At 32.7% G+C, this 57,671-nt stretch carries 51 protein-coding genes and 1 other annotated feature (1 of these 52 running past the window's edge); of the genes, 5 read left to right on the plus strand and 46 right to left on the minus strand.

Annotated features, from left to right (window positions below; genetic code table 11):
* Window positions 1–5: 5 nt before the first annotated feature.
* The 3 genes from RBH29_RS09520 to RBH29_RS09530 are packed head-to-tail and all read right to left on the minus strand — an operon-like array spanning window position 6 to window position 2,211.
* The gene (locus RBH29_RS09520) at window positions 6–857 is read right to left on the minus strand and encodes a CPBP family intramembrane glutamic endopeptidase (protein ID WP_306696580.1); all 852 of its coding nucleotides are present in this window, start codon (window positions 855–857) and stop codon (window positions 6–8) included.
* 17 nt (window positions 858–874) lie between these two features.
* Window positions 875–1,720, minus strand: coding sequence for a PHP domain-containing protein (locus RBH29_RS09525; protein WP_306696581.1), 846 nt, complete (start codon window positions 1,718–1,720; stop codon window positions 875–877).
* A gap of 20 nt (window positions 1,721–1,740) precedes the next feature.
* Window positions 1,741–2,211, minus strand: a complete 471-nt coding sequence (locus RBH29_RS09530; RefSeq protein WP_306696582.1) for a ribonuclease FAU-1 family protein — start codon at window positions 2,209–2,211, stop codon at window positions 1,741–1,743.
* 293 nt (window positions 2,212–2,504) lie between these two features.
* Here RBH29_RS09530 and RBH29_RS09535 point away from each other — a divergent pair, with 293 nt between their 5' ends.
* Window positions 2,505–2,822 carry a hypothetical protein gene (locus RBH29_RS09535; RefSeq protein WP_306696583.1) on the plus strand — a complete coding sequence of 106 codons (318 nt, stop codon included), beginning with the start codon at window positions 2,505–2,507 and terminating at the stop codon, window positions 2,820–2,822.
* Between the two features lie 105 nt (window positions 2,823–2,927).
* Window positions 2,928–3,608 (plus strand): lytic transglycosylase domain-containing protein, encoded by a 681-nt coding sequence (locus tag RBH29_RS09540; RefSeq protein WP_373463315.1) that lies wholly within the window; start codon window positions 2,928–2,930, stop codon window positions 3,606–3,608.
* A 135-nt stretch (window positions 3,609–3,743) separates the two neighbouring features.
* Here RBH29_RS09540 and RBH29_RS09545 read toward each other — a convergent pair whose 3' ends face one another.
* From RBH29_RS09545 to lonB, 4 genes are all read right to left on the minus strand, one after another.
* Window positions 3,744–5,084: a DUF512 domain-containing protein gene (locus tag RBH29_RS09545; protein WP_306696585.1), complete on the minus strand. Its 1,341-nt coding sequence runs from the start codon at window positions 5,082–5,084 to the stop codon at window positions 3,744–3,746.
* Window positions 5,085–5,609: 525 nt separating this feature from the next.
* The gene (gene tsaD, locus RBH29_RS09550; protein ID WP_306696586.1) at window positions 5,610–6,629 is read right to left on the minus strand and encodes a tRNA (adenosine(37)-N6)-threonylcarbamoyltransferase complex transferase subunit TsaD; all 1,020 of its coding nucleotides are present in this window, start codon (window positions 6,627–6,629) and stop codon (window positions 5,610–5,612) included.
* Between the two features lie 92 nt (window positions 6,630–6,721).
* On the minus strand, window positions 6,722–7,519 hold the full coding sequence (locus RBH29_RS09555; RefSeq protein WP_306696587.1) for an undecaprenyl-diphosphate phosphatase: 798 nt from the start codon (window positions 7,517–7,519) through the stop codon (window positions 6,722–6,724).
* Between the two features lie 108 nt (window positions 7,520–7,627).
* Window positions 7,628–9,307 (minus strand): ATP-dependent protease LonB, encoded by a 1,680-nt coding sequence (gene lonB, locus RBH29_RS09560; RefSeq protein WP_306696588.1) that lies wholly within the window; start codon window positions 9,305–9,307, stop codon window positions 7,628–7,630.
* A 171-nt stretch (window positions 9,308–9,478) separates the two neighbouring features.
* Between lonB and RBH29_RS09565 the strand changes: the two genes are divergently transcribed.
* Entirely contained in the window at window positions 9,479–9,871 is a 393-nt protein-coding gene (locus tag RBH29_RS09565) for a hypothetical protein (RefSeq protein ID WP_306696589.1), read from the plus strand.
* Window positions 9,872–9,898: 27 nt separating this feature from the next.
* Here RBH29_RS09565 and clpX read toward each other — a convergent pair whose 3' ends face one another.
* From clpX to RBH29_RS09730, 33 genes are all read right to left on the minus strand, one after another.
* The gene (gene clpX / locus RBH29_RS09570; protein WP_306696590.1) at window positions 9,899–11,194 is read right to left on the minus strand and encodes an ATP-dependent Clp protease ATP-binding subunit ClpX; all 1,296 of its coding nucleotides are present in this window, start codon (window positions 11,192–11,194) and stop codon (window positions 9,899–9,901) included.
* Window positions 11,195–11,207: 13 nt separating this feature from the next.
* Window positions 11,208–11,792 carry an ATP-dependent Clp endopeptidase proteolytic subunit ClpP gene (gene clpP, locus RBH29_RS09575; protein WP_306696591.1) on the minus strand — a complete coding sequence of 195 codons (585 nt, stop codon included), beginning with the start codon at window positions 11,790–11,792 and terminating at the stop codon, window positions 11,208–11,210.
* A gap of 70 nt (window positions 11,793–11,862) precedes the next feature.
* Window positions 11,863–13,149: a trigger factor gene (gene tig, locus RBH29_RS09580; protein WP_306696592.1), complete on the minus strand. Its 1,287-nt coding sequence runs from the start codon at window positions 13,147–13,149 to the stop codon at window positions 11,863–11,865.
* 264 nt (window positions 13,150–13,413) lie between these two features.
* Window positions 13,414–14,148 carry a metallophosphoesterase gene (locus RBH29_RS09585; RefSeq protein WP_306696593.1) on the minus strand — a complete coding sequence of 245 codons (735 nt, stop codon included), beginning with the start codon at window positions 14,146–14,148 and terminating at the stop codon, window positions 13,414–13,416.
* 12 nt (window positions 14,149–14,160) lie between these two features.
* Window positions 14,161–16,005 (minus strand): excinuclease ABC subunit UvrC, encoded by a 1,845-nt coding sequence (uvrC, locus tag RBH29_RS09590; RefSeq protein ID WP_306696594.1) that lies wholly within the window; start codon window positions 16,003–16,005, stop codon window positions 14,161–14,163.
* A gap of 99 nt (window positions 16,006–16,104) precedes the next feature.
* Window positions 16,105–17,832: a phosphoenolpyruvate--protein phosphotransferase gene (ptsP, locus tag RBH29_RS09595; RefSeq protein WP_306696595.1), complete on the minus strand. Its 1,728-nt coding sequence runs from the start codon at window positions 17,830–17,832 to the stop codon at window positions 16,105–16,107.
* Window positions 17,833–17,836: 4 nt separating this feature from the next.
* Window positions 17,837–18,106, minus strand: coding sequence for an HPr family phosphocarrier protein (locus RBH29_RS09600; RefSeq protein ID WP_306696596.1), 270 nt, complete (start codon window positions 18,104–18,106; stop codon window positions 17,837–17,839).
* Between the two features lie 250 nt (window positions 18,107–18,356).
* Window positions 18,357–18,695 (minus strand): hypothetical protein, encoded by a 339-nt coding sequence (locus RBH29_RS09605; protein ID WP_306696597.1) that lies wholly within the window; start codon window positions 18,693–18,695, stop codon window positions 18,357–18,359.
* 199 nt (window positions 18,696–18,894) lie between these two features.
* Window positions 18,895–19,464: an anti-sigma factor family protein gene (locus tag RBH29_RS09610; protein WP_306696598.1), complete on the minus strand. Its 570-nt coding sequence runs from the start codon at window positions 19,462–19,464 to the stop codon at window positions 18,895–18,897.
* On the minus strand, window positions 19,461–20,015 hold the full coding sequence (locus RBH29_RS09615) for a sigma-70 family RNA polymerase sigma factor (protein ID WP_306696599.1): 555 nt from the start codon (window positions 20,013–20,015) through the stop codon (window positions 19,461–19,463). Before RBH29_RS09615 ends, RBH29_RS09610 begins: the two co-directional genes overlap by 4 nt.
* A 168-nt stretch (window positions 20,016–20,183) precedes the next feature.
* Window positions 20,184–21,386, minus strand: coding sequence for an elongation factor Tu (tuf, locus tag RBH29_RS09620; RefSeq protein ID WP_306696600.1), 1,203 nt, complete (start codon window positions 21,384–21,386; stop codon window positions 20,184–20,186).
* 126 nt (window positions 21,387–21,512) lie between these two features.
* A complete protein-coding gene (fusA, locus tag RBH29_RS09625; protein ID WP_306696601.1) occupies window positions 21,513–23,591 on the minus strand; it encodes an elongation factor G in 2,079 nt (692 codons plus the stop codon).
* A 61-nt stretch (window positions 23,592–23,652) separates the two neighbouring features.
* Window positions 23,653–24,123 (minus strand): 30S ribosomal protein S7, encoded by a 471-nt coding sequence (rpsG, locus tag RBH29_RS09630; protein WP_306696602.1) that lies wholly within the window; start codon window positions 24,121–24,123, stop codon window positions 23,653–23,655.
* A 203-nt stretch (window positions 24,124–24,326) separates the two neighbouring features.
* A complete protein-coding gene (gene rpsL / locus RBH29_RS09635; protein ID WP_306696603.1) occupies window positions 24,327–24,749 on the minus strand; it encodes a 30S ribosomal protein S12 in 423 nt (140 codons plus the stop codon).
* Between the two features lie 121 nt (window positions 24,750–24,870).
* The gene (locus RBH29_RS09640) at window positions 24,871–25,110 is read right to left on the minus strand and encodes a ribosomal L7Ae/L30e/S12e/Gadd45 family protein (RefSeq protein ID WP_306696604.1); all 240 of its coding nucleotides are present in this window, start codon (window positions 25,108–25,110) and stop codon (window positions 24,871–24,873) included.
* A 282-nt stretch (window positions 25,111–25,392) separates the two neighbouring features.
* A complete protein-coding gene (gene rpoC, locus RBH29_RS09645; protein WP_306696605.1) occupies window positions 25,393–28,890 on the minus strand; it encodes a DNA-directed RNA polymerase subunit beta' in 3,498 nt (1,165 codons plus the stop codon).
* Between the two features lie 17 nt (window positions 28,891–28,907).
* Entirely contained in the window at window positions 28,908–32,681 is a 3,774-nt protein-coding gene (rpoB, locus tag RBH29_RS09650; protein ID WP_306696634.1) for a DNA-directed RNA polymerase subunit beta, read from the minus strand.
* Window positions 32,682–33,589: 908 nt separating this feature from the next.
* The gene (gene rplL / locus RBH29_RS09655) at window positions 33,590–33,973 is read right to left on the minus strand and encodes a 50S ribosomal protein L7/L12 (protein ID WP_306696606.1); all 384 of its coding nucleotides are present in this window, start codon (window positions 33,971–33,973) and stop codon (window positions 33,590–33,592) included.
* Between the two features lie 66 nt (window positions 33,974–34,039).
* Complete coding sequence (gene rplJ / locus RBH29_RS09660) at window positions 34,040–34,579, minus strand: 50S ribosomal protein L10 (protein ID WP_306696607.1); 540 nt, start codon at window positions 34,577–34,579, stop codon at window positions 34,040–34,042.
* Window positions 34,580–34,608: 29 nt separating this feature from the next.
* Window positions 34,609–34,764 (minus strand) — a sequence feature (ribosomal protein L10 leader region).
* A 17-nt stretch (window positions 34,765–34,781) separates the two neighbouring features.
* On the minus strand, window positions 34,782–35,477 hold the full coding sequence (rplA, locus tag RBH29_RS09665; RefSeq protein ID WP_306696608.1) for a 50S ribosomal protein L1: 696 nt from the start codon (window positions 35,475–35,477) through the stop codon (window positions 34,782–34,784).
* A 110-nt stretch (window positions 35,478–35,587) separates the two neighbouring features.
* Window positions 35,588–36,013, minus strand: a complete 426-nt coding sequence (gene rplK, locus RBH29_RS09670) for a 50S ribosomal protein L11 (protein ID WP_306696609.1) — start codon at window positions 36,011–36,013, stop codon at window positions 35,588–35,590.
* A 158-nt stretch (window positions 36,014–36,171) separates the two neighbouring features.
* Window positions 36,172–36,705: a transcription termination/antitermination protein NusG gene (gene nusG / locus RBH29_RS09675; RefSeq protein ID WP_306696610.1), complete on the minus strand. Its 534-nt coding sequence runs from the start codon at window positions 36,703–36,705 to the stop codon at window positions 36,172–36,174.
* A gap of 81 nt (window positions 36,706–36,786) precedes the next feature.
* Window positions 36,787–37,008 (minus strand): preprotein translocase subunit SecE, encoded by a 222-nt coding sequence (gene secE, locus RBH29_RS09680; protein WP_306696611.1) that lies wholly within the window; start codon window positions 37,006–37,008, stop codon window positions 36,787–36,789.
* A gap of 69 nt (window positions 37,009–37,077) precedes the next feature.
* Window positions 37,078–37,227, minus strand: coding sequence for a 50S ribosomal protein L33 (gene rpmG / locus RBH29_RS09685; protein ID WP_306696612.1), 150 nt, complete (start codon window positions 37,225–37,227; stop codon window positions 37,078–37,080).
* Between the two features lie 240 nt (window positions 37,228–37,467).
* Complete coding sequence (ilvB, locus tag RBH29_RS09690; RefSeq protein ID WP_306696613.1) at window positions 37,468–39,135, minus strand: biosynthetic-type acetolactate synthase large subunit; 1,668 nt, start codon at window positions 39,133–39,135, stop codon at window positions 37,468–37,470.
* 36 nt (window positions 39,136–39,171) lie between these two features.
* Entirely contained in the window at window positions 39,172–40,830 is a 1,659-nt protein-coding gene (ilvD, locus tag RBH29_RS09695) for a dihydroxy-acid dehydratase (RefSeq protein ID WP_306696614.1), read from the minus strand.
* 162 nt (window positions 40,831–40,992) lie between these two features.
* Window positions 40,993–41,700, minus strand: coding sequence for a CvpA family protein (locus RBH29_RS09700; protein WP_306696615.1), 708 nt, complete (start codon window positions 41,698–41,700; stop codon window positions 40,993–40,995).
* A gap of 45 nt (window positions 41,701–41,745) precedes the next feature.
* A complete protein-coding gene (locus tag RBH29_RS09705; RefSeq protein ID WP_306696616.1) occupies window positions 41,746–42,936 on the minus strand; it encodes a DUF5711 family protein in 1,191 nt (396 codons plus the stop codon).
* A 134-nt stretch (window positions 42,937–43,070) separates the two neighbouring features.
* Entirely contained in the window at window positions 43,071–44,129 is a 1,059-nt protein-coding gene (locus RBH29_RS09710; protein ID WP_306696617.1) for a YkvI family membrane protein, read from the minus strand.
* 82 nt (window positions 44,130–44,211) lie between these two features.
* Window positions 44,212–45,594, minus strand: a complete 1,383-nt coding sequence (locus tag RBH29_RS09715; RefSeq protein WP_306696618.1) for a DUF4340 domain-containing protein — start codon at window positions 45,592–45,594, stop codon at window positions 44,212–44,214.
* Window positions 45,591–47,021: a GldG family protein gene (locus RBH29_RS09720; RefSeq protein ID WP_306696619.1), complete on the minus strand. Its 1,431-nt coding sequence runs from the start codon at window positions 47,019–47,021 to the stop codon at window positions 45,591–45,593. The genes RBH29_RS09715 and RBH29_RS09720 overlap by 4 nt, the downstream gene beginning before the upstream one ends.
* A gap of 6 nt (window positions 47,022–47,027) precedes the next feature.
* Window positions 47,028–47,735 carry an ABC transporter permease gene (locus RBH29_RS09725; protein ID WP_306696620.1) on the minus strand — a complete coding sequence of 236 codons (708 nt, stop codon included), beginning with the start codon at window positions 47,733–47,735 and terminating at the stop codon, window positions 47,028–47,030.
* A gap of 1 nt (window position 47,736) precedes the next feature.
* Window positions 47,737–48,702 carry an ABC transporter ATP-binding protein gene (locus RBH29_RS09730; RefSeq protein ID WP_306696621.1) on the minus strand — a complete coding sequence of 322 codons (966 nt, stop codon included), beginning with the start codon at window positions 48,700–48,702 and terminating at the stop codon, window positions 47,737–47,739.
* 364 nt (window positions 48,703–49,066) lie between these two features.
* On the opposite strand from RBH29_RS09730, the gene RBH29_RS09735 reads away from it, so the two are divergent.
* Both RBH29_RS09735 and RBH29_RS09740 read left to right on the plus strand, forming a co-directional pair.
* Window positions 49,067–50,968, plus strand: a complete 1,902-nt coding sequence (locus RBH29_RS09735) for a S41 family peptidase (RefSeq protein ID WP_306696622.1) — start codon at window positions 49,067–49,069, stop codon at window positions 50,966–50,968.
* 25 nt (window positions 50,969–50,993) lie between these two features.
* Complete coding sequence (locus RBH29_RS09740) at window positions 50,994–51,875, plus strand: hypothetical protein (protein ID WP_306696623.1); 882 nt, start codon at window positions 50,994–50,996, stop codon at window positions 51,873–51,875.
* Between the two features lie 108 nt (window positions 51,876–51,983).
* Here the strand turns inward: RBH29_RS09740 and RBH29_RS09745 are convergent, their stop codons facing one another.
* From RBH29_RS09745 to RBH29_RS09770, 6 genes are all read right to left on the minus strand, one after another.
* Window positions 51,984–52,259: a hypothetical protein gene (locus RBH29_RS09745; protein ID WP_306696624.1), complete on the minus strand. Its 276-nt coding sequence runs from the start codon at window positions 52,257–52,259 to the stop codon at window positions 51,984–51,986.
* A gap of 152 nt (window positions 52,260–52,411) precedes the next feature.
* A complete protein-coding gene (locus RBH29_RS09750) occupies window positions 52,412–54,697 on the minus strand; it encodes an Ig-like domain-containing protein (RefSeq protein WP_306696625.1) in 2,286 nt (761 codons plus the stop codon).
* A 22-nt stretch (window positions 54,698–54,719) separates the two neighbouring features.
* Complete coding sequence (locus RBH29_RS09755; protein WP_306696626.1) at window positions 54,720–55,838, minus strand: HlyD family secretion protein; 1,119 nt, start codon at window positions 55,836–55,838, stop codon at window positions 54,720–54,722.
* Entirely contained in the window at window positions 55,831–56,307 is a 477-nt protein-coding gene (locus RBH29_RS09760; protein ID WP_306696627.1) for a hypothetical protein, read from the minus strand. Before RBH29_RS09760 ends, RBH29_RS09755 begins: the two co-directional genes overlap by 8 nt.
* Before the next feature lie 245 nt (window positions 56,308–56,552).
* Window positions 56,553–57,476: a hypothetical protein gene (locus RBH29_RS09765; RefSeq protein ID WP_306696628.1), complete on the minus strand. Its 924-nt coding sequence runs from the start codon at window positions 57,474–57,476 to the stop codon at window positions 56,553–56,555.
* A gap of 170 nt (window positions 57,477–57,646) precedes the next feature.
* Window positions 57,647–57,671, minus strand: partial view of a hypothetical protein gene (locus RBH29_RS09770; protein ID WP_306696629.1) — the 3' end only. It continues 386 nt past the right edge of the window; only the last 25 of its 411 coding nucleotides appear in the window; its start codon lies beyond the right edge, outside the window — the gene reads right to left on this strand; its stop codon occupies window positions 57,647–57,649.

Raw genomic sequence — 57,671 nt, forward strand, 5'->3', positions numbered from 1 at the left:
TATTTTTAAACATCTATTTTAGGATTATCCTCATCTGATTTTATATCCTTTTTCCTAGTCTTGTAAATAAAGAGTGTACCCATTATAAATACAAATGCAAATAATATAACTAATGCTATATTATCCGTCATTAATTCTGGAAACTGTATAGACATAACTGAATAAGAGTTTATAGCTATATGAAACATAATAGGAGCCCATATTGACCCTGTCCACAAGTATATGTAGGCAAATAACAATCCTAATAAAAAGGCATAGCTTCCCTGAACAGCGTTGAGATGAAAAAGTCCAAACAAAAATGCTTGAATTCCTATGGCTTTTGTCAGGCTAATATTCTTTTTTAATTCATTAAAAATAAATCCTCTAAAAACAACCTCTTCCAAAACTGGGTAGAGTATTCCTATACTTAATAACAATAAAGGTATATTGCTAGAAGCAAATATTTGTTCCATGATTTTTTCATATTCTGAAAAAACATGTTCCAAATTAAAGTGATTATTGATATAATCCAAAGCAAAATCTATAGTTATATTTGCAGCCACTCCAACAAAAGCTAAAATAAAAATCTTGTAAATATTTATTTTAGAAAAACCTCCCGCCTCAAACATGCTTCTTTTTCTTCTTTTAAAAATTATATGGTAAGCTATAACAGAAACAATAAAACATGCAATATAAATAATAGGTATACTTTGATACATTTCATTTTCAATATGCCCAATGTCACTTTCAAAATCGCCTTTGTATATACTTACAAGCATGTACAAAATTATAGCAGCCCCTGAAACCAAAAGTTGAGCCCCTATAAATACTAAAAGATAAATTAAAACATTTATAATCATTTCAAATTTTTTATTCATATAACATAAATCCTCCCTCATATTAATTCTTTTATTCTTTCTAAAGATTCAAAAGGGACATTCAAATTACCCTTACCTGTTCCAAGTTTTATATCAGGTTTGAAATCACCGTGAAAATCGCTTCCACCAGTTGGTATTAAATTGTGCTTTACAGCCAATTTTAAAAAATTCTCTGTATCATATTGAGTATTATCCGGATAATATGCTTCAATACCTTTTAATCCAAATTTTTTTAATTCATACAACAATTCATCTAATTTGTCTAGTTTAAGATTTAAATAAATTGGATGTGCCAAAATAGGTATCCCACCACATCTAGCAATTTCCTTTATAGCTTCTTTAGGTAACAGCCTTTCTTTTTTTACATATGCAGGCCGCCCAGTGGAAATATATTTATCAAAAGCTTCCTTTATGCTTTTGATATATCCTTTTTTCAATAAAACGCTGGCTATATGAGGTCTTGCCACTACTTTTCCCTTAGCTTCCATTTTCACCTCATCTAAACTGATGTCAAACCCCAGTTGATTGAGCTTTTTAACCATTTTAGGGTTTCTCTCTTCTCTGCTGACTTTAAGTTTTTCAAGCAGAGGCTTTAAGTTATTATGACTGCCTTTAAAAAAATATCCCAACAGATGCATTTCACTCAAATGATTAAATTCAACGCTTATCTCAACACCTGCTACAACTTCAATTTCAACTTTTTCAGCTTCCCTTAAGGCCTCTTCTATACCATCTATCGTATCGTGGTCTGTCAAAGCCATAGCCGAAAGCCCCACTTCTTTCCCATGTCTTACAAGCTCTGAAGGTGTCATAGTCCCATCAGAAACAACAGAATGAGTATGTAAATCAATTAGTTTATCCATAACCATTTCTCCTATAAACACTACTTATATTTTAAACAAATTTCAGGTGGAAACTCTCCTAAATAGGCCATTTTTAGTATTTTATCCAATATAGAAAGAGACATACACATCTCCCTTTTTGTAATAATATCCTCTTTAATTGCCAATGAAAGTTCATCTGCATCTAAAACTTGAACACTTCCTTTCGGCAATATCTTAACATCTAAAAGCAAATCTACAAAAGTATAGGCATCATTTTCACTATCATATTTAACGTCAATTATATCACAATACCAGTATATAAATTCTCCTGAAGGCCCGAAGAACTTGCTTATCTTATATCCTTCCTTTAAAAATGTATACGATATGCCTCCGGAAATATCATCACGCTTTCTAATAGGTTTCCATTTTGTAATTAATAGTTCTTCATTTCTAAAAACAAGCTCATCGCCTGTTATATCAACTATTTCATCAGGTATATATCTTTTTCTGTACATTTTTGGTTTTTTCATAATCACAACTCCTCAAAGCACCATTCCTAAATATCAATTATATCTCTATCATTATACATGAAATACAGGTTTTTTAAAATGAAAATAGAAAAGATTATTTCCCACATCCTTCCACGCCAAGGCTTATAGTGTTATAATATATTACGTACTAAGGAATGCTTTAGAAATAACGCTCTATTCTCAAAGAAAAGACCCCGATGATTTAAAGGGTTTTGGAGGATGGGAATCAGTTATTTCTAAAGCAATTACTAAAGATAACATCTATAGAGTACTATAGTAAGGAGGAAAACAGTTTGAGACCAAAAAGAACCTGTAGTAATTGTTTAAAAGGAACTTTTATCAACATAAACGGTGATATTCTATGTATTGAAAAAGGAGTGGTTTCCCCAGATTATACTTGCTCAAAACACAGATATCTACCTGCTCTTAAATCTATAAAGAGAAAAATTAATACCTGTGAGGACTGCGAGTATTTTATTATGTTTGATGCAAAAAGCATTGAAGATAAGTCTATAGGCAAATGTCAACTATTCACTGTTAGAGAATACGATGGCAGAAAGAAAAAAACCTGTTCTAAATTTGTAAAAAGATCTAAAAAGGAAGTTTCTTAAATTTTATGTTATGTTATATCTTTATCCTGCCGATAAAAGCTATGAAAAGTTTATCAGGTTTTTTTGAGTAATTATTAGCCTAAAATAATAATATGTAAAAGGGTGATAAATTTGAGAGTAAGCGAGATTTTTAACCAAAAATTAAATGAAATCCAAAGTAGAGTTCCCATAAAAATGAACAGACCTGGGGCACATGACAATACTTTTCAGGAAACTTTAAATAACAACGTTGACGAAAATAATAACATTATCGATTTTGATCCACTAAAAGGGAATGAAAGTATACCTACAGCTGTAGATAAAGAAGGAAATGATAGAACTCAAGATGTTAAACGTGCAAGACTTTCTTTAGCAAACAGCATGGCATATATACCAAATGACAGGGATGAACTTATGAAAATGATTGACGATAATATACAGAGTTCTTCGCAAAAATATGGAGTTGATCCAAACCTTATAAGAGCTGTTATGAAACAAGAATCAAGCTTTAATCCAACTGCCATTTCACGCTCAGGTGCCCAAGGGCTAATGCAGTTGATGCCAGGTACAGCTGACTGGCTGAATGTAACCGATCCCTTTGATGTCTCTCAAAACATAGACGGTGGAACAAGATATCTAAAAGATCAGCTAAACACTTTTGAAGGAGACATCAAACTTGCACTTGCTGCCTACAATGCTGGCCCTGGTAATGTGACAAAGTATAATGGAATTCCCCCTTTTAATGAAACCCAAAATTATGTAGTAAAGGTTTTGGACAACTATACCATGTATTCTGGTGGGCAGTAAACATTCATGAGCACAGAGCTCACTACTATGTAGCTGTGCATGTTTTCGTCATCAAAAAATTAGCATCTACAAATTATATCACCCATCTTAAGGAAGGCGTCTTACGGCAAAACCAGTGAACCTATTTTGAAATACTCAAATTAAAGGAGTATCAACACTTATATTTAGCTCTTTTTCGACTTCAGATATTTTTCTTCCGGTAAGATCTCTCCCATAATTATCAAACATAATAGGTGGAAGAACTATTAAGTCAGGCTCACCCTTTTTATCTATATATTCTTTTGCAACAGAAATAATGTCCTGAGTGGTCAAAAGTCCGGCACATTTAATTGTTCCTCCAAAAAATTTATTTTTCACCTTTATAATTTCATAATTGAAGTTTATCTCATTTTGAAAAAATAATTTTTTTAAAATTCCAAATGCAAGTTCAGAAGTCATAAAAAGAACATTTTGTGCTTTATAAGTTGTCACTAAACGATTTATATCGATTAAAGTATCTGGATTAATATCATAAAGTACAATAAATCCTGGAACTTCACCTTTTTCTTTTTCTATAACAATATTTATCTTTTCATTTTTCCTTTCTATCACCAACTCTGGATTTTTCTTGTTTGTTACTTTGTTAAACCCATCTACCCTTGATTTTACTTTTAAACCATCAACCTTTTCAATTGAGTCTCCCTCTACTATACCTGCTTTAAATGCCGGGGCATCTTTTATAACTCCCTCAATTATGCAGTCAAGATTTTCTATAACAGCAGGTTCTAATACAATAGGTACTCTATATTTCGACTTTAAACTTTCTACTGTTTTTGATAATTTAAAATATTCATCATAAAAATAGAAACTATTCCCTGATTTACGGGTACATCCCTGCATATAAAATCGTATCGAACTTACACCGTTATCATTTAAAAATTCCACCATTTCTTCTATTTCATCTTTATCAAAAACATCAGGCATAAGTACGGCACTGGCATTATACTTAATTCTGTCTTTTAACAATAATATTTTTTCTTTTATATTACCTTTTTCTTTTAACCCTAAAATTCTGATTCTTTTATCTTCATCTATACAATTTACAGAAATATTCAATTCAATATTTTGAAGCTCCTTGAGAGTATTTATTATTTTTTCGTTCAATAAAATGCCATTAGTAGTGATTTGAATAACTGTCTTTTTGTACTTTTTTCTTATCATTTTTAATATCTCAAGAATATCTTTATGTAAAAATGGCTCTCCCTCAATAATTTTTGTAGCCGATTCACCTATTACTATTTTTTTGTCTTTAGACAGGTACTCAATTATTTCACTAAAATCATTTAAATCTAATTTTTCTACTTTAAATATTTCTACTTCCTGTGGATTTTGCTTGTGACTGCAAAAGATACATGAAGTATTACACTTTGATATAACAGGAAGAGTATTGGTTCTATAAACTGTATTAATTATATATTCTTTTGAAGCTGTCTTCACAACGATTAACCAGCCTTTCTAAAAATCAAATATATTAAACACTATCTACGGATATTTAGCATCTTTTTTAAAGCTTGTTTACGAAATATCCACTATTTAATCCACAGTATCCACAGCTTTATCCACACCCTCAACCATTTGCATCAACTGCATTTAAGTATTATTTCCACAATATTCACATCTCAAATTTCAACAGCATTCGTCATATTAACAAGATTAATTAATAGGACTTTAGTCCTAACTTATTTTGCATTTTTTACGTAAACAACCTTGCATTTTTTTACTTATACAAAAAATATTTTTTCTCTAAAACCTTGTCGTTACAGGCTTTTGCTGCACGCACACTTTATGTATATATACTATAAGTGGATATAATAAACTTTTAGATATGATACAAATGTACCAACATTATTTTTAAATATTTCTCCACAGATTTTTTCAATCTGATTAAAATTTACTCAATTTTTTGTGGATAATTGAATATTTCCCCTAGATAATTTAAAAAAAGTTATCCACAGATTTCTTTTATTTTTCCCCTAATTTCAATCCTGGAACAGCATTTAAATGCAAATCTGATTTTGAGCCTTTAATTAATTGATAATAGGCCGAACAAGCTATCATTGCCGCATTGTCTGTACAGAGTAAGGGTTTGGGATAATACACTTTAAAATTGTTATCTTCAGAAGCTTTCAATAATTGCTCTCTTAAATAGGAATTAGCCGCAACTCCCCCTGCAAGTGCTACTTTAGATGTGTTTTTTAGCTTTGCACCACGAATAAGATTATTAACAAGAACGTCTACCACTGCTGATTGAAAACTTGCACACACATCCTCTATCTTGTAACTTTCACCTTTTTGCTTTTGTATATTAATATAGTTTAACACCGCCGTCTTAACTCCGCTAAAACTAAAATCAAGGTTTCCCTTTTCAAAATAAACTCTTGGGAATTTCACAGCTTTTGGATTTCCAATTTTTGCAGCTTTATCCACCAATGGACCACCAGGATAACCCATCTCTAGAGTACGTGCTACCTTGTCAAAAGCTTCTCCTGCTGCATCATCTCTCGTTTTACCTATAATTTCATATTCACCATAATCTTCAACGTGTACAATATGACTGTGTCCCCCTGACACCACAAGACAGATAAAAGGAGGTTCTAACTCTTTATGTTCAATATAATTAGCTGCAATATGACCTTCAATATGATGTACCCCGATAAGTGGCTTATCCATTGTAAATGCAAGAGCCTTTGCAGCGGAAATACCCACTAGAAGTGCTCCTACAAGACCTGGCCCATAGGTAACAGCTATTCCATCTAATTGATTTAATTTTAAATCTGCTTCTTCTATTGCTTGATTAATAACCGGCATTATCAGTTCCACATGCTTTCTTGATGCTATTTCAGGAACCACTCCCCCATACTTTTTGTGAAAATCCACCTGAGATGAAATAACATTAGAAAAGACCTCACGCCCATTTTTTACAATTGACGCTGATGTCTCATCACAGCTTGTCTCTATGCCTAGTATAAAAATATCATTCAAAATTATCACACCTTTAGGGTTCAACTTGGGGACGGTTCTTGAATTGAATTGACTCCGAGTCAATTCAATTCAAGAACCGTCCCCAAGTTGAACTAGAAATATATATTTGTAAACAACTGATCTATTAAAACTAAAACTCCCAAAGTATATACATAATAGGAAAACACTCTCAAACTTGCTTTTGCAAATACTCTAAGCATAAACTTAACTGCCAGATACCCAGATATACCAGCTGCCAGCATTCCAACTATCAACGGAGCCATCTCTACTCCCATCTCACCACCATCTCTTACAATTTCATATCCTTCATAAGCTGTTGGACCTAAAATTGCAGGAATGGACATAAGAAATGAAAACTTTAACGCAAATTCCCTATTTAAACCTCTAAATAAAGATCCCCCTATGGTTGACCCAGATCTTGACACTGCCGGAAGCATAGCAACCACCTGAGCAAGACCGACAACAACAGCATCAAAATAACTGGTTTCTTTAAGTTTCTTATTTTTTGTATCTTTTCTATTTGCATATTCAGCATACCATAAAACTGTTCCTGTTATTAAAAATCCAAATCCAACAGTAACTCCTGTTTCTAAAAAATCTCTAATTACATCTTTAAATATAAATCCTATAATTCCCATAGGTATAGTTGCCGTAACAACCAGTAAAGTTAATTTACTAGTAGGATTTTTTATCATTTCCAAAACATCTCGCCACAAAACTGATACCACTGCTACAAGAGTTGCTACATGAACTGCTACATTAAATGTCACAGTTCCCTCAGTAATGCCAAAAAGTTTATTACACAAAACAATATGTCCAGAACTGCTAACTGGTATAAACTCTGTTAAACCCTGAATTATACCTATAACTATAGCCTCAATTATCCCCATTACACTTTCTCCCCTTTTTAAGTTAAACTACATACAATAAATATCTTATAATTAAAATACTCTTTTGTAAACCTTAATATGAATATTTTTTCTCCCTGCTCTTTTAAATTATTTTGCAGGGGAAGCACTTAAAACATTCACAGAATCATTTCTTAGAGGTATGTTTTCTCTCTCTTCTTTTCTAGAGTCAAATACCAAACCCATCACCTCAAATATATCTTCAACAGCTATTACTTCTATATCAAAATTTTCAAACATTTCCTGCCAATTTTCTTTTGCAATTACCACTCTTTTTATTCCTGCATTTTTTGCTGCTTCTACTTTAGCAACTACACCACCAACAGGCTTAACCTTTCCTCTAATTGAAATCTCTCCTGTCATGGCAATTTGGCTGCTAACAGGAACTTCTTTTACTGCGGAATAAATTGCAGTTGCAATGGCAATCCCTGCTGAAGGGCCATCAATAGGTATTCCACCAGGAAAGTTTAAATGTATATCGTATTCTCTAGGGTCAATATGCAGAATCTTTTTCAAAACCGTCAATACGTTTTCAACAGATGACTTGGCTGAACTTGTTTTTCTCAGCTTTTGTCCTCTTCCATCCATTTCTTCTTCTTCAATTATTCCTGTTATCTTTATTTCACCTTTTCCGCTCAGTGCTTTCATCACAGACACTTCAATATCAACCACCATACCTGTGCAGTTTCCAAACACTGCCAGGCCGTTTATACAACCAATCTGTTCATCCTTTAATACCTTTTTTTCAATCCGCGGACTATAATGTCCAAACTCTATTACCCATTCAATATCTTTTCTCTTTATTATGTTTCTGCCATCAACAAGACTTACTCCTCCGGCAATTTGTACTATGTTAACAGCCTCTCTTCCATTTTGAGCATACTTTGCTATTAAAGCATCCCCTTCCTCTTCTAATTCAAAACCACCTCTTTTTGCAGCATTTTTGGCTATTTCCACAATTTCATTTTGAGTAAGAGGTCTAAAATATACCTCAACACATCGTGACCTTATGGCAGGAGGAATTTCATCTGAAGTTCTGGTAGTAGCCCCAACCAGCCTAAAATCTGCTGGTAATCCCCTTTGAAATATTTCATGTATATGTGACGGGGTATTTTTATCTTCTGAACTATAGTAAGAGCTCTCTAAAAAAACTCTTCTATCTTCAAGCACCTTTAAAAGTTTATTCATCTGTACGGGATGAAGTTCACCAATTTCATCTATAAAAAGAATTCCGCCATGTGCCTTAGTAACTGCACCTGGCTTGGGCTGGGGAACACCTGCTACACCATATGCTCCTGCACCCTGATATATTGGATCATGAACAGAACCTATAAGAGGATCTGCAATTCCCCTTTCATCAAATCTTATTGTAGTTGCATCCATTTCTACAAATTTAGCTTCCCTTTTAAAAGGAGATATTTCAATTTTTTTTGCCTCCTCTAAAATAACTCTTGCTGCTGCTGTTTTGCCTATGCCCGGAGGCCCATATATTAAAACATGCTGAGGATTCGGTCCGCAAAGAGCTGCCCTTAATGCTTTAAGCCCCTGACCTTGTCCAACAATGTCCTTTAAAGAAGAGGGTCTTGTCTTTTCTGATAAAGGCTCTGTAAGTTTTATATCTTTTAATTTTTTTAATTTTTCCATTTCTTTTTTTGATTCTTTTTCAATTGCATTTTTGTTACCCTGCTGTGTTTTAAGTAAATTTAAAAAATACAGTCCTATTATAATTGAGAAAAAAAACTGTATAATAAAAAGAGTTGTTGTAACCATTTTTTGTCCTCCCTAAGTTAAAACATAATTATACTTCTTTTAAATAGTATTTGTTTTGCTTTTTTTTTTATTCAAAAAATTAATGCACCTTAAAAAAATTATTAGATTGACTGACAATAGCAATACTGTTATTGTAATGATAAATCATTTAAAAATAAGGAGCAAGTTTTTATGGACATAAAATATATGCCTGATGAAAAGTCAGTAATAGAAGCTAGAATTGTTGACGATCCTTTATTAATTTTAATATCACATGATGCCAACACTATCATTATGGGAAATATTGATTACTATGCAGAACATCTATTATTGCTAAAGAATGCTTGCTTTAAAGAACGTCAACCTAATGATTTTTTTCGCATAATTGCCACAAATTCTGGAGCTGACTGGACTTTTGTTGCTCCTTATAATTATAAAAATATTGAAAATAGAGAAAAGCGAATTGAAGCTTTTTACAATGATGGCATAAAAGCAATAGCGAAAGTACTGGACAAGCTTCAATTCGGAAGTGAAATAAATATCCCCAAAAGATACCAAAGGCATTTAGAGATTTTTAAAGATTAGAACTTTTTAAAAAGAAGTCAGCTTCCTTTAAGAAGCTGACTCTTTTTTAACTCTTGATTTTTTATTTGTTGAACGTTTTGATGACTTTTTATTTTCATTTATTATTGTTTCAGGACTACCTTTCTTTTCAACACTTTTCTTGTTAATGATACATTTTTCCACATTACCTTTAGAAGGTATATCATACATCACATCCAGCATGATTTCTTCTAAAATAGCCCTTAAACCTCTTGCACCTGTGCTTCTAGAAATAGCTTTATCTGCAATAGCCTCTAAAGCTTTTTCTTCAAACTCCAGCTGAACATCATCCATATCAAAAAGCTTTTCAAACTGTTTAACAAGTGAATTTTTGGGCTCTTTTAATATCCTCACAAGAGCACTTCTGTCAAGTGAGTGTAATGAAACAAGCACTGGAATCCTTCCAACAAACTCAGGAATAAGTCCATACTTTAAAAGATCCTGTGGCAATACATCCTTTAACATCTCTCCAACATCATCTTTTTTACGACTCTCAACCTTAGCTCCAAAGCCCATTGACTTTTTACCTGTTCTATTTTCTATGATTTTTTCAATTCCGTCAAAGGCACCTCCACAAATAAATAAAATATTTGTAGTATCTATTTGTATAAATTCCTGATGAGGATGCTTTCTTCCACCCTGTGGTGGAACTGACGCAACCGTTCCTTCAAGAATTTTAAGCAGTGCCTGCTGAACCCCTTCCCCACTTACATCTCTTGTTATGGAAGGATTTTCAGACTTTCTCGCAATCTTGTCAATTTCATCAATATATATAATTCCCTTTTCTGCTCTCTCAATGTCATAGTCTGCTGCCTGTATAATCTTTAAAAGAATATTTTCAACATCTTCTCCCACATAACCAGCTTCAGTAAGTGACGTTGCATCAGCTATTGCGAAGGGAACGTTTAAAATCCTTGCTAAAGTCTGTGCTAAAAGTGTCTTACCTGAACCTGTAGGACCTAACATAGCAATATTACTTTTTTGAAGCTCTACATCAGAAGCTTTTACTTCTACATTAATTCTCTTATAATGATTGTAAACAGCAACAGCCAAAGACTTCTTGGCCGCCTCCTGACCTATTACATATTGATCTAATATTTCCCTTATTTCAGCTGGTTTTGGTATATCATTAAGCTCTGCATCCACTCTAGCATCTTCGAATTCTTCTTCAATTATCTCAGAACAAAGCTCTATACACTCATCGCAGATATACACACCTGGTCCTGCAACCAATCTCTTTACCTGTTCTTGAGTCTTCCCGCAGAAGGAGCACTTTAGCTGTTTCTTTTCATCATATCTTGACACGCTACCACCTCATTTATTTTCTTCTTTCCATAACTTCGTCAACTATTCCATAAGTTTTTGCTTCTTCTGCCGCCATAAAGAAATCTCTTTCAACATCTCTTTCAATTTTCTCGATAGGCTGACCAGTTTTTTCACTTAGGATTTTATTAAGTTTGTTTTTAATTTTAACTATCCATTCTGCATGAATTTTAATATCTGTCGCCTGACCTCTTGCACCTCCTAATGGTTGATGAATCATTATTTCACTATTAGGTAATGCATATCTTTTTCCCTTTGCTCCAGATGCAAGTAAAAATGCACCCATACTTGCCGCAAGCCCAACACATATAGTTGATACATCAGGCTTTACATACTGCATAGTGTCAAATATTGCAAACCCGGAAGTAACTGAACCTCCTGGACTGTTTATATATAACTGTATATCCTTATCAGGATCTTCAGCCTCTAAAAAAAGCATTTGTGCCACTACCAAACTTGCTGTTACATCATTTACTTCTTCACTCAAAACTATAATTCTATCTTTTAACAGTCTTGAATAAATGTCATATGAACGTTCTCCACGATTCGTCTGTTCAACAACTACTGGTACTAAACTCATTGTTCTGCCTCCCTGTTTTGAATCAATCTTATATATTTTTTCCCAAATATACTAATACTTAAACCCTTTTTTATTTTACTTTAGCATTCTCACATAAAATATCCACAGTCTTTCTTGCAATTATTGTACTCTTTATATATTCTATATCGTCATCTCTTAAAAGTTTCATAAATTCTTCTTGAGCTTTTTGATATTTTTCTGAAAGTTTACCTATTTCCTCTTTAAATTCTTCATCTGATGCTTGAACATTTTCTTCCTTGCCTATTTTCTCTAAGACAAGCTGGGTTTTAACTTCCTTTTCTGCTCTTTCTCTACTCTGCTCTTTAAATACATTAATATCCATCTGTGCCATCTGTAAATACTGTTCTAAACTATAGCCTTGATATCTTAAGTTATTATCAAAATCACGCATCATAATGTCTAACTGTTTATCTGCCATCACCTTTGGTATTTCAACAGAAGCATTGTCAACTATCTTATCTATAAGTTGACCTTCGAACTCATGTTTTGCCTTGTGTTCTTCCGATTCTGTAAGTTTCTTTCTTAAGTCCTCTTTATATTCATCTAAAGTATCAAATTCACTTACATCTTTTGCAAATTCATCATCTATTACAGGCATTTCCTTTAACTTTACATCATTTACTATAACTTTAAATAAAGCTTCTTTACCTGCTAACTCTTCGCTGCTATAATCCTCTGGAAATGTAACTTTAACCTCAATGTCATCTCCAGGTCTTGCACCTATAAGTTGTTCCTCAAATCCTGGAATAAACTTTCCAGAACCAATCTCTAAAGTAAATTCACTTCCTTTACCACCTTCAAAAGGTTCACCATCAATAAAACCTTCGAAATCTATATCTGCTATATCTCCTTCTTGTATGCCTCTGTCTTCCACAGTTACCATTCTAGCATTTTTCTCAGCTACCTTCTCAATTTCTTTTTCCACATCTTCATCACTAATATTAACTTCTTTTTTTTCTACTTCAATTCCTTTATATTCTCCTAATTCAACTTCTGGTTTAACAGTCACATTAGCTGTAAATATTAAATTTTCACCTACACCTATTTGCTTTACGTCCAATTCAGGTCTGTCAACAGGGTGTATATCAGTTTCCTCTACTGCTTCTTCATAAGCTTCAGGAAAAACTGCATTTAGAGCATCTTCATAAAGCACTTCCGGTCCGTAGTATCTTTCTATAATGTTTCTAGGTGCTTTTCCCTTTCTAAATCCAGGTATATTAAACTTTTTAGCGTTCTTTTGAAATGACTTTTTTAATCCTTCTTCAAACTTTTCCGCCTCAACCTCAATTTCTAACTCTACAACATTTTTTTCTTTTTGCTCTAACTTAACATTCATTTAAAACTTTTCCTCCCATTATTTGGTTTTATTAATATATAATAAACATAAATCAATTTAAATTCAAAATGTAAATTTACAAAGAGTGTATATATTAAATGTGAAGAACAATGTTTCTTCCATATTTTCATTCACTTAATCAACATGCACCCATTTACAAACGACTCAAGATGTATATCAAATTAGCCATTACATTATAACATAATATGTTTTGAAAATCCAATAGCACAATCTAAAAAAATTCACCTATACATAATAAAAACATTATAAATGGTTTAAACTTTCATTTACATCTTTAGATATATCAAATGGCATAAAGCTTAAATAATCAGAGGATACAAGTTTAAAGTCAATCCCTTCAATTTTTCCTTCAACTGCATTATTAAAACTAATACCATGAAGATGTCCATATAAACACTTTTTCACACCATATTCCCTCATTATTTCCACAAAACCTGAGGGCTCCTTTGATGAATTAAATGGGGGATAATGCATCATAACTATAATATCTTCACTTTTCGCATCCTTATCAACGTTATTTAGAGATAATTCAAGTCTGTTAAGTTCTCTTTCGTATATTTTTTTATCCTCCAAAGTAAAACCATCATCTCCAGGACATTTCCATCCCCTCGCTCCACATACAATAAAGCTTTGTATATTATAACTGTTATTATGCATAAAATCAATGGTTTTAAAGTTATTATTTTCTAAAAATTTTTTAAGCTTACTCATTGTGGTCCACCAATAATCATGATTGCCTTTCGAGATAATTTTTCTCCCTGGAAGATTTTCAATAAACTCAAAATCTTTTTTAGCTTGGTCTAAATAAGTAGCCCATGAAATGTCCCCTGGAATAAGGGTATAATCATCTCTTTTAATAGTTTTTTCCCAGTTCTCTTTAAGTTTATCCATATAATTTACCCATCGGTCACCAAAAATGTCCATAGGTTTATTTACACCATATGAAAGATGTAAATCAGAAATTGCATATACTGCCATTATATTTAACTCCTATTGTTTAAAATATTCATATATGTTATTAGCCAGTTCTCTGCTGATACCTTCAACCTCAGAGAGCTGACTTACACTTGCAAACTTTATTTTCTTTAAAGAACCAAAATGCCTTATTAGGGCTTTTTTTCTCTTTTGACCTATTCCTTCTATATTATCTAACACAGAACCTGAGTATCTTTTTTTTCTAAGTTTTTTACTGTACTCTAATGCAAATCTATGTGCTTCATCCTGTATAGATGTTATAAATCTTAACAATAAAAAATCACTGGACAGGTCAAATTCAAAATTCTTTCCTGTAAGTCCTCTCGTTCTGTGATTTTTGTCCTTTACCATTCCAATTACAGGTATATTTAAAATGTTAAGTTCTTTTAAAACAGCTCTTACAGAATTAACATGTCCTGTGCCTCCATCTACAAGTATTAGATTTGGAATCTCTGCAAAGCTTTCTTTTTCTTCTCTGATTTTATGCTTTTTAACATGAGTGAATCTTCTATATATAACTTCCTGCATACTTGCATAATCATTTTGTCCATCAATTGATTTTATCTTAAACCTTCTATAGTTCTTTTTAGAAGGTAATCCATTTTCAAACACCACCATAGAAGCAACAATTTCAGACGAACCCATATTTGATATATCATAGGCCTCTATTCTTTCTGGATAATTTTTAAGAGCTAAAATTAATGATATTTTCTCAAGCCCCTCTTTTGCAAGTTTTTTTTCATTTTTCACCCTCTCTTTAAAACTCTCAAGACAGATAATTGCATTTTGATATACCATTTCAACCAATCTCAGCTTCTCACCTTTTTTGGGCACCTTTATATAGACCTTAGATGTCCTCTTTTTTAAAAGCCACTCTTCTATAATATCTCTTTCAGCAATATCCACCTGCATAACAATTTCTTTTGGTATATATTCTGAACTGCTATAAAATTGTTTTACAAATGAAGTCATTAACTCACTGTCAGTTAAATGATTTATTCTTTCAAAAATAAAATGCTTCCTTCCTGTAATCTTTCCTGCTCTTATGAAAAAAATCTGTATACACGAATCAGTTTGATCTTTTGCAAAAGCAATAATATCTTGATCCTGCATATCTGCACTGACAATCTTCTGCTTTTGAGCTATGTGCCTTAAACTTATTATTTTATCTCTTAATTTAGCTGCTTTTTCAAACTCTATGTTTTGAGATGCAAACTCCATATCTTTTTCAAATTTTTTTATTATATCTTGCTGATTTCCATCAAGTAATTTTACAATATCCAATATAACTTCTCTGTATTTTTCCCTGCTAACATTTCCCTGGCATGGACCTAAACATTGGTGTATATGAAAATTCAAACAGGGTCTATCTTTTACTTTTTTATTTTTAAAAACTTTATTGCAAGACTTTATTGGAAAAAGCTTTTTAATAACTTCAACAGTCTCCTTAACAGCATTGCCACTTGTAAACGGTCCAAAATATTTAGAACCATCCTTTTCTACTTTTCTTGTTATAATAACCCTTGGATAATCTTCTTTTATTGTTATCTTTATAAATGGATAGTTTTTATCATCTTTTAGCATAATGTTATACTTTGGTTTATGCTTTTTAATAAGGTTACACTCAAGTATTAGTGCCTCAATTTCTGTGTCAGTTACTATACACTCAAACTCATAAATCTGCTCAATCATTGCCTGAACTTTAAGATTTTGATTGGAATAAGAATTAAAGTACTGCTTAACCCGGTTCTTTAAGACAACAGCCTTTCCAATATATATAATCTCACCATCTTTATTTTTCATAATATAAACACCGGGGTTTTCTGGTATTTTTTTTAATTCTTCCTGTATATCAAACATTCTTTCACACCTCAAAACACACTACTTCTCATCACCCAAAACCAGCTAAATCACCGGGGTTTTCTCCTTGAAAATAGGGCGTTATTTCTAAGACATTTCTTAAGTATTAAATGTCTTAATCCACTTTGATAACATATCCTTAACAAGTTCAATTGATTCACTTTCCACTGCTATTTTTGCTATTCCTTTTGCTTCCTTAAAACTTATATTCCTTATAAAATTACCTATATTTAAACAAGATGCTGGATTCATACTCAATTCATGCACTCCCATCCCCACGAGTAGAACTGCAGCCTCAATATCGCTGGCCATCTCCCCACATACACTTACTCTTTTATTATTTGCCAGAGCTTTATCTATACAATACTGTACAATCTTTAGAAATTCCGGTTCTAAATATGATCTTTTACCCAAAAGCGAACACTTTCTATTAAACTTACAAATCTGATGCAGTAAATCGTTAGTGCCTATACTAATAAAATCCACCTCTTTTAGTATATCATCTAAATTTTTCACCGCCAATGCAGTTTCTATTAGAACTCCTATGCTAATTTTTTTTACAGTATTATTAGTTGTATGAGTTATTTGGTCAATAACTTCTGTTATTATATTTTTAGCATCCCTTATTTCCTGAGGTGTACTTACCATAGGAAAGGAAATTTTTACATTTCCATGCTGTGCAGCTCTTAAAATGGATTTTATTTGTACCATAAATTCTTCTTTTTTTTCAAGCGACCGTTTAATCCCTCTTGAACTTCGTTTTAATGATTCAGAATTTATGCCTAAAGAATCAGGTATTTTGTCTCCTCCAATGTCAGCTGTCCTTATTACAACTGGCTTTTTAGACATATCTTTTGCAATTTTTGAATATATAAGATATTGTCTTTTTTCATCAGGTGCTTTTTTGTAGTTTATATATAAAGATTCCGTCCTTACAAGACCAATCCCTCCAATATTTAAAGCTTTTGTAATACTAAAATCTTTTACATTGCTTATATTGGCATAAACACTCACTAAATGACCATCCGTTGTTACAACAGGCGTTTGGCCTTGATTTTTATTATCAATAACACTACTATTATTGATTTGTTTTTTATATTTTTCAATTTCTAAATTTGAAGGATTAACAATTATCAAATCAGAAAAGCACTCAACTATAGCAAAGCTACCTTCATATGCTGATATTTTCTCAAATTCAATTTCTCCTAATACTGGAGTACCACTGCTCCTTAGAATAATTGAGCCATGAGAAAAAAATCCAGCTCCATCCTGTACCAAAACTCCCTGAACAGATCTTTTACATAAAACTGTAGCAACTATAGGTGTGAGCTCTTTTACAACAGCTATATTGGTATGATTAATTTTTCCAAAGTTAGTTTTACCTTCACCATATATGTTTTTGATAATTCTTGTTCTAATGTCTTTTAAATCATGTATTCTCTGTTTCATGTATTCATTACTGCTTTTTGAAATTTCATCAATATATTTCTGAACACATATATGTATCGCCTTTGATGCTGTAAACTTTCTTGTCTTTATGATATTTGTTATTTCTTCAAAAAAACTTTTGTCATCCAAAACTTCCTTATAGAACTCAAATATTTGATTTTCTTCTTCACTAAGTATTCCTCTAAAACCATCTTTTAAATCATATATTTCTATAAAAGTTCTACAAATAGCAACCTCTAGTAGAGTAATTTGCTTGTCAATTTCTGACTCTCCTATAATTTCATCGCTTATTACTACTTCAAAATCTCTGATAACAAATAACTCTCCCATGCCTATGCCTGTTGAAACAGCCTTTCCTTTAAGAACTTTTTGCGTCATAGAATTACACACCCTCTTCTGTTTTTGAGGTAAGAAAGTCTTTTAAATCATCTAACGCTTTTTCTTCATCTTCTCCTTCTGTAATAATCACAATACTGCCACCTTTTCCAACAGCTAATGATAAAATTCCTAATAGACTTTTCCCATTAGCTTTTCTTTCATCTTTTTCTATCCACACATTGGATTTATAATTTGATGCTTTTTGAATAAATAGTGCAGCTTGTTTTGATTCTAGCCCATTTTCCCTGTTAACCTTTATTATTTCTTTTATCATTTCTATGGCATCCTCCTAATTGTTTTATCTAATATTTTATTTATACCATTATTTTAAGAAAAGTTCTACAGTTTCAATAAAATTATTACAATTATAATGCTCTAATATTATTTTTATCATCAAAAAAGGCTTCTGTCAAAGTAAAGATGTTAAGAAGGTGTCTAATATAAATCATAGGCCTTTTGTCCTTATTTTTAAAAATCTTTATAATAATGGGACAGGTTTTCTTCCTGTCCCATGCGTAAAAGTTTTATATAAACATTAACATATAAAGTAGTTGGAAACTAATAACAAACAGGGCAAGTACAACATTTACAATAATAATTACATTGCCACTTCCTTTTACCTGTCTATTTAGCAAAACACCAAAAATCACTCCTGCAACTGCAAAAATAGGATTAATAAATGTTGTAAGAGCTGCACTTATCCACCCTAAAACCACATATAACCTGTTGCTTTTTTCTAAAGATATGCTTCTATCATCTCTTTTAATATTTTCTTCATAATTTAATACATTTTCATTACTGATTTCCTGAGCTATTTCATTATTAGTTTCATCATCTGTCTTGTCTTTATATTCATCATCCAAAAAAATCACCTCCACTACATTATTATTAGTGATTAAAAAAGCATATATTCAAGTATTATTTGACCTAGTTGGAAGTTAGAAGTTTTAGTTAAAAATTGGATGTTGGAAGATAAAAATAAAAGCTTAGGTATTTTTACCTAGGCTTTTATTTTTATTTTAATTATCCTATAAACATCAATTCAATTATTTATAAAATATTTTAATTTTCTACACATTTATTCTTGCAACTTTTTTTATTTTTAGGCTGATAAGCTTTTGATACAAAAACCAATGTTGCCAAACCAATTAACATAAAGTACATATCAGAAAGATATACATTTAGATAAATAAATACACCTTGAACTACATTAAAAAATACTTCTAATACTTCTAAAAATTCATAAATTCCATAGGCATATTGTGAAGGTAAATTTGTATAAAGCATAATGTTTAAAAACTGTTCTTTAAAAGCTACACTAGCTAAAGTTAACATTATCGTAAACATCATAGAAGCCACAAAATATAGCTTGAGTAAGCTCTTTTCCTTTGATTTTTTTTCATTCAAATTAGCAATTTGAATTTTTTTCATTACATCAGATTCAAATGTTTCTGGTGGTTCTATTTCAGTTTTTTCATTCAATACATATAATATTGAATTATATTTTTCGTACTCATCTTTACATGACTTACAGCAACTAACATGGTTCATAAGTTGATTTCGTTCACAATCACTTATATTACCATCTAAATGCTTTGTGATTAAGGTACTAAATAATTCACAATTACTCATATATTCCCTTCCTTTCTTTCGGAAGCTAATTTATTCTTTAACATTACTCTGGCCCTATAAATTCTATTCTTAATTATTGACATAGGCTCATCTAAAATCTGTGACATTTCCTCATATGATAGTCCATTTTTATGATACAGCATTAAAAGAACCCTATATTTTTCAGGCAACTTCATAATCTCATTGTTTATTATATCCCGCTGTTCTCTTTTTATATAGCTGGTTTCAGGAGTATCCTCCTGACTATATACACCATATGCATTTTCTATAGGTACAGAATTAATTTTTTTCTTCTTTAATACATCGTAACAATAATTAGTTGCTATTTTGGCAGACCATGTTGAAAATTTGTACTGGGAATCATATTTGTTAAGTGACTTATATATTTTTATAAATACCTCTTGAGCAATATCATTAACTTCATCCTTATTATATATTATATTATATATTATATTGTATATCAATTTTTTATATCTTGTCACTAATTCAGAAAATGCATGACTATCACCATCAATACACTTCTTAATTAAATTAATATCCGATATTTCCAACAATCTGCCCCCCTTGTAGGTAAAAAAATAAGTTCTATATATTTATTATAAGAATTTAAATAACTTTTGTCTGATTTACTTTAAAAAGTTTATCATTAGCTCACTCATTTCCATAAAAAAATAAGAGGTCTAAGACCTCTTATTTTTTCATTATTTATAAATTAAAATTTATTCAACCATTTTTGATACATTTCCAGCTCCTACAGTTCTTCCACCTTCACGGATAGCGAACTTTAGGCCTTCTTCCATAGCTATTGGAGTAATAAGCTTAACTTTTAATGTAACATGGTCTCCAGGCATTATCATTTCCGTTCCCTCTGGAAGCTCAACTACACCTGTAACGTCAGTAGTTCTGAAGTAGAACTGAGGTCTGTAATTATTAAAGAAAGGAGTATGTCTTCCACCCTCTTCTTTTGTTAGAACATAAACCTGACCTTCAAATTCTGTATGAGGCTTAATTGAACCTGGCTTAGATAAAACCTGACCTCTTTCTATATCACTTCTTTGAACTCCTCTTAAAAGAGCACCGATGTTATCACCTGCAACAGCTGAGTCAAGAAGTTTTCTAAACATTTCTATACCAGTTACAACTGTCTTTTTAGGATCCTCCATCAAACCAACTATTTCTACTTCTTCTCCAACCTTAAGTTGTCCTCTTTCAACTCTACCAGTTGCAACTGTACCACGTCCTGTGATTGTAAATACATCCTCAACAGGCATAATAAAAGGCTTATCAGTTGCTCTTTCAGGAGTAGGTATGTATTCGTCAACCTTCTCCATTAGCTCAAGAATAGGCTTATATTCTTCTGCATCATCCCCAGTTGCACTTGATTCAATAGCTTTAAGAGCAGAACCTTGAACTATAGGAACATCATCTCCTGGGAAGTCATATTCACTTAATAGCTCTCTTACTTCCATTTCAACTAATTCAATAAGTTCTTCATCATCAACCATATCACATTTGTTTAAGAAAACAACTATATATGGAACACCAACCTGATCTGCCAAAATTATATGCTCTCTTGTCTGAGGCATTGGCCCATCTGCAGCTGATACAACCAATATAGCACCATCCATCTGAGCTGCACCTGTAATCATATTTTTAACGTAGTCAGCGTGACCTGGGCAGTCAACATGTGCATAGTGTCTATTTTCTGTTTCATACTCAACATGTGCTGTTGAAATAGTAATTCCTCTTTCTCTTTCTTCAGGAGCTTTGTCAATTTGATCATAAGCTTCATAACTTGCCTTACCTGTTATCGCTAAAACCTTTGTTATAGCAGCTGTCAAAGTTGTCTTACCATGGTCAACGTGACCTACTGTTCCAATATTAACATGGGGTTTACTTCTTTCAAATTTTTCTTTTGACATAATTAATTCTCCTCCTTTTTTCAGCAATATAACTGAAAGTTTAATTATTGATTTAATTATTCATCTGCAGGAAACATAAATATATTTCCTGCATTTATACTGATTTATTTCTATTAAGAAAACCAATTAACTATTTTTGCTTTCTCCAATAATATTTTCCTGTATGTTTTTAGGTACTTCCTCAAAATGACTTATCTGCATTGAGAATGTACCTCTTCCTTGGGTTCTAGAACGCAGTCCTGTTGCATAACCAAACATTTCTGACAGTGGAACATGTGCTGATATAACCTGAGCTCCACTTTTAGCTTCCATTCCTTCAACCCTTCCTCTTCTAGAGTTTAAGTCACCCATAACATCGCCCATATATTCTTCTGGAATAACAACACTTACCTTCATCATAGGCTCTAAAAGCACAGCTTTTGACTTTTTCATACCTTCTTTCAAAGCCATAGAACCAGCAACTTTAAATGCCATTTCTGATGAGTCCACCTCATGGTACGATCCATCATAAAGGGTAACTTTAACATCTACAACAGGATAACCTCCTAAGATACCATTATTCATAGCATCTTGAACTCCTGCATCAACAGCTGGTATATACTCCTTAGGAATAGCTCCACCAACTATTTTGTTGACAAATTCGTAGCCAGCGCCTGGTTCTTTAGGCTCAATCTCAACACAACAGTGTCCATACTGACCTCTACCACCGGACTGCCTTACAAATTTACCTTCAACTTTAACAGCATTTTTAATTGTTTCCTTGTATGCTACCTGAGGATTACCTACATTTGCCTCAACTTTAAATTCCCTTAACATACGATCTACAATAATTTCTAAGTGAAGTTCACCCATTCCTTCAATTATTGTCTGACCTGTCTCTTTATCAGTATGAGCTCTAAATGTTGGATCTTCTTCAGCTAGCTTTTGAAGTGCAATGGACATCTTATCCTGACCTGCTTTTGTCTTTGGCTCAATGGCCACAGATATAACAGGTTCTGGAAAATCCATTGACTCTAAAATAACAGGACTTCCTTCTTCACATAGAGTATCACCTGTTCCTGTATTCTTAAGTCCAATAGCTCCAGCTATATCACCAGAGTATACAGTATCAAGTTCTTCTCTGTGATTTGCATGCATCTGAAGTATTCTTCCTAACCTTTCTCTTTTTCCTTTTGATGCATTTAAAATATACGAACCAGAATTAATTTTTCCTGAATAAACTCTGAAAAAGCAGAGCTTACCAACATAAGGATCAGTCATAATTTTAAATGCTAGTGCTGAAAAAGGTCCATCATCATCTGCAGGTCTTTCCATTTCCTCTTCACCATCTACAGACAATCCCTTGATAGGAGGTATATCCAATGGTGAAGGCATATAATCTACAACTGCGTCAAGCAATTGAGGCACACCTTTATTTTTATATGAAGAACCACACGCAACAGGTATTATATCTACTTTTATTGTAGCACTTCTTATTCCTGATTTTATCTCTTCCTCAGTTAACTCTTCTCCTTCAAGGTATTTCATCATTAGCTCTTCATCTTGTTCTGAAACAGCTTCAACAAGTTTTGTTCTGTATTCTTCTACCAATTCCTTCATATCATCAGGAATTTCCTTTTCTTCTACATTCCTTCCAAGCTTGTCTGTAAAAGCATATGCTTTCATTTTAACAAGATCAATTATACCTTCGAAAGTATCTTCCTTACCAATAGGTAATTGTATAGGAACAGCATTAGCCTGTAATCTTTCCTTCATCATGTCTAAACAATTGTAAAAATCTGCTCCTACAATATCCATCTTATTAATATATGCAAGACGCGGTACATTATACCTGTCAGCTTGTCTCCATACAGTCTCAGATTGAGGCTCAACTCCTCCCTTGGCACAGAAAACAGTTACTGAGCCATCAAGAACTCTTAAGGATCTTTCAACCTCAACTGTAAAATCAACGTGCCCCGGCGTATCAATAATATTTACTCTTGTATCCTTCCACTGGGCAGTAGTTGCAGCAGATGTTATGGTAATACCCCTCTCTTGCTCTTGTGCCATCCAATCCATTGTTGCTGCACCATCGTGTGTCTCACCAATCTTATGAACTTTTCCTGTATAAAAAAGTATACGTTCAGTTGTAGTGGTTTTACCTGCATCTATATGAGCCATTATCCCTAAATTTCTTGTTCTCTCTAAACTAAATTGCCTAGGCATTTTAACCTTCCTTTCAAAATTAGCACATAAACTGCTCTTTCTTTCAATTAAATTTCCCTTGTTACCATCTATAATGAGCAAAAGCTTTGTTTGCTTCAGCCATCTTATGGGTATCTTCTTTCTTCTTGAATGCTCCACCTAGATTATTGGTTGCATCCATTATTTCACCAGCTAATCTCTCTCTCATAGTCCTTTCTCCTCTTTGTCTTGAGTAGTTAACCAACCATCTTAGACCAAGAGTTTGCCTTCTTTCAGGCCTTACTTCTATAGGAACCTGATATGTTGCTCCACCAACTCTTCGAGCTTTTACTTCAAGTACAGGCATTATATTATTTAATGCTTGTTCAAAGACTTCAAGAGGATCTTTACCTGTTTTTTCCTTTATCATATCAAAAGCATCATAACAAATCTTTTGAGCTACTCCTTTTTTTCCGTCAAGCATAATGTTATTGATAAGTTTTGTAACAACCTTGTCATTGTACATAGGATCAGGCAAAATTTCTCTTTGTGGTATAAATCCTTTTCTTGGCACCTTTCTTCCCTCCTTTAATATGATATATAAATATCATCGGTACTCGCGGCTTCTTGCCGTCGTCAGTGCAACGTACATGCTAAACATATATATTAAACAACGTACAAAGCACTATTAGTATTTGATTATAACTTTTTTTTCATACATGTTGCTATGCACCTTGTATGAACATTTCTTTTTTTACCAAAAAACTCTTATGTTTCTTATTTTGCTCCAGCCTTTGGTCTTTTTGCTCCGTACTTTGAACGTGCTTGCATCCTATTCGCTACACCTGCGGTATCAAGAGTTCCACGTACAATATGATATCTAACACCAGGAAGATCCTTAACTCTTCCTCCTCTTATAAGAACAACACTGTGTTCTTGCAAGTTGTGTCCTATTCCCGGTATATAAGCTGAAACTTCTATACCATTAGTTAAACGAACCCTTGCTACTTTTCTCAAAGCAGAATTTGGCTTTTTGGGAGTACTTGTTTTTACAACTGTACAAACTCCCCTTTTCTGTGGACTACTTGCATCTGTAGCCCTCTTCTTAAGAGAATTAAATCCCTTTTGAAGTGCAGGAGCATCAGATTGTTTTCCAATATATTTTCTCCCTTTTCTAACTAACTGATTAAACGTAGGCATTTCTCTACCTCCCTTCCTTTTTTATATTTATTCCAACACAATTGCGAGAATAAGCCAATACAAGTTAAGCCTTTTAACATTAATAAATACAACATCTGACAAAAATTCAAAGTTCAAATCTTTATTTGAGGATACTCACCACAGCTGCACTAACATCAATTCCACAAGCTTTACCTAGTTGTTTCATACTATCTGCATATACTATTGGAATATCTTTTTCGGTACACAAATCAACTATTTTTGACACAACTCTCTCTTCTGCATCTTTTGCTATATATACCTCTCCTACTATTCCCTTTTGTACAGCTTTTAAAGATTGCTTTAATCCAACTATTTTATTAATGTCTTTAAAATCTTCCAATTTAACTTAACCTCCCTGCTAATACAGGATAATAAAGCCAAAACATATTTGCCAATTAACTTTATTAAATATAATTGGTAAACATATTAGATGTTATTATATTAAAAATACACACTGAAACATTTTATCATCCACAAACTTTATTTGTCAAGATATTTGATTATTTTTTATTGTTAATAAGTTATTGCTAAGAAATAACCTCCGATTCTCATCGTCTAAAACCCATTAAATCATCGGGGTTTCGTCCTTGAGAATACGAAGTTACTTCTAAAGCATTGTTAGCTACTCAATTACTGTACTTATATTTATATCCTTATATCTACTCATTCCTGTTCCTGCCGGTATTAGCTTACCAATAATAACATTTTCCTTTAAGCCTACCAAAGGATCAACCTTACCTTTTATTGCAGCTTCAGTTAACACTCTTGTTGTCTCTTGGAAAGATGCTGCCGATAAGAATGACTCTGTAGCAAGTGAAGCCTTTGTAATACCTAACAAAATTCTTTTTCCTGTTGCAGCCCTCATACCTTCTGCCATTGTTTTTGCATTTTCTTCTTCAAAGTCAAATACATCTACCAAGCTACCTGGAAGTAAGCTAGTATCTCCTGCATCATCAACTTTGATTTTTCTAAGCATCTGTCTTATAATTACCTCAATGTGTTTGTCACTTATGTCAACACCTTGAAGCCTGTATACCCTTTGAACTTCTTGAAGAAGATATGCTTCAACTCCACCAATTCCTTTTATTTTTAATATGTCATGAGGATTAACAGAACCTTCTGTAATCTCATCTCCAGCTTCAACTACATCTCCTTCAGAAACTTTTAATCTAGAGCCATATGGAATCAAGTAGTTTTTGGACTCTCCTCCTTCTGTTGTAACAACAGCCTCTCTTTTCTTTTTTGACTCTACTATCTTAACAGTTCCCGGTACCTCAGATATAATTGCAAGACCTTTTGGCTTTCTTGCCTCAAATAATTCCTCAACACGTGGAAGACCTTGTGTAATATCATCTCCTGCAACTCCACCTGTGTGGAATGTTCTCATAGTAAGCTGGGTACCTGGCTCTCCTATTGATTGTGCAGCAATAATTCCTACAGATTCACCTACATTACACTCTTCACCTGTTGCAAGGTTTGCACCATAACATTTTGCACAAACACCATATTCTGAGTGACAAGTCAATAACGATCTAATTTTAACTTTTTTGATGTCTGCATCAATAATATTTTTTGCATCCTCATCACTCATAAGTTTGCCTGTTTCAACAATTATTTCACCGGTCTCAGGGTGAAGAACATGTGAAGCAGGATACCTTCCAACCAATCTTTCTGACAATTCTTCTATTATTTCGTTACCATCCTTAATGTCAGAAATTTCTATGCCTTTTCTCGTTCCACAATCCACTTCTCTAACTATAACATCCTGACTTACATCAACAAGACGTCTTGTAAGGTAACCTGAATCAGCAGTCCTAAGTGCTGTATCAGCCAAACCTTTTCTAGCTCCGTGAGTGGATATGAAAAACTCCATAACATTAAGTCCTTCACGGAAATTTGCCTTTATTGGAACCTCAATGGTCTTACCTTGTGTATCTGCCATAAGCCCCCTCATCCCTGCAAGCTGCTTGATCTGGTTAATGTTACCTCTTGCTCCAGACTGAGACATCATATAAACAGGATTAAATCTGTCCAAATTATCAATAAGAGCTTGGGTTATACTTTCAGACGCCTCTGTCCATGAAGCTATAACTGAGTTATATCTCTCTTCATCTGAAATAAGTCCCCTCTTATACTGTTTTATTATTTTTTCAATTCTATCCTCTGTTTCCTGGATATGTTTTGCCTTAACTTCAGGTATTACCATGTCAGATACACTTATAGTAATAGCACCTTTTGTCGAATATTTAAATCCTAATGCCTTAATATCATCTAAAAGAACAGCTGTCTTAGTTGCTCCATGAACCTTTATGCTTTTATCAATTATATCTCGAAGCCCACTTTTTCCTACAAGGAAATTTACTTCAAGATCAAAAGCAGTATCAGTATTTGTTCTGTCTACAAATCCTAAATCCTGTGGAACGGCTTCATTAAAAATTAACCTTCCTGCAGTAGCATCAACTATCTTACTTTTAACAACTCCATCAATTAACCTTTCTCTTCTAACTTTAATCTTTGAGTGAAGACCTATTTGTCCGCTGTCATATGCCATTACTGCTTCTTCTGGAGAAACAAATATCCTTCCTTCGCCTTTTTCACCGTCCTTTACAATGGTCATATAATAACTTCCTAAAACCATGTCCTGAGTAGGAACAGCAACAGGTTTTCCGTCCTGTGGCTTTAACAGGTTGGTAGCTGAAAGCATTAAAAACCTTGCTTCTGACTGTGCTTCAGCTGAAAGAGGCACGTGAACAGCCATCTGGTCACCATCAAAATCTGCATTATACGCAGTACAAACAAGTGGATGAAGTTTTAACGCTCTACCTTCTACAAGAACAGGCTCAAATGCCTGAATTCCAAGTCTATGAAGAGTAGGTGCACGATTTAAAAGCACTGGGTGCTCTTTAATTACTTCTTCTAACACGTCCCAAACTTCAGTTTTTACTCTTTCCACCATTCTCTTGGCACTTTTAATATTATGAGCCAAACCATCATTAACAAGCTTTTTCATTACAAAAGGCTTAAATAATTCCAGTGCCATTTCCTTTGGAAGACCACATTGATATATATTTAGTTCAGGTCCTACCACTATAACAGAACGCCCTGAATAGTCAACACGTTTTCCCAACAGGTTTTGACGAAAACGTCCCTGTTTACCTTTCAACATGTCCGACAAAGACTTAAGAGGTCTGTTACCAGGACCTGTTACTGGTCTTCCTCTTCTTCCATTATCAATTAGTGCATCCACAGCTTCCTGGAGCATTCTTTTTTCATTTCGTACAATTATATCTGGAGCACCTAAGTCTAAAAGCCTTTTTAGTCTGTTATTTCTATTTATAACCCTTCTATAAAGGTCATTAAGATCTGAAGTAGCAAACCTTCCTCCATCTAATTGAACCATCGGTCTCAATTCCGGTGGTATTACCGGAATTACATCTAAAATCATCCAATCCGGCCTGTTCTTTGACTGTTTAAAAGCTTCAACAACTTCAAGTCTTTTAATTGTTCTTACACGTTTTTGTCCAGATATCTCTTCAAGTTCAATTCTAAGATCCCTTGACAGTTTATCTAAATCTATTTCATCAAGAAGTCGCTTAACAGCTTCTGCACCCATTGATGCCTCAAATTTCATACCAAATTTATCCAAGCTGTCTCTGTATTCCTTCTCAGTAAGAATTTGCTTTATTGATAAAGGAGTCTGGCCTGGATCAATAACTACATATGATGCAAAATATAATATTTTTTCCAATGACCTAGGAGACATATCCAGTAATAACCCCATTCTGCTAGGAATCCCCTTGAAATACCATATATGAGAAACCGGTGCAGCTAATTCAATATGCCCCATCCTTTCTCTTCTCACCTTTGAACGAGTTACCTCAACTCCACATCTATCACAGATAATACCTTTATATCTTATTCTTTTATACTTACCACAGTGGCATTCCCAATCCTTTTGAGGTCCAAATATTCTTTCACAAAACAGACCATCTCTTTCAGGCTTTAATGTTCTATAATTTATGGTCTCAGGTTTTTTTACTTCTCCCCGTGACCATTCTCTTATCTTTTCTGGAGAAGCCAAACCTATCTTCATTGAATCAAAATTATTTAGTTCAAACACGGCCCATTCTCCTTTCTTTATAATTCTTCACCATCAAGGCTATCTTCTAAATCATCTTCTGAAAACAAATCTTCATCTAAATTGTTCTCAATAACTTCTTCACTCTTCATACCTTCAGCTACATCTGAAAAGTCCAAATCATCACCGTCTAAGTCGCCTTCTAAGCTGCCTTCTAAGCTGCCTTCTATGCTTTCCTCGCCGGTTTTTTCAAACTCATTTAAAACAGCCTCGTCTTCTCTTCCCTCTATGTTTACATTTAATTCTTCAAGTTCATCATCTACCGATTCCTTTATTGCTATCTCTTCTTGTTCTTCAGAGAAAACTTTTACATCAAGGGAAAGACTCTGAAGCTCTTTTATTAAAACTTTAAATGATTCTGGGATTCCAGGTTCAGGTACATTTTCTCCTTTTACTATAGCTTCATATGTCTTAACTCTTCCGATAACATCATCCGACTTAACTGTAAGTATTTCCTGCAATGTGTATGCAGCACCATAAGCTTCAAGTGCCCACACTTCCATCTCTCCAAACCTCTGTCCCCCGAACTGTGCCTTACCACCTAAAGGCTGCTGAGTTACAAGTGAATATGGACCAGTTGAACGAGCATGTATTTTATCATCAACAAGGTGTGCAAGCTTTAGCACATACATATATCCAACTGTTACTTTGTTTTCTAATGGCTCTCCAGTCCTTCCATCAAACAATACCGTTTTTCCGTCCTCATTTTGACCTGCTTTTTTTAACGTCTCGATTATATCCATCTCACTGGCACCGTCAAATACAGGAGTTGCCACTTTCCATCCTAAAGCTTTTGCAGCAAAGCCCAAGTGAACTTCCAACACCTGACCTATATTCATACGTGAAGGAACTCCCAAAGGATTCAATACTATTTCAAGTGGTGTCCCATCCGGTAAAAACGGCATATCCTCTTCTGGAAGAATTCTTGAAATAACACCCTTATTACCATGTCTTCCAGCCATTTTATCCCCAACAGATATCTTTCTTTTTTGAGCAATATATACTCTTACAAGTTGATTAACTCCTGGCGATAACTCATCACCATTTTCCCTTGTAAACACCTTTACATCTACAATTATACCTGCTTCACCATGGGGTACACGCAAAGATGTATCACGAACTTCTCTTGCCTTTTCTCCAAAAATAGCTCTAAGTAGTCTTTCCTCTGCTGTAAGCTCTGTTTCTCCTTTTGGTGTAACTTTTCCAACAAGAATATCCCCTGACCTTACCTCAGCTCCAATTCTAATTATTCCTCTTTCGTCTAAGTCTTTTAAAGAATCTTCACTTACATTTGGTATGTCTCTTGTTATTTCCTCAGGCCCTAATTTTGTATCTCTTGCTTCTGCCTCATATTCTTCAATATGAATAGATGTAAACACATCCTCTTTAACAAGTTTTTCACTTATCAATATGGCATCTTCATAGTTATATCCTTCCCATGTCATAAAACCTATGAGAACATTCTTTCCTAATGATATCTCACCTTTGTCTGTTGAAGGACCATCAGCAATCACGTCACCTTTTTCAATCACTTCACCTTTTTCCACAATAGGTCTTTGATTTATACACGTCCCCTGATTAGAGCGCAAATACTTCAAAAGTTTGTATTCATCTTTATTTCCATCTTTTCTTCTTATAACTATTTTGCTGGCACTAACTTTTTCAACTACACCAGCATTTCTTGCCAAAACAACAACCCCAGAATCTCTTGCTGCCTTGTATTCAATACCTGTTCCTATAATAGGCGAATCTGTCTTTATAAGTGGAACTGCCTGACGTTGCATATTAGCCCCCATAAGAGCACGGTTAGCATCGTCATTTTCAAGAAAAGGTATTAATGAAGTCGCAACAGAAACTAACTGTTTTGGCGAAACATCCATATAGTCAACTCTATTTTTCTCTGTTTCTAAAAATTCCTCTTTATATCTACATATAACTCTTTTATCAGTAAATCTACCTTCTTCATCTAAAGGTTCATTTGCCTGTGCAATAAGAAATTCATCTTCTTGGTCGGCAGTTAGATAACTTATGTCGTCTGTAACAACAACGTTATCCCTATCAACTTTTCTGTAAGGGGCTTCAATAAAGCCATATTCATTAATTCTTGCATAGGTACTAAGAGAACCTATAAGACCTATATTAGGCCCTTCTGGAGTCTCTATAGGACACATTCTTCCATAGTGAGAGTGGTGAACGTCACGAACTTCAAATCCTGCCCTTTCTCTACTAAGTCCTCCCGGTCCTAATGCACTAAGTCTTCTTTTGTGAGTCAACTCTGCTAATGGATTAGTCTGATCCATAAATTGTGACAGCTGACTGCTTCCGAAAAATTCTTTAATCGCCGCCGCAACCGGCCTTATATTTATTAGCGCCTGTGGAGTAACTATATCTATATCCTGAATGGTCATTCTTTCCCTTACCACTCTTTCCATTCTAGACAAGCCTATGCGGAATTGATTTTGTAAAAGTTCTCCCACAGAACGAAGTCTTCTATTACCCAAGTGATCTATATCATCTGTGTACCCAATTCCATAATCAAGATTAATAACATAATTTATAGATGCAATTATATCCTCTACAGTTATATATTTTGGAATAAGATCATCAATTTTTTCGTTTAAAGCAGCTTTAAGCTCTTCAACGTTAGAACCATCATTTTCTTTTAATATTGAATCTAATACACTAAGCTTAACTTTTTCTGAAATACCAATTTCTTTAGAATCAAAGTTAATGTACTCATTAATGTCAACTGTATCATTACCAATTACTTTAATCTTTTTGCCTTCAACATTAATATGCACATGATTAATACCTGCATTTTCAATTATCAATGCAGCATCTCTGTCAATCTTTTCTCCTTCAGAAACAATTATTTCACCAGTGTGTGGATTAACTATATTTTCGTCTGATATAAAGCCATTTATCCTGCTTGCAATAGAAAGCTTTTTGTTAAACTTAAACCTTCCAAATTTAGCTAAATCATATCTTCTAGGGTCGAAAAATAAACTATTTAAAAGCGACCTAGCACTTTCAACTGTAGGTGGCTCACCTGGCCTTAGTCTTTTATAAATTTCCAAAAGACCTTCATCTTCAGCTTTTGCACCATCCTTTTGTATAGTTGCAATAACTTTTTCGTCTTCGCCTAAAAGTTCTGTAATTTCAAGATCCGTTCCATAACCTAATGCTCTTACAAGAACAGTAACAGGTAATTTCCTTGTTCTGTCTATTCTAACCGATATTACATCATTAGAATCCATCTCATATTCAAGCCATGCTCCCCTGTTTGGAATAACAGTGTTTGAATAAAGTTCTTTACCAGTTTTGTCATATTTCATTGAATAATAAATGCCTGGTGACCTTACCAGCTGACTTACAATAACTCTTTCTGCACCATTAATAATAAACGTACCATTCTCAGTCATTAAAGGAAAATCTCCCATAAAGATCTCCTGTTCTTTTACTTCTCCTGTTTCCTTGTTAATTAACCGTACCTTTACCTTTAAAGGAGCTGAGAATGTAGTATCCCTTTCCTTACATTCCTCTACACTATACTTAGGACTTTCATCTAAGGAGTAATCAACAAACTCCAAAATCAAATTTCCTGTATAATCGGTAATAGGAGAAACATCTCTGAAAACTTCTCTTAAACCTTCCTCTAAAAATTGATTGTAGGAATTTTTCTGAATTTCAATCAGATTTGGCATGTCAATAACTTCATCAATTTTAGAATAGCTCATTCTGACATTCTTTCCTAATTTCACCGGATGTACCATTAATATCACCTCATATATCAGACTTTTGTCTTTACAACTGCTTGACATTCTCATCTCCCTAAAGGAGAAGGATTCTTGCTTCACAGAGCTATTTAATTCAGCCCTTCCACAAGCATAGTCGGTATGCCCTACCGAATTCTTAACAAAACCTCGCCTTATATCACCAACCTTAAGGAAAGGTGTCTTACAACGAAGCCGATAAAAAATTATGTCTAAACATTAACTAAGTCAATGAAACTCAAAACTTTTGAATATATAAATTAATACAAAGCTACCTGACAGTAATAGTTGCTTTATGGAACTTTTATTGTCATAAAATCCCAAAATACTAATTACCGCAGAGCTTCATAGTATTTTAAATAAGTACTATTATATCTTTTGTTATGTATTTTACATTCTCTCTTCCCTAAAAGAAGAAAGACTCTTGCTTCGCAAATGCAGACTCTCCACAAGCGTAGTCAGTATGCCTACCGAATTTTTAACAAAACCTCGCCTTATATCACCAAACTTAAGGAGGTATCTTGTGACCAAGCCGATAACTATATATTTTTTTACATAAAAATATCATTAACAAATATTGTCTTGTTTATTCCCCTGTGATTAAAAAAATCTATTTTAAGCATCTATAATTGCAAAATTATTAATTAAAATAATTATAAGTTTCAATATAATATTTCAGAATACATTTCATGTTTGTATAATTTTTAGTATCGAAAGAAAAAGAATCAAATACTGAAATTACACGCAGTATATGATTTTAGCATATGTAATCCAACTTGTCAATAACTTTTTTGTTTTTTGTTTTTTACATCCTATATGCTATTCGGTTTTTATAAATTACTTAAATTTAAAAAGAAGAACATCAGACATGTTAAATATCCGATGTTCTCCTTTATTTAGGTGGGTAATTACTTAACTTCTACAGTTGCTCCAACATCTTTGAATTTAGCTTCGATTTCAGACGCATCATCTTTAGAAACAGCCTCTTTAACTGTTTTTGGTGCACCGTCAACCATCTCTTTAGCTTCCTTAAGTCCTAACCCTGTTACTTCTCTAACAACTTTGATTACTTTAATCTTTTGAGAACCTACAGACTTTAATACAACATCAAACTCAGTTTTTTCTTCTTCTGCAGCTGCACCGCCGCCTGCTGCTGGAGCTGCTGCCACTGCCATAGGAGCTGCAGCTGATACATCAAACTCTTCCTCTAATTCTTTAACCAATTCTGACAACTCTAATACTGTCATATTCTTTACTTCTTCCATTAATTTTGTAACTTTTTCACTAGCCATTTTATATACCTCCAAAAATTTTATTTTTTTACTTTTTACATATTTGTTTTAATCATTAAGCAGCTTTTATACATCTGCTTTTTCCTTCTTTTCTACAATTGCATTTAAAGCAACAGCCAATCCTTTTATGTTTGCATTTAATACATTTACAAAACCATTCAAAGGTGCATTCATTCCACCTATTGCCTTTGCAATAAGTTCTTCCTTTGAAGGTAAATCTGCAATAGCTTTTAAATCCTCAGCATTACATATTTTCCCTTCAACTATTCCTGCTTTAAACTGCACTTTTTTATTCTTTTTTGCATATTCAGCTAATATTTTAGCTGGTGCAACAGGATCTTCCATGCTTATAGCCATAGCTGTAGGACCTTTTAAGTGAGGTTCTAATTCACTCAATCCATTTTCACCCATAGCAAATCTAACTAAATTATTTTTTACTACCTTATATTCAACATCTGACTTTCTCAAAGCACTTCTCATTTCTGTGTCCTGCTCAACAGAAACTCCTCTGTAGTCAGCAAATACTATGGTTTTTGCCTCTTTAATTTCTTCTGAAAGTTTTTTCACTGCTTCCTTTTTTTGTTGAAGTATTTTTTCACTTGGCACTAACAATTCACCTCCTTAATTAAAAATGCCTATAACATACAAAACCCCTCATATGCACACAGACACAGAGGGGATTAATAATCCATCATATAATATATGAACCTCGGCAGGAAGACAGGTAAACTTTGCCTTTACATATCCTATTAAATACAACCTGCTGTCTATGGCATTATTATGCAATTTTGTTTATGTTTTTTAATCTTTAGTCACTCATTTTTTGAGCATTTACCTTAATACCAGGTCCCATTGTTGAAGTAACAACAACACTCTTTAAATATTGTCCCTTTGCCGCTGAAGGTTTTGCCTTTATAATAGCTCCCATTAAAACACGGAAGTTTTCTAAAAGCTTTTCGGTACCAAAAGATACCTTTCCAATAGGACAATGTATAATATTTGTCTTGTCAAGCCTATACTCAATCTTACCTGCTTTAACTTCATCAACTGCCTTTGCAACATCCATTGTTACAGTTCCAGCTTTAGGGTTTGGCATCAAGCCTTTAGGTCCTAAAGTTCTACCTAACTTACCAACAACCCCCATCATATCAGGAGTAGCTATGACAACATCAAATTCAAACCAATTATCTTTTTGAATTTTAGTTACATACTCATCCACTCCAACATAATCTGCACCTGCTGCTTCTGCCTCTTTTGCCTTATCTCCCTTTGCAAATACAAGTACTCTGATTTTTTTACCAGTACCATTAGGAAGTACAACTGCTCCTCTAACCTGTTGATCCGCATGCCTTGAATCAACACCTAGTCTTATATGAGCTTCCACAGTTTCATCAAATTTTGCCTTAGATGTTTTTTGAGTTAACTCAATAGCCTCAGGTGGGTCATATGACTTTAATTTATCTACAAGCTTTGCACTTTCTTGATAATTTTTTCCTCTTTTCACTCTTTTCACTCTCCTTTGTGGTAATTTTATTCGGAAACTAATGTTCCTCCCACTGTCGAACTTACTTGAAATTTATAAAGAAATTTCAAACTATAGAACCTATTTTAAAATTAGGCTTCTATTTCTATTCCCATACTTCTAGCAGTTCCAGCAACCATTCTTTCTGCCGCTTCAATATCTGCTGCATTTAAGTCAGGCATTTTAAGTTCAGCTATCTTCCTCAATTCCTCTTTTGGTAGAGTTGCAACTTTCTCCCTATTTGGAACACCAGAACCACTATCTATTTTACAAGATTTCTTTATCAACACAGCAGCTGGTGGTGTTTTTGTAATAAATGAGAAAGACCTATCAGCAAATACTGTTATCACTACAGGAATAACCATCCCTGCCTGTTTTGCAGTTCTTTCATTAAATTCTTTACAAAATCCCATTATATTGACGCCATGCTGACCTAACGCTGGTCCAACCGGTGGAGCCGGAGTTGCTTTCCCCGCAGGAATTTGAAGTTTTATATAGCCGGTAACTTTTTTAGCCATATTATCCACCTCCCAATTTAATTAAACATATTACTATATATCATTATTCCCGAAAATTGCTGCTCATGCAGTTTTCCAAGGTATAACACTCAAATTTAATTTATATCTTAACTTTTGCATAGAACAATTTTGTTTTATTGTCCACTTGCAAAAATGCATTACATTTTCTGAATTTGGAAAAGTTCTAATTCTACTGGGGTCTCTCGCCCAAACATAGACACAGAAACACGAACTTTTTTCTTTTCCGTATTTATTTCTTCGACTATCCCAATAAAGTTTTCTAAAGGACCAGAAATCACTCTTACATTATCACCTGGCTCATAATCAAGTACAGGAGCAAACTCTTCAACTCCCATTGACTTAACTTCTTCATCAGATAGCGGCACAGGCTTAGAACCTGGACCTACAAAACCAGTAACTCCACGAGTGTTTCTAACAATATACCAAGATTCATCAGACATCATCATTTTGACAAGGACATAACCTGGAAAAACCTTTTTCAAGGTTGCCTTTTTCTTGCCATCTTTAATCTCAATTTGTTCTTCCATTGGAACAACTACATCTATAATGTAATCCTGCATATTTCTGTTTTCAACTATTTTTTCAAGGTTTGCTTTTACCTTGTTTTCATATCCAGAATAGGTATGAACAACATACCACTTTCCATTTTCAGGTGCTTCATTATTGAGCATAATGCCCTGAATCCTCCTTTATTGACTTTAGATATAAGCCGTAATACTATTCATAGCAAATTAAAAACCTGAACTTAGGGCTTATGCATAAACAAGACCTCTTAATATATTAAGACCATAATCCAATCCCCATATAAATGCACCTATTATTAGACACATAATCAATACTGTTAGAGTATTGTTCATAAGTTGGGTTTTAGTCGGCCATATAACTTTTTTTAACTCGCTTCTAACTTCTTTAAAAAACTTTAAAAAGCGTGCTTTTGTACCTTCAGCTTTTGGTTTTTTTGCATTTCCAGCCATTTTAAACATCTCTCCATTATATTTTTTATTTCACACTACACTAACATTAATCCAAAAATAAGCCAGCTCTTATTTTGTTTCTTTATGCCCTGTATGTTTGCGACAAAATCTACAATACTTTCTCATTTCAAGCCTATCTGGATCATTTTTTTTGTTTTTCATAGCATCATAATTTCTCTGCTTACATTCTCCGCAAGCCAATGTAATTTTAACTCTCATCTTTCACACCTCCACAACGTGTCCACAAATAAATTTATCTAAAATTTCTCTGACAAAAAAAAAGACCTACAACACGAAGCAATAATTAGTTTATCACGTATATTATTAGAAGTCAAGTTGACTTTTGAATTTTTTTCTTGCAGTATGATTCATTTATGATACTGTATTAAAGCAAGGGGTTTCCCCCTTGCCAATTGCTATTCTAACTAACATCACCTTTCACTAATGATGATACATTTTTCACTCCTCAATTAACTCACTAATTCCCGCACCAGGTGGAACTATGGGAAATACCTTATCATCTCTATCAATTTCAAAATTTATCACTACAGGCGTATCCTTTGAATCAAATGCTTTTTTTAGAGCTTCATCAACCTCTTCTGGACTGGATACATTTATACCAATCGCTCCATAGGCTTCAGCCATCGCTGCGAAATCTGTCCCTCTGTCTATAGTAGTTGATGAATACCTTGAATCATAAAACAGATTTTGCCACTGCCTAACCATTCCTAAGACATGGTTGTTAAAAATAGCTATTACCAAAGGCAATTTATATTCAACTGCTGTAGCAAGCTCGTTACAGTTCATTCTAAAGCTTCCATCACCTGCAACATTTATTGCTTTTTTATTAGGCATTCCTATTTGAGCACCAATACACGCCCCAAATCCATACCCCATTGTTCCAAGTCCTCCTGAAGAAAGAAACTGTCTTGGAGAACTGTACTTATAAAATTGTGCTGCCCAAATCTGATGCTGACCTACTTCTGTTGTTATAATGGCTTTTCCCTCTGTAAGTTCATACATTCTCTCTAAAATGTAATTTGGCTTTACCTTTCCCTCACTTGGAAACTTTAATGGGTACTCTTTCTTCCAACCATCAATTTTTTTATTCCATTCACCATATTCTTTGTCATCGATTTTGTCATTAATTTTTTCAACTATCTTTTTGATATTTCCAATAAGAGGATAATGTACAACAAGATTTTTTCCTATCTCAGCTGGATCTATATCAATGTGCATTATTTTAGCTTTAGGAGCAAATCTTTTAACATTACTAATTACTCTATCACTAAACCTTGCACCTATTGCAATAAAAAGATCTGACTCAGATACAGCAAGATTAGTAGTCTTGGTTCCATGCATACCTATCATACCCATAAACAAATCATTAGCTCCAGGAAATGATCCCATGCCCATCAAGGTCGTTGTAACAGGTATTTTCGCTTTTTGTGCAAATTTAACTAGCTCTTTATCTGCTCCACCTATGGAAACTCCACCACCTGAAAGTATAACAGGTTTTTTGGCTTCGTTTATTACTCTGACAGCTTGCTCTATATCACTTTCACTTGCCCCAATAGGAATGTCCTTAAGCTTTTGTGGCTCTTTAGTATCATACTCAGCCGTTGCAGCAGTCACATCTTTGCATATATCAATCAGTACCGGCCCAGGCCTTCCTTCTTTTGCAATTTTAAACGCCTCTCGAATCACATCAGCAAGATTGTCAACTTCTTTTACAATATAATTATGCTTTGTAATAGGCATTGTAATTCCAGTTATATCAACCTCCTGAAAAGAATCCTTCCCTAAAAGCGCCTTTGGAACCTGACCTGTTATCGCCACCATAGGAACTGAATCCATATATGCAGTTGCAATACCTGTAACCAAGTTTGTAGCACCAGGACCTGATGTGGCAATACAAACACCCACCTTGCCTGTGGCTCTTGCATAACCATCTGCTGCGTGAGAAGCCCCCTGCTCATGAGACGTCAATATATGCCTTATCTGGTCTTTGGCTTTAAACAATGCATCGTAAATGTTTAGAACTGCCCCTCCCGGAAAGCCAAAAATTGTATCTACATTTTGTTCCTTCAAACACTCAACTAATATTTCCGAACCTGTTAATTTCATATATATTCTCCTCCATAATTTCTTTCGCATTCCTTATTATTTAAATACAGCACCTGTACTTGCAGATGTAACAAGTTTTGCGTATCTACCTAGATACCCTTTTGTTATTTTAGGCTCTGGAGCCTTCCAATCCTTCATTCTATCTTTTAACTCATCCTCAGATATATCAACATTAAGTTTTCCTTTGTTTATATCTATATCAATTATGTCACCTTCTTTAATAACTCCAATTGGCCCTCCTGCCATCGCTTCTGGTGAAGCATGACCAATTGATGCACCTCTTGTTGCACCTGAAAAACGTCCGTCAGTAATAAGTGCAACATGTTTATCAAGCCCCATACCAGCAATTGCAGAAGTAGGACCTAACATTTCTCGCATTCCAGGTCCACCCTTAGGTCCTTCATATCTTATAATAACTACATCACCTTTATTTATACTACCTTTATATATCGCCTCTATAGCATCGTCTTCTGACTCAAACACCCTAGCCGGTCCTTTATGAATAAGCATTTCATCTGCCACTGCTGATCTTTTTACAACTGCTCCATCAGGTGCCATATTTCCTCTCAAAACTGCAATCCCACCAGTTTTACTGTATGGATTGTCAATACTTCTTATAACATCATAATCTAAAATTTTTGCCTTTTCAATATTGTCTTTTACAGTTCCACCTGTAACTGTAAGCAAGTCTGCATTTAATAAATTCTTTACAGATAACTCTTTCATCACAGCTTGAACTCCTCCAGCCGCATAAAGGTCTTGAATATGATGATTTCCAGCCGGAGCTAACTTACACAAGTTTGGTACTCTACTACTTATTTCATTTACTATATCTAAATTTATCTCTACTCCAGCTTCATTTGCAATTGCAGGCAAGTGAAGTATTGAATTTGTCGAACATCCTAAAGCCATATCAACAGTAAGTGCATTTTCAAAAGCCTTGTCATTTAATATATCAGATGGCTTAATATCCTTTTCCATCATTTCCATAACTTTTACACCTGCATTTTTTGCAAGACGAAGTCTTTCTGCATATACTGCTGGAACCGTTCCATTACCAGGAAGCCCCAGTCCCAAAACCTCTGTAAGGCAATTCATTGAATTAGCTGTAAACATTCCAGAACACGACCCACAGCCTGGACATGCATAATTTTCACAGTCTAAAACATCCTCTTCATCCATTTTCCCCGCTTTATAAGCTCCTACTGCCTCGAAAACACTGTTTAAATCTAAATATTTACCATTTCTCTTTATAGAAAGCATTGGACCTCCGCTTACTACAACAGATGGTACATTAATTCTTGCAGCAGCCATCAACATGCCAGGAACTATTTTGTCACAATTAGGTATGAAAACCATCCCATCAAAGCTATGTGCAAGTCCCATAGCTTCACATGAATCCGCAATAAGTTCCCTTGTAGGAAGAGAATACTTCATTCCCATGTGACCCATAGCTATTCCATCACAAACACCTATAGCCCCGAATTCAACAGGAGTACCTCCTGCCATTCTTATCCCAGCTTTCACAGCTTCTGTTATCCTGTCCAGTTCAGTATGCCCTGGAATTATTTCACTTTTGGAATTTGCTATACCTATCAACGGTCTGGAAATTTCCTCATCAGTATACCCCATTGCTTTTAACAAAGATCTATGGGGAGCTCTTTCTACCCCTTTTTTAACAGCATCACTTTTCATATTTCATTCCTCTCTTTCTATATAAATTATAGATAAAATTCAATCTTGAACAAATATTCCAAATTAAAACCCCTTTCCACACCATATTGTCCAGTGTTTTTATATCAAATTAAATATGTTTTTAATACTTATACCACCAATTGTTAATATTATAACAATTAGCTACCCTAAACCTATCCAGCTTACTATAAAATTGTTTTCATAAAAATATCTAGCTATCAAAGATGCTTCTACAGAATCAAAAAAGCCTTCAAATAATGGAACTGTATGAAGTAACATTAAAATAGCAAATACAATATAAATGGTCAAAAGCCCTTCCACCGCTCCAAAGGCAAATCCTCCAAGTTTATTTACCTGCTTGAAAACAGGTAATTTCGCTATTCCTTCAAGAATATTCCTTGCAAATACAAGCCCTATCCTTATTGCAATGTACAAAAGAACAACACTAATAACATTAATAACAAATTCAGCCAAAACACCACTGATTCTATCAACAACTGTTACGTAATCCACTACCCCTGCCAAATCCGGTAAATTTTCTATTACATGATTATTAATCAAGTCTTTTAAAAACTCTGGCAAATTAAGCCCGTCAATCACTGTTTCTGCTGTCGTTGAAGCTTCTTCATTAACAGTTGCCATTTGTTCTTCTTGCTGAATCATCAATCTGTCATAAATGCTGGATTTGATTCGCGTAAATATAAAAGTCCCTGCCAGAACACCTGCAAGTACAGGGTAAAACTTAATAGCCAATATAACTGCTATAAAAAAAGACACCAATTTAGATAAAGAAAAAATAAAACCATTTTTAAGTCCTAAAAATCCAAAAACAAAAATAATCAACAAAACAAAAATATCTGCCCAATTCATACTTTTCACCCCATAATCAAAATTTATATTTAATTAGCTATGCCACTATATATTTAAAATAATAATTTTATTTTCCACTATTACTAAAATTTCTTTTTTATTAAAAAAATCAATATATTTTATTTCTGTTGTGAAATCGTATTCATCTATAATTTTACCTTGCGAATTTATAATGTAAAGCTGTCTTCCTAAATTTACAGCAATAATATCGTCGTACACCACCATGTTTTTCACATGGTTTTCAATATTTAAATCTGCAACTCTTTCTCCACCCATATCATAAATAAGTATATCAGATTTTCTATTGCTAAAAAAGCCTGCTCCTTTTAACTCTGTAGCTGCTATAACATATTTATCACTACCTGCACTAGAACTGTAGACTTTTCCTTTTGCAGAAGCACTCCATTTTTCTTCAAGATTATCTCCTAAAACAGCAATATAAGAATCACCAACAGCCATAATTGTATCATCATCAATATATTCGGCAAATGGAAAAAATTCATTTTCAACAACTGTCTTTTCTATCTGTTCCTTGCTTTCAATATTATATTTTTTTAACTCTGTAGTTGCACCTATACCTGATGTAATAGCATAATTTAAAAGAATTGAGTCGCCGTCTGGAGATACTTTTGCCGATAAAATAAATTCGTCTCCAGAGTTGTCAACAAAATATCTTACTCCTTCTCTGTTAAATGCACTAGCTGCATTTCTACTCATCTCTTCCTCATGAACAACAGCCACATGACCTTTTTCATTAATATCAGCATTTATTATATTATTGTTTAACTTCTCTTCCCATAGCTTATTTATCCCTCTAAAAACAAACATATCTTTACCTTTAAAATCAGCTATCAAAAGATAATTCCCCTTACTCTTAATCAAAGGGTTTTTTAAAGAACCACGAAAAGTCCTCCTTGCCTCTCCTCTTTTATCTATAAAATCTATTCTTCCCTGTGTACATTTTACAATATAATCGTCATGTAGTGCAAATTTTGCATTAGCACTGCTATCATAAGACATCTCAAGTAAAACCTCTTTATTTCCGAAATCACTTCCTAAATAAAACCTATTTTCAAACAATTCTTTTATACTTGTGTTTTTAAGGTCTATTTCATTTAGATTTAAATATGCCCCTGCTGATGTACTAATGATAATAAGTATCAGCACAATAAATAAAAATATATTAAACCTTCCATGTCTTTTTTTAAATTTAGTATCTTTTCTAGGGATATCCAATATAATTCACCCCTGCTTATCTTTAGTAAGTATTTTTTTATATTGTATCATATCAAATGGACAGCCGCAATCATTGTATATAGTCGTTTGTGTATATATAAAAGGTAAAGAAAAATATTCCTACTCTACATCATTTATACATTTTCTTTTTTTATCAACTTCAATCCATGTAACAGTATTACAAAAATCATAAACATTCCTACATATCCAAAAACAGGATATATTTTTTCAGCAAGTGTTGAAAATCCAATGCTGGATAAGGGCATTGTCATACAACATATTACAGGTATTACTATTCTTCTACTCAGTTTTATTTTACCACTTACACGCTCTATAAAGCCATATCCTGCAGTTATTGCAGAAATAAACATTGCAAGAATTAATACAATCCTGTAAATACTCCCCATCAGTTCACCATACATATCTACTATTCCAATAACAGGTAATTCAAATGACATTATATACGGATAGAATATGTAAAGAGCATAATTTAAAACTATAGCTATCCCACCAAGGACAAGTCCACCTATTATTCCACCAGCTGATGCTGTTCTTTTAGTTTTTAAATATGGAAGCAAACTGCACATAACAACAACTGATATAATACTGTTATAACTCACATAAAGAATTGAAGATAACACCCAGTTATGGGTCATATCTTTAAATCCACCTGCAACATTAAATACAGAAGAATCTTTACTTAACACTATATAAGTGCCTATCCCTAAAATCCCAGCTATAAGCAAAGGGGTAGTAACTGTGCTCAATGACACTATTCCTTTTATTCCTGTGAAAAAGAATATCATACATATAAATGTTACAACGAATATCGCATAATAAAAGGGAATATCTATTTTGTCTGTTACTATGCTACCAACTCCTGCAACCATAATACAAAATACAGATGCCATAAAAAGAGTCACTATTACTTCCATAACCCATCCTAAAAACCATCCAACTGTAGGAAATAAAAACTCTTCATAATTTTGAATTCTCTCTGAATACACTTTGTTTAGCACAATATATCCTATAAATGCAAATAAAATGCCTGTCAATAAAATGCCATAAAAACCACCACTATAATACGACGTAAAAAACTGTATAATTTCCTTTCCAGATGCAAATCCCGCTCCTATAATTGTTGCAATATATATACTTGACACCTTAAATATATTTCTTACTTCCTCAAACAAAAACAACAACTCCCAGCATAAAATTATAAGTATTATAATTTTATGCTGTAGTTGTCTTTCAAATTACAATCATCTCAGTAAACTAGTCCTTAAGATCGTCTAATAAAATATCATAAGTTTCTGATATAATGTCAAAGCTTTCCTGCTCAGCTATCAAGCCAGTATACTCACCGTTTCTCAAAGCATAATAACTTGTATCGTCCCTAGGAATAAATTCAATGGTAACTTCCTCAGGATCTTTGTTTAAGTAAAAAGTCATCAAAGCCTCAGGTTGTTCTTCTGGTGGTTCTGCCTCAATGTCTATTTCTTTTACCCCGACAGCCATAAGAGTTCGATATAATTCTCTGAAGTTCCAATGCCCATCTTCATAAACTTCTTTTTCATTAACATAGTAATTCAGTCTTTCTCTACCTTCATCATCAGTAATTCTTTCAATTTTAAGATTAATCTCTTCATCGTCAATTTCTACATATGCACCTTCCATATATCTCATATCTTCTACATATACAAAACGATTTACAAAATCAATTAAGGATTTTTCTAAAAAATTCAAAGGCCCAATGTCAATTAAAAACACTTCATTACTTCCTTCCAGTAATGCATATATCTCTTTAATGTAAGTCTCAAAGTTCATACCTTTTTCATCACCAATAAGTAATTTAAAACTCTGTCCTTCATTAGTTTTTGCTTCAACTGCATACCTAGGATTATCCAATCCATAAGTACTCAAGTCACTTGCATCTTCTTCAACATATTCAATTGCATGTGTCCTTATAAAAGAATCCATAGCATCTGAGATATCTACTATATTTCCACTGACCTCAAAAGGATCTACTATATTCCAATCCCTCTCTCCTTCTCTTTCAGCCATAAAAACAGTTTTGCCATCTCTTTCAAGACCAAATTCAATTACATCAGCCCTCCTACAATTAATCACATATCTGTCTCTGATATCAGTCTTAGTCACATTAAACACACTTCCTACATCGTAGGGAATTGTGTAAACTGTGTCACTTGCATTTAATCTCATATAGTAACTTTCATGCGTCGCAGTAGCACTTCCTAACTCCAGAACACTAGAATCACCATCTACAGTCTCCACGGTAAGAACCAATGCTTCTAAAAGTCCATACCTTTCAAAATCCTCAGTATTCTCTTCAATAATTCTTTCTGCATGAAGTTCAGTTATACTTGATACTATATTATTAAGTCTTAAAGAATCAGCTTCAAATTCACCCCCGGAAATAAGATTCCATGAGTTACCATCTCTTTCAAAAACAAATTCACCTTCATTATTTTTAACTGTCAAACTCTGAACTTCTTCTTCATCATCAATCTCTAAAAGTTCAATTGACTCTGCTACAATATCTTCTTCTGGCTCTACTGTTCTATCAACTATAAAGTATATTCCTGTTAAAATTGCCACAACTACCACAAGAATAATTGCATACTTGTAAAATCTCATAGATGACGCCTCCTTAACCATATCTTTATACCAAAGAGCATCACAAGTATTGGGACACCAAATATAACCACCCTAGTTATTATTCTCGCACTTGAGCTATCAACTGTAATTGTGTCAGTGAAATTTGTTTTTGGCATTACGTAGACATCACTTGTTTCTTCATACATCTCTCCTACACAATCTAGTAAAAATGTCAAACTGTTTTGAGAATGGGGCGCATATTCTTCTAAAGCGTCATCAGTAAGAAAATAAGCATTTCCAAGCACTAAAACTTTAGACTCTACTTCACCACTATACTCTGATAATGCTGCTACATCAATTGGTCCACCTTGAATTTCTTCTCCTTCGACAGTACCAAATGGATTTCTTTCTGCATCCCTACTGGCTGTCAAAAGAGGTGTAACCGTTACACCTTCAGGATCTTTTCTCAATAGCCTGATGCTTCGAGACTCTGGCATTACTAACTGAAATTCACTTGGATCTCTGTGTGAAAGCAATTCGCTTTCGCCTAAATCAGGTATTATATGATATGGTCTATCTGATAAGTGCCTAGCTTCATTATTTTCCTTAACTCTATCATGGTATAAAGCCATATCATACTTTTCTAAAATATACTCAAAATTTGTAAATCTTGAATCAGATGCTATTGGATCAAATAAAAATATGGCATTACCCCCTTCTTCAAGATAGTTTTCCAATTTGTCTCTTTCATCATTGGACAAGTCAACTTGAGGTGCCGCCACCACCAATATTTTTGCATCTTCAGGTACTTCGCTTTCAAAGCTTAAATCAATTCTTCTTACAGCAAAATTATTGATTTCAAAAAGTTCTCTTACTATTCTATACTCATCATTTAAGTCTCTCTGTCTGTGCCCTTCAAGAAAATATACAGTTGGAGTTATTTCACTGGTAACATACATTATAGCACTAGTCACCTCTTGTTCTCCAGAAAATGAAACTCCCATCTGAGTGCTCTCAAAAAGTTCAGATGCAGAAATTCTTCTGACCTTATCTCCACTTTTTACAACGATATCTTCTTTCTGTATTCTCATTGTTTCACTCAACTGTAATTGTGAAATTATTTCCGGGTTTGTATCCGGATCAATAAAATCAACAGTTACATTAGGAAACTGATTATAGTTTTGTAAGAAATGCCATGTCCATGCTCCTGTACCAGCACTACCTCTTAACATGTCACCATCAGCTAGAAAAAAGATTTCAACCTCTTCATCCAATCTTCCTGCTATAGTTTTTGTCTGTTGTCCAATAGAATACATTTCATCTTCTGTCATATCCCATATAACGTTAGTTCTTTCAGCTATTATATTTATAAAAAAAGTAATGACAATAGCACATATCATCATAAATAACGCAATGGTATTAAACTTAAAGTTTTTTGACCCCAAAAATTTAAATAATTTTTTCATATTTAATCACCCCTGACTCCAACGTCTTTTTTCAGTTACAATCATTGTCAATAATAAAAACAAACCTATTAAGCTTGAAAAGAAAATCAAATCTCTTGAACTAAATATTCCCTGAACAAATTCTCTAAATCTAAAAAAGAATGAGATCCAATTGATAAAGCCCAAAAAATAACCTTGAAACATGTAACTTAACTCATTCATAAACCAAATAAGAAGTAAAGTACCAACTCCAATAACAGCTGATATTATTTGGCTCTTAGTAAGAGAAGATGTAAAAATACCAAAAGCTACAAAAAACGCCCCCATAAGAGTAAACCCTATATAACAAGAAATCATTGGCATAACATTAAGATTTCCGTATACAGCCGTCAATATAGGATATATAAATGTCAAGGTCACCATAGCTAGAAAGACGGTTAATGCTGCAAGATACTTGCCTAAAACAATGCCCACTACACTAACAGGAGATGTCATTAGTAATACCTCTGTACCATTTTTCCTTTCTTCTGCAAAAGCCTTCATTGTCAATATCGGTAAAATAAATGCTAGCAAAAAACTATATTGATATAGATAAGATCCAAATATAAAGGTTCCCCTTCCTGAAAGTACTCCACGAAAAAACAATGAAAAAATCAGTATATACGTACCAATTAATACATATGCCATTGGAGAATAAAAGTAAGATCTAAGTTCTTTCTTATAAATAGATAACATATTACTTAACCTCCTGTTTTTCTTGCGTTTGCTTCTCTTCTGCTGTAATCTTTCTAAATATGTCTTCAAGGTTCATTCCTATAGATTGAAGTTCTAATATAGGAAATCCTAGCTCCGCCATTTTAAAGAATATTGGTCTTCTTACGTCAACATCTTTTTCAGAATCAATCATATATTTAAATACATTTTCCTTACTCTTAGAATCAGATTCTACACTTAAAATTCCCTTAATTTTGCTCAATGCCTCTTTTACAGATTTTTGAGCACCCTCGATTTTTATTAAAAATCGAGTTACATTATCTAAATTCTCTGAAAGTTTGTCAGGAGTATCTATTGCAGCTATTTCACCTTTATTTATTATTACAACTCGCTCACAAACAGCACTTACCTCCTGAAGTATATGGGAACTAAATATTATTGTGTGTTCTTTTCCCAGATTTTTTATAAGTTTTCTAATCTCAATAATTTGATTGGGATCAAGACCAACTGTAGGCTCATCAAGTATAAGAACTTCTGGATTTCCAACCAAAGCTTGAGCTAAACCCACCCTTTGTCTGTAACCTTTTGACAAATTTCCTACCAGTCTATTTTGAACATCTGTAATTTTTACTGTTTCCATAATATCCGACATCTGGCTGGATCTTTTTGACTTGCTAACCTTTTTCAAATCACTTACAAAATTTAAATATTCTTTTACAGTCAAATCGGTGTATACTGGTGGAATCTCAGGCAAATACCCAATATGCTTTTTTACCTCTGCTGGCTTCTCTCCAATATCATAACCACAAACCTTCACTGTGCCTTCAGTTGAAGGAAGATATCCTGTTATCATATTCATTGTAGTCGTCTTCCCTGCACCATTAGGTCCTAAAAATCCAAGAATTTCTCCTTTTTCAACAGTGAAATTTAAATTTTTCACAGCTTTAATTGAACCATAGTGCTTGGTTAAATTTTGTATTTCAATCATCTTAGCTTCTTCCCCCCTATTCTTCTTGCATTTAAATAACAATGCACAATTCTATTATCGTAAATTAAAATTAATAAATTGTGAACAATTTGTAACTAATCAAATATTAATTGAAAGCTGTCAAGAAAACTGCGAATTTTTAATGTTTCGTATAAGTAAATTGTTAATATCAAAGCACTTGCTGCATATTTTTATTATTATGTTACCAGCTTATTATATAGTGTTATCTAATCTTTTTCAAGTTCTTAATAATCCAAGGGTGTATATATTAAATGTGAAGAACAATATTTTTTTCTGTATTGGTTTTTATAAAAATTGATGATATAATTATAGTATTATATGGTTAATTTTTGTGAGGTAGTTCGTGTTAGGTAAAAATAATGTTCAAAAAAATTTTAAAAAAGAAATGAAAAGTGTTGAAAAACAACTGCTTGAAAGGGAAAAAAACAAACCAGAAGAGCCTTCAAATACTTTTTTCAAAGAAAAATTTTATGGTCAAAGTGATAAATCTGTAAAGACTAAATTTAAAAATTTTTTTAATTTTTTACTTTCTTATGGATTTATAATAATAGTAGCTTTTTTTGTTATATACAGTATCTTTATTTCATCTTCTAATTATGAAAGCAAAGCCCATTCTGCATTTGAGGATCAGGACTATGAAAGCACTGTACAATATTGCAAAAGTGCACTTGAAAGCACTCCAAAAAATTATGATTTATTGATGTATAAGGGGATTTCTCATAGAATTTTGGAAAACTATCAAGAAGCAATTGAAGTTTTTCAAATTGCAGATGAGCACTACCCTGATAATGTATATATTTTAAATGAATTAGGATATTGCAATTACTATTCAGGTTACTATTATAAATCATTAGAATACTATGATCAGGTTCTTGAAATTGATTTTAAAAATGCAGAAGCTCTTTTCTGGAAAGGGTTTGTTTCTTTAGATTTATACGAATGTGATGAAGCTATAAAATATGCTGACAAACTTCTTGACCTTGGCTATAACAACACAGAAACCCATAATTTAAAAGGCTTAGCATTTCTTTATCAAGATAGATATGCACCTGCTATCAAGCATTTTAATAAAGCCATTAAATCAAGTTATGAAGATTATGAAGTTTATGAAGAAGCTCATTTAAATAAGATCTTTGCTCTTTTTTCTCAAAATGATTTATTAGGTTGTATTGAATTTTGCCAGAGCATACAAAAAAAATTTCCTAATAATTCAGATATTCCATATTACATAGGGGATTGTTATTCTTTTATGGGGGAATATCAAAAAGCTATTAAATACTATAAGGAAACCATTGAAATAGATCCTGAAAATCACTGGGCAATTGCAGACATTGCTTGGCAGCTATTTTATTTACAAGACTACCCAGCTGCCAAAAGTTATGCTCAAAAAGCCATTGACATAGGTTCTGAAAATTATATGGCTCAAGAGCTTTTAAATGAACTTGAAAAAGTCAATCTTCCCGAGGCCGAGAGAATTGTTAATTTTGTCGAAGAAAACTATCTTTACCTAGATAAAATTGAGGATTTTGGTACCAAAGCCGAAAGTTTTATATCTAAAGATGAAGTGGAATATGAAGATATTTATGAATTTATAGAATCCATAAGATTAGAAGATGATTTGTTCACTTTTTTCGTATGGGGAGATTATTATGAACAGTACATGGAGGAAATTGAAGATGATGAAATTGAATACATAGAATTAGATGAAAATTACCATTACTTAAGATTTAATTCCTTTACCCCAAAAATTTCAAGCAAATTCATTCATACAATGAAAAATATTCCTTCTACTGAAGATAGTTATTTAATTTTGGATTTGAGAAACAATCCTGGAGGACTTTTGTTTACAGCAACAAATATTTTAGACTCCCTAATGCCTAGATTTATAAGCAGCTATTCCATTGATAGAGATGGCTACATGCATTCATTTCAAACTACAGATGACCATTTTGAATTTAAACACATATATATACTTGTAAACGAAGAATCCGCCAGTGCTTCTGAAGTAGTGTCATTGAGTTTAAAAACATATCTCCCTAATGTAACCATCGTTGGTAGAGGTACTTATGGAAAAGGTGTTGGGCAAGTTGTCTTTGAAAATAAAGACGATAAGTATATAATATTTCTTGTAGACTCTTTTTGGAATGTTAAAGAAACCAACATTTTAGGTAAAAGTGTTCAGCCTGATGTGGTTATAAGTGGGACTGAACTTGAGCACTTTCTAGATTCTGTAATGATAGATTAAATATAGTTTAAAGGAGTTGATGAAGTTGAAAAATACTTTTGGTATTATTAATAAAATAGATAAAGACAACCCCTATAAATGCTATAAACATTCTAAATATGTTAACCCATCAAGTATTTTTATTCTTTTACTGATGGGTATAGCAGGAACACTTATTTTAAGTGCTATCTACAGCTACGCCATACATCACTTACCATTAAAGCCTTTGAACATTATATGCACAGTGTTATTTGGTTATCTTACAGGCTTATTCATTGGAATCAGTGGGAAAATTGCCAAAATAAGAAATCCAATTATTTTAACAATTATCGGGGTTGTATTTGGACTTTTTGCTGTTTATTCTTCATGGGTTATATGGTTATTTGAATTGTCACAGAGACAGGAGTGGATTTTTGATTTATCAGCTATTTTCCACACCATGCAAACTATTTCAGTAAATGGTGTATGGAGTGCTAATTCATATACACCTACAGGTTTTCTTTTATATATTATATGGTTTGTAGAGGCCACAGCAATTTTGGGCACTTGTGTTTATGCCTCTTCAACCTTTATTAAAAAAGATGCCTTCTGCGAAAAATGCAATGTCTGGATAGATACTAAATACGTGCTTCCTAATTTAAATCATACATCTAGTAATGATAAGCTTAGAAATTTATTACATCAAGGACAATTTTCAGCTTTATCCGATTTAGAAGTTCAAAATCAACCAAGCAATCTTTTCACAATGGTAGAATTATCTAAATGTTCAAAGTGCAATGAAATATACTTGCTAACAGTCAAGGCTGTTGAAATAATAAAAAGCTCTAATGGGAATTTTAGTCGAGATGAAACTACAATTGTTCAAAATATGATTATTGATGATGAGATATATGATTCAATTAAATCTTGGGGAGAAAAAAGAGCTTGAGTAGATTGTACGTCCAAAAATCTGTGATGATGTCGTTGTTTTCAGCAATGCTTTATTCTCTTCATTACCCTAAATATTATTTTCGAAACTTAAAATGTATAAATTTCCTTACTTTTCTTTTATTAGCATAGCTATGATATTAGATGCCATAGCTGATGTAAATCCTATGAATGTAGCTTTTAAATACTCATTGCTGATATCAAGTATATCTGAAGAAATAAATATTATTATAAATACGCTAATAACTTTTATTAAATATATTACATATTTATTCATACTCAATATGTTTTTTAGTTTAATACCCCTATTGTTAATCGCTAACATGGTATCATAAGTAACAAAAAAAACCACAATAAAAACTACTAAAGAAATAATAAAGTCCATTTTAACCCCCCTCTCAATTTCAATTTACAAATAAAAGCAATTTGTATATTACCGACACCCTTAAGATTATTATCAACGAAGAAGAATAAGTTTATAAACCCCAAATCCCATTATCTATATTTCTATAAATTTAAGCATTAAAGTTATATCTTTTACCAGAACCAATATTTTTTCTTTGTAAAAATGTAAACAGCTATAACAGAAATAATGCTTATAAAAGCTAATATAATAAATGATATATTTATTCCTAAAGTATTTAACTTCTTTTCTGTTAATAAGTATTTTCCAGCAACATTTGTCTCAATTATTCCTTGGTCTAATAGGTTATTTAGTAATTCATACTGATTTTTTGCTTCATTGAATAAATATAGATATTTAGCATTTTGAAATTTATCATCGTTTAATAAAATGCTTATTTCTCCAGGTAAATTTTTTCCTTCATTTATATAAATGGAAATCCCTTCATCTTCTTTTGTGTAATCAATATCAGTTAAGAGTTCATTTTTAAAGTTTACTACATCATTCCCATCCAATTTTATTTTATATTCGTTTCCTTCAATTGTAATCTGACTTTTTGTGTCATATAAGTGCTTAAGTAAATCACTTGAAATGACAGGAGCATTTTTACTGTCAATTACTATTGTTTCGTCATCAAATTTCTCCTTATAACCATCTTCTATATCAGCACTACTTGAAGGTATAGCAAATTCTTCTTCAACAATTGATCTTTTAGTATTAGCAATTACATTAACAACCCTTTGCATATACCCATTTGTTACAATAACTGCTGCTTCTCCGGCATCTAAAGCAGTTATTAGCCCACTATTGTCTACATCTATAACAAAAGAATTAGTAGATGTGTATTCTAATTTTTGATTTGCTTCCTTCGGAAACACCTTGCATTCAAGTTGAAACTTTTCACCCTCTCTTAAAACTAAAAAAGTTTTATTTGTATCAATTTTTGTTGTTTCTACCACCACATTAATTTTTATTTGCTTTGTTACATCTCCTGCTTTTATAGTTATAGAAGTTGATCCTTTTTCTAAAGCTTTAATTTCTCCATTAGAGCTAATAGTAGCAACATTTTCATTGCTGGATATGTACTCTATTTTTGAATTTTCTGCATTTGCTGGAACAACATTAGCAGATATATTTTGTGTACTATCAACTTCCATTTCTTCTTCATACTCTCCAATTTCAATATCAGTAACTGAATTATCTTCTCTTTCTTCCACTTTTAAAACAAAACTTTCTCTTATTCCATCAACTGTGGCAATTATTTTTGTTTCACCTAAAGACAATGCATTAATTCTTCCAAATCCATTAATAGTTGCAACCTCTTCATCCATTGACTTATATTCAAATGTTTTTCCAGATGCTTCTGTTGGAAGAACAGACGGCATAATCATTTGACTATCTCCAATTTTCATGGTTTTTTGATAATCTCCTAAATCAATTTTTTCCACTTTTATTTCTTCTTTCTTTTTAACTGTTAATGTAAATTGTTTTTTTACTCCTTCACAAGTTATTGTAAGTACTGTTTGCCCCTCAGAATGAGTTCTGATTCTTCCTAATGCATTTATGGAAGCTACTTTTGTATTGCTAGATTCAAAAGTATATTTAGGATTAGTAATGTTTTGTGGAAAAACTGCTGGCATTAACATCTGTGTTTCTCCTATTTTCATCTCACTTCTATAATCACCTAAATCAATTTCACTTACTTTAATTTCAGGTAATACCTTTAGTGTGAAATAATTATCTCTTCGTCCAGCTCTAACTCTTATAACCGTTTCACCAGCAGAAAGAGCAGTAATTCTTCCTAATCCATTAATTTGTGCTACTTTTGGATTGCTAGAACTATATTCAACTTCTGAGTCAGTAGCATTAACAGGTAAAACAGTCACTGCAAGCATTTGACTTTCCTCTGCTCTCATTTCCTCCTGATAGTCCCCTAAATCTAATTCTTCAACTGGAACAAACGTACTTTTAGGTCTAACTACTTTTATAGTGAATTGCTTTTTCACACCATCAGCAGCTTCTATTGTTATTTCTGTAGTACCTACCTTTATAGCAGTAATTCTTCCTAACTCATTTATTTCAGCTATATCTTTATTGCTGGAATTATATTTTATAGTCTGGTCTGTAGCATCAAGTGGCAATACAGTAACTGTAAGAAGCTGTTTTTCTCCAACCTGCATCTCTTTTTGATAATTGGCTATATCTAAATCTGTTGCTTTAATATAACCATCATCAGGTAAAGATTCCGTATCTTCTGATACAGTTTCATCAGTTTCGTCAATTTCTTCAGCTTCTTCACTCTCTTCAATTTCTTCCTTCTTAGAAGTCTCTTGAGTTTCTTCTGCATGTGTATATATTCCGATAATTGGCTGAAAAATTGTTATTAAAAATATTATTATTGTAATCATTTGTTTTTTCATACTTATCAAACTCCTTGTCTATCTATCGTACTAAAAGACCTAATGATTCTAAAACATAATTAAAGTACGTTATATGGTCATACTGTATACGAGTTTCTACCTCCATACCATTAGATAAATTAACTTTATAGCCATCTTTATTAATTAGATATGTATTATCTGGCATTATATCAACCTTAAAGTAACGTGCATCGTTTTCACTGTCATTTGTTACATCACTGTCTATCCTTTTAACTTTGCCAGAAATTGTACCATATACATTTTGTGCTAGACCTGCAACAGCAATATCCACTTTATCTTCAACAGATATTTTGGCAATATTTTCAGTAGGTACATACGCTTCTACCTTATATTTATCCTGTTGGGATGCTATGTTTGCTATAGCACTTCCTGCTTGAATAACCATTCCTTCTCTGTAATCTGCCATCATATGAATTCTACCTGTAGCATTAGCACGTATCTGGTAGTCATCCTGTCCTTTCCCTATTGCAATAAGCTGAGCATTAATAGAATTTAATTCACTTTGAAATTGCATTATATTTTCTTCTATTCCACTCAAAGTTGAATAGTGTATCTCTGCTACTTTACTTTTGTTTTTTATCACTTCACTTTCTATTTGTTCGTCTGTATATCCATATGCCTTATACATTGCCGTATCAACTTCATTTTGTGCAATTTGACTTTGATAGCTTTTATATTGATAATAATAAATACTATCTTCTTTATCCCATTCATCAAAATAGTTCACATTATCTTTTATAGATTCTACTAATTTTTTCAATTGACTAATTTGATTTAAATACATTGTTTTTTGTTCGTCTAGTTGCTTTTCCTGTAAATCTAAGTCGGTGCTTTTTACTGTAAAAAGCACATCTCCCTTTTCAACAAGCATTCCTTCTTCAATGCTTATATTTATTATTTGACCATTATATGGTGACATTACATGATTTTTATCTGTACTTTGAACTGTACCTGTTGATTTAACAATTTCAACCTTTGGTGTTCTAGTACTCCACATTATAACACCAAAAATCAAAACAACTACAGTAATTATTATAATATAGCCAAACTGTGGAAGTTTTTTGTCATATAATATTCTGCTGTCTTTTAATTCCGCTAATGATTTTGCTTGATTACTCATTGTCCACACGCTCCATAAACACATCTGCTATTATCTCATCATCATTTTTATCAACAAACACAGTATAACTATCACCTTTTAATTTAATATCCTCTTCAAAGGCTGTTACATTTATTTTGTCATATGCAAGCTTGAGCTTGCTTTCTTCTCCATTAAATCTTGCATACATGCAATTTCTCGCTCGTATTACAGATTCCATATTATATGGTGACCTTATATTATGCAAAAAAGTATTTGACTGTCTTAAAAGCTTAACAACAAGTTTTGGTTCTTGTGATTCAGTTAATTCAACTTTTGAATATTGAATAAGTGGACCTATTGGACAAGCACCTTTGTTTTTTAAATAATTTTCCATTTGATAAACTTCTTTTTCTAAGTTTTCACTTTCTTTTAAATCTATTTCTTTTATCAATACATTAGTTAACTTTAAACTCTTATTATTACTGATTTGAATTTTTTCGTTTTTCATCAAAATCCCCCTAAAGTTTTAATAGTTTAATAAAATTTTTATTTTACCTTATGTTACTTTTAAAATATAAATTCTAGCTACTATGCCAACAAATCAATAACGGCATAAATATTAAACAATTAATATATAAATGGTCTTTTTAAGTATGACAAAAATATTGTTTCCAGCATCACTTATCTTTAAGATATTCCTTTGTATCTTTTGGTTTTCAAAAATATAGTAATTAAAACAATACTCTAATTTTTTTAGGAAACCTTATTTTTTAGATGTTTCTTATTAATAGCATGAAATTTAGATGATATAGCTTTATTTGTTGATATAGTCGGTATTAAAGCTACACCTGCAAATAATAAGCCTAAAATATTAAGAGTACCTGTTTCAATGTGTACAAAGCCTTGTAGTACACAAATTATTCCTATACTAATAGCAAATGTTGTATTGTCTCGCAAAGTAATGTTTAGACATTTTTTATTGTTTTTGTAATAAAATAATTTAAGTTTTAAATTTGTAAAATAAAAGTATAGTGCTAAGAATACAAAGGATATAAATATTGTTATTATCCTATATTGCTTTCCTAGTAATAAAAATCCAAGTAATATTCCTATATATAAAAATAACATTATATAAGTCGAATATCCCAATAATTTAGTTGCTTCATAAATATTCTCAAAATCTTTCTTTTCTTTTTCTTCTACATTTGCTAAAAGTTTGTCTTTATTATTTGAGTAATATGAATTAGTTAAATATTCTACTTCTTCATTAGTAAGAGTAGTTTCCTCTATATCATTAGTTTTAAAGGTATAATTACATATAAATTTGTACATTTTCAACTCTAAAAAAATATTAATTATTGCAAATACTGTACATATAAATATTAAAATACTAAGATTTATATGTTGTAGTTCGATATTAATAAAAACATACATCAATAATAAAACAATTACTCGTAATAAAAAATCTAACACTGCTATTTTCTTGACTGAAATTAATGCTTTTTTATTTGAACTTTCAACAATAGAAGTAGTAAACATTAAAAAAATAATTGGTGTAAAAAACCATAGTGCTACTATGCCTTCTAAACCAAAAGTTTTTGTTAGAATCACTACAGAAATAATATTAATGTAAAATATTAGATTTAAAAACATTAAAGATTTAATTTTATATTTCATTTTTATTCCCTCTCTATCAATTATTATCCTTAATTGAATTTTTACTATAGCTATCTAAGAACTAGATAGCTATAGTAAAAAATGACTATTTAATGTTTTGCTAGTAAACATGTGAAAAATAATTCATTTTAAAAGCCCGCCATTCTATTTGCTTTATCTTAAAAATTTAATCATTTCACACTCATGCTAGCACCA

Origin of the sequence: Herbivorax alkaliphila (assembly GCF_030848475.1) — a bacterium.
Lineage (GTDB): Bacteria > Bacillota > Clostridia > Acetivibrionales > Acetivibrionaceae > Herbivorax.

Bases quoted from the DNA above. Each gene is read 5' to 3' on its own strand.
- RBH29_RS09520 (WP_306696580.1), bottom strand. From the start codon at position 857: ATGAATAAAAAATTTGAAATGATTATAAATGTTTTAATTTATCTTTTA.
- RBH29_RS09525 (WP_306696581.1), bottom strand. From the start codon at position 1,720: ATGGATAAACTAATTGATTTACATACTCATTCTGTTGTTTCTGATGGG.
- RBH29_RS09530 (WP_306696582.1), bottom strand. From the start codon at position 2,211: ATGAAAAAACCAAAAATGTACAGAAAAAGATATATACCTGATGAAATA.
- RBH29_RS09555 (WP_306696587.1), bottom strand. From the start codon at position 7,519: ATGGGGATAATTGAGGCTATAGTTATAGGTATAATTCAGGGTTTAACA.
- lonB (WP_306696588.1), bottom strand. From the start codon at position 9,307: ATGGTTACAACAACTCTTTTTATTATACAGTTTTTTTTCTCAATTATA.
- RBH29_RS09565 (WP_306696589.1), top strand. From the start codon at position 9,479: ATGGACATAAAATATATGCCTGATGAAAAGTCAGTAATAGAAGCTAGA.
- clpP (WP_306696591.1), bottom strand. From the start codon at position 11,792: ATGAGTTTAGTACCAGTAGTTGTTGAACAGACGAATCGTGGAGAACGT.
- tig (WP_306696592.1), bottom strand. From the start codon at position 13,149: ATGAATGTTAAGTTAGAGCAAAAAGAAAAAAATGTTGTAGAGTTAGAA.
- RBH29_RS09585 (WP_306696593.1), bottom strand. From the start codon at position 14,148: ATGGCAGTATATGCAATTTCTGATTTACATCTTTCATATGGTGTAAAT.
- uvrC (WP_306696594.1), bottom strand. From the start codon at position 16,005: ATGTTTGATATACAGGAAGAATTAAAAAAAATACCAGAAAACCCCGGT.
- ptsP (WP_306696595.1), bottom strand. From the start codon at position 17,832: ATGACGCAAAAAGTTCTTAAAGGAAAGGCTGTTTCAACAGGCATAGGC.
- RBH29_RS09600 (WP_306696596.1), bottom strand. From the start codon at position 18,106: ATGATAAAAGAAATAATAAAGGTTAACAGGGAAAATGGGCTAGAATCA.
- RBH29_RS09610 (WP_306696598.1), bottom strand. From the start codon at position 19,464: ATGAGTAATTGTGAATTATTTAGTACCTTAATCACAAAGCATTTAGAT.
- tuf (WP_306696600.1), bottom strand. From the start codon at position 21,386: ATGTCAAAAGAAAAATTTGAAAGAAGTAAACCCCATGTTAATATTGGA.
- fusA (WP_306696601.1), bottom strand. From the start codon at position 23,591: ATGCCTAGGCAATTTAGTTTAGAGAGAACAAGAAATTTAGGGATAATG.
- rpsL (WP_306696603.1), bottom strand. From the start codon at position 24,749: ATGCCTACGTTTAATCAGTTAGTTAGAAAAGGGAGAAAATATATTGGA.
- rpoB (WP_306696634.1), bottom strand. From the start codon at position 32,681: ATGGTACATCCGGTGAAATTAGGAAAGAATGTCAGAATGAGCTATTCT.
- rplL (WP_306696606.1), bottom strand. From the start codon at position 33,973: ATGGCTAGTGAAAAAGTTACAAAATTAATGGAAGAAGTAAAGAATATG.
- rplK (WP_306696609.1), bottom strand. From the start codon at position 36,013: ATGGCTAAAAAAGTTACCGGCTATATAAAACTTCAAATTCCTGCGGGG.
- nusG (WP_306696610.1), bottom strand. From the start codon at position 36,705: ATGCTCAATAATGAAGCACCTGAAAATGGAAAGTGGTATGTTGTTCAT.
- secE (WP_306696611.1), bottom strand. From the start codon at position 37,008: ATGGCTGGAAATGCAAAAAAACCAAAAGCTGAAGGTACAAAAGCACGC.
- rpmG (WP_306696612.1), bottom strand. From the start codon at position 37,227: ATGAGAGTTAAAATTACATTGGCTTGCGGAGAATGTAAGCAGAGAAAT.
- ilvB (WP_306696613.1), bottom strand. From the start codon at position 39,135: ATGAAATTAACAGGTTCGGAAATATTAGTTGAGTGTTTGAAGGAACAA.
- ilvD (WP_306696614.1), bottom strand. From the start codon at position 40,830: ATGAAAAGTGATGCTGTTAAAAAAGGGGTAGAAAGAGCTCCCCATAGA.
- RBH29_RS09700 (WP_306696615.1), bottom strand. From the start codon at position 41,700: ATGAATTGGGCAGATATTTTTGTTTTGTTGATTATTTTTGTTTTTGGA.
- RBH29_RS09715 (WP_306696618.1), bottom strand. From the start codon at position 45,594: ATGAGATTTTACAAGTATGCAATTATTCTTGTGGTAGTTGTGGCAATT.
- RBH29_RS09720 (WP_306696619.1), bottom strand. From the start codon at position 47,021: ATGAAAAAATTATTTAAATTTTTGGGGTCAAAAAACTTTAAGTTTAAT.
- RBH29_RS09725 (WP_306696620.1), bottom strand. From the start codon at position 47,735: ATGTTATCTATTTATAAGAAAGAACTTAGATCTTACTTTTATTCTCCA.
- RBH29_RS09730 (WP_306696621.1), bottom strand. From the start codon at position 48,702: ATGATTGAAATACAAAATTTAACCAAGCACTATGGTTCAATTAAAGCT.
- RBH29_RS09745 (WP_306696624.1), bottom strand. From the start codon at position 52,259: ATGGACTTTATTATTTCTTTAGTAGTTTTTATTGTGGTTTTTTTTGTT.
- RBH29_RS09750 (WP_306696625.1), bottom strand. From the start codon at position 54,697: ATGAAAAAACAAATGATTACAATAATAATATTTTTAATAACAATTTTT.
- RBH29_RS09755 (WP_306696626.1), bottom strand. From the start codon at position 55,838: ATGAGTAATCAAGCAAAATCATTAGCGGAATTAAAAGACAGCAGAATA.
- RBH29_RS09760 (WP_306696627.1), bottom strand. From the start codon at position 56,307: ATGAAAAACGAAAAAATTCAAATCAGTAATAATAAGAGTTTAAAGTTA.
- RBH29_RS09765 (WP_306696628.1), bottom strand. From the start codon at position 57,476: ATGAAATATAAAATTAAATCTTTAATGTTTTTAAATCTAATATTTTAC.